Source organism: Microvirga sp., assembly GCF_014699075.1.
Classification (GTDB): Bacteria; Pseudomonadota; Alphaproteobacteria; order Rhizobiales; family Beijerinckiaceae; genus Microvirga.
The window spans coordinates 226,335-276,021 of record NZ_JACXAB010000007.1; the positions used below are offsets into that span (position 1 = coordinate 226,335).

The 49,687-nt window shown below is 65.6% G+C and carries 43 protein-coding genes, 3 tRNA genes and 1 pseudogene (1 of these 47 running past the window's edge); 25 read left to right on the forward strand and 22 right to left on the reverse strand.

Annotated elements, in window-relative coordinates; all coding sequences use genetic code 11:
• The 3 genes from IC232_RS13995 to IC232_RS14005 all read right to left on the reverse strand — a co-directional run.
• A protein-coding gene (locus IC232_RS13995; protein ID WP_190845588.1) for a GNAT family N-acetyltransferase crosses the window boundary here: on the reverse strand, positions 1-161 show its start. 352 nt of this gene lie to the left of the window's left edge; only the first 161 of its 513 coding nucleotides appear in the window; its start codon is at positions 159-161; its stop codon lies beyond the left edge, outside the window.
• Between the two features lie 9 nt (positions 162-170).
• The gene (locus IC232_RS14000; protein ID WP_190845589.1) at positions 171-893 is read right to left on the reverse strand and encodes a glutamine amidotransferase; all 723 of its coding nucleotides are present in this window, start codon (positions 891-893) and stop codon (positions 171-173) included.
• A gap of 104 nt (positions 894-997) precedes the next feature.
• Positions 998-1,891, reverse strand: coding sequence for a glycine betaine ABC transporter substrate-binding protein (locus tag IC232_RS14005; RefSeq protein ID WP_190845642.1), 894 nt, complete (start codon positions 1,889-1,891; stop codon positions 998-1,000).
• A gap of 300 nt (positions 1,892-2,191) precedes the next feature.
• Here IC232_RS14005 and IC232_RS14010 point away from each other — a divergent pair, with 300 nt between their 5' ends.
• From IC232_RS14010 to IC232_RS14030, 5 genes are all read left to right on the forward strand, one after another.
• On the forward strand, positions 2,192-2,566 hold the full coding sequence (locus tag IC232_RS14010; protein WP_190845643.1) for a response regulator: 375 nt from the start codon (positions 2,192-2,194) through the stop codon (positions 2,564-2,566).
• A gap of 172 nt (positions 2,567-2,738) precedes the next feature.
• Positions 2,739-6,431, forward strand: a complete 3,693-nt coding sequence (locus IC232_RS14015) for a TonB-dependent receptor domain-containing protein (protein WP_190845590.1) — start codon at positions 2,739-2,741, stop codon at positions 6,429-6,431.
• 1 nt (position 6,432) lies between these two features.
• Positions 6,433-8,418: an adenylate/guanylate cyclase domain-containing protein gene (locus IC232_RS14020; protein ID WP_312895165.1), complete on the forward strand. Its 1,986-nt coding sequence runs from the start codon at positions 6,433-6,435 to the stop codon at positions 8,416-8,418.
• A gap of 213 nt (positions 8,419-8,631) precedes the next feature.
• The gene (locus tag IC232_RS14025; RefSeq protein ID WP_190845591.1) at positions 8,632-9,519 is read left to right on the forward strand and encodes a cation diffusion facilitator family transporter; all 888 of its coding nucleotides are present in this window, start codon (positions 8,632-8,634) and stop codon (positions 9,517-9,519) included.
• A 216-nt stretch (positions 9,520-9,735) separates the two neighbouring features.
• Positions 9,736-11,427, forward strand: a complete 1,692-nt coding sequence (locus tag IC232_RS14030; RefSeq protein WP_190845592.1) for a methyl-accepting chemotaxis protein — start codon at positions 9,736-9,738, stop codon at positions 11,425-11,427.
• Between the two features lie 489 nt (positions 11,428-11,916).
• Here IC232_RS14030 and IC232_RS14035 read toward each other — a convergent pair.
• The 7 genes from IC232_RS14035 to hemC form a co-directional block, all read right to left on the reverse strand.
• Positions 11,917-11,991 (reverse strand) — tRNA-Gly (locus tag IC232_RS14035).
• A 79-nt stretch (positions 11,992-12,070) separates the two neighbouring features.
• Positions 12,071-12,146, reverse strand: a tRNA-Ala gene (locus IC232_RS14040).
• Between the two features lie 48 nt (positions 12,147-12,194).
• Positions 12,195-12,270 (reverse strand) — tRNA-Thr (locus IC232_RS14045).
• 81 nt (positions 12,271-12,351) lie between these two features.
• On the reverse strand, positions 12,352-13,965 hold the full coding sequence (locus IC232_RS14050; RefSeq protein WP_190845593.1) for a heme biosynthesis protein HemY: 1,614 nt from the start codon (positions 13,963-13,965) through the stop codon (positions 12,352-12,354).
• Positions 13,966-13,983: 18 nt separating this feature from the next.
• Positions 13,984-15,630 carry a hypothetical protein gene (locus tag IC232_RS14055; protein ID WP_190845594.1) on the reverse strand — a complete coding sequence of 549 codons (1,647 nt, stop codon included), beginning with the start codon at positions 15,628-15,630 and terminating at the stop codon, positions 13,984-13,986.
• A 210-nt stretch (positions 15,631-15,840) separates the two neighbouring features.
• Positions 15,841-16,536, reverse strand: a complete 696-nt coding sequence (locus IC232_RS14060; protein ID WP_190845595.1) for a uroporphyrinogen-III synthase — start codon at positions 16,534-16,536, stop codon at positions 15,841-15,843.
• The gene (hemC, locus tag IC232_RS14065; protein WP_190845596.1) at positions 16,536-17,477 is read right to left on the reverse strand and encodes a hydroxymethylbilane synthase; all 942 of its coding nucleotides are present in this window, start codon (positions 17,475-17,477) and stop codon (positions 16,536-16,538) included. The genes IC232_RS14060 and hemC overlap by 1 nt, the downstream gene beginning before the upstream one ends.
• Positions 17,478-17,599: 122 nt before the next feature.
• Here hemC and tsaD point away from each other — a divergent pair, with 122 nt between their 5' ends.
• From tsaD to IC232_RS14090, 5 genes are all read left to right on the forward strand, one after another.
• Positions 17,600-18,655 carry a tRNA (adenosine(37)-N6)-threonylcarbamoyltransferase complex transferase subunit TsaD gene (gene tsaD / locus IC232_RS14070; protein ID WP_190845597.1) on the forward strand — a complete coding sequence of 352 codons (1,056 nt, stop codon included), beginning with the start codon at positions 17,600-17,602 and terminating at the stop codon, positions 18,653-18,655.
• Positions 18,655-19,227, forward strand: coding sequence for a GNAT family N-acetyltransferase (locus tag IC232_RS14075; RefSeq protein ID WP_190845645.1), 573 nt, complete (start codon positions 18,655-18,657; stop codon positions 19,225-19,227). The genes tsaD and IC232_RS14075 overlap by 1 nt, the downstream gene beginning before the upstream one ends.
• A 15-nt stretch (positions 19,228-19,242) precedes the next feature.
• Complete coding sequence (locus IC232_RS14080) at positions 19,243-20,226, forward strand: NAD(P)H-dependent glycerol-3-phosphate dehydrogenase (RefSeq protein WP_190845598.1); 984 nt, start codon at positions 19,243-19,245, stop codon at positions 20,224-20,226.
• 178 nt (positions 20,227-20,404) lie between these two features.
• Positions 20,405-20,818, forward strand: a complete 414-nt coding sequence (locus IC232_RS14085; RefSeq protein WP_190845599.1) for an EVE domain-containing protein — start codon at positions 20,405-20,407, stop codon at positions 20,816-20,818.
• 21 nt (positions 20,819-20,839) lie between these two features.
• Positions 20,840-21,613, forward strand: coding sequence for a carbon-nitrogen hydrolase family protein (locus IC232_RS14090; RefSeq protein ID WP_190845600.1), 774 nt, complete (start codon positions 20,840-20,842; stop codon positions 21,611-21,613).
• Between the two features lie 15 nt (positions 21,614-21,628).
• Here the strand turns inward: IC232_RS14090 and IC232_RS14095 are convergent, their stop codons facing one another.
• Together IC232_RS14095 and IC232_RS14100 are read right to left on the reverse strand one after the other, a co-directional pair.
• Complete coding sequence (locus IC232_RS14095) at positions 21,629-21,874, reverse strand: hypothetical protein (RefSeq protein WP_190845601.1); 246 nt, start codon at positions 21,872-21,874, stop codon at positions 21,629-21,631.
• Positions 21,871-22,614: a Crp/Fnr family transcriptional regulator gene (locus tag IC232_RS14100; protein WP_190845602.1), complete on the reverse strand. Its 744-nt coding sequence runs from the start codon at positions 22,612-22,614 to the stop codon at positions 21,871-21,873. Before IC232_RS14100 ends, IC232_RS14095 begins: the two co-directional genes overlap by 4 nt.
• A gap of 279 nt (positions 22,615-22,893) precedes the next feature.
• Here IC232_RS14100 and acs point away from each other — a divergent pair, with 279 nt between their 5' ends.
• The 4 genes from acs (at position 22,894) to IC232_RS14120 (ending at position 26,201) form a co-directional block, all read left to right on the forward strand.
• Positions 22,894-24,852 carry an acetate--CoA ligase gene (gene acs, locus IC232_RS14105; RefSeq protein WP_190845603.1) on the forward strand — a complete coding sequence of 653 codons (1,959 nt, stop codon included), beginning with the start codon at positions 22,894-22,896 and terminating at the stop codon, positions 24,850-24,852.
• A 185-nt stretch (positions 24,853-25,037) separates the two neighbouring features.
• A complete protein-coding gene (locus tag IC232_RS14110; RefSeq protein ID WP_210335359.1) occupies positions 25,038-25,301 on the forward strand; it encodes a DUF6356 family protein in 264 nt (87 codons plus the stop codon).
• An 83-nt stretch (positions 25,302-25,384) separates the two neighbouring features.
• A complete protein-coding gene (locus IC232_RS14115) occupies positions 25,385-25,891 on the forward strand; it encodes a L,D-transpeptidase (protein ID WP_190845604.1) in 507 nt (168 codons plus the stop codon).
• A gap of 88 nt (positions 25,892-25,979) precedes the next feature.
• Positions 25,980-26,201, forward strand: a complete 222-nt coding sequence (locus IC232_RS14120) for a hypothetical protein (RefSeq protein ID WP_190845605.1) — start codon at positions 25,980-25,982, stop codon at positions 26,199-26,201.
• A gap of 27 nt (positions 26,202-26,228) precedes the next feature.
• On the opposite strand, the gene IC232_RS14125 is transcribed toward IC232_RS14120, so the two are convergent.
• A complete protein-coding gene (locus IC232_RS14125) occupies positions 26,229-27,527 on the reverse strand; it encodes a class I SAM-dependent methyltransferase (protein ID WP_190845606.1) in 1,299 nt (432 codons plus the stop codon).
• A 106-nt stretch (positions 27,528-27,633) separates the two neighbouring features.
• On the opposite strand from IC232_RS14125, the gene IC232_RS14130 reads away from it, so the two are divergent.
• Complete coding sequence (locus tag IC232_RS14130) at positions 27,634-28,071, forward strand: hypothetical protein (RefSeq protein ID WP_190845607.1); 438 nt, start codon at positions 27,634-27,636, stop codon at positions 28,069-28,071.
• 193 nt (positions 28,072-28,264) lie between these two features.
• Here IC232_RS14130 and IC232_RS14135 read toward each other — a convergent pair whose 3' ends face one another.
• The 3 genes from IC232_RS14135 to IC232_RS14145 all read right to left on the reverse strand — a co-directional run bounded on the left by IC232_RS14135 (position 28,265) and on the right by IC232_RS14145 (position 29,134).
• The gene (locus IC232_RS14135; protein ID WP_190845608.1) at positions 28,265-28,564 is read right to left on the reverse strand and encodes a CcdB family protein; all 300 of its coding nucleotides are present in this window, start codon (positions 28,562-28,564) and stop codon (positions 28,265-28,267) included.
• A complete protein-coding gene (locus IC232_RS14140; protein ID WP_190845609.1) occupies positions 28,564-28,809 on the reverse strand; it encodes a type II toxin-antitoxin system CcdA family antitoxin in 246 nt (81 codons plus the stop codon). The genes IC232_RS14135 and IC232_RS14140 overlap by 1 nt, the downstream gene beginning before the upstream one ends.
• 94 nt (positions 28,810-28,903) lie before the next feature.
• Positions 28,904-29,134 carry a DUF1674 domain-containing protein gene (locus tag IC232_RS14145; protein WP_190845610.1) on the reverse strand — a complete coding sequence of 77 codons (231 nt, stop codon included), beginning with the start codon at positions 29,132-29,134 and terminating at the stop codon, positions 28,904-28,906.
• Positions 29,135-29,239: 105 nt separating this feature from the next.
• On the opposite strand from IC232_RS14145, the pseudogene htpX reads away from it, so the two are divergent.
• From htpX to IC232_RS14160, 3 genes and pseudogenes are all read left to right on the forward strand, one after another.
• Positions 29,240-30,198 (forward strand): annotated as a pseudogene (gene htpX / locus IC232_RS14150) (zinc metalloprotease HtpX).
• 3 nt (positions 30,199-30,201) lie between these two features.
• On the forward strand, positions 30,202-31,515 hold the full coding sequence (rsmB, locus tag IC232_RS14155) for a 16S rRNA (cytosine(967)-C(5))-methyltransferase RsmB (RefSeq protein WP_281413388.1): 1,314 nt from the start codon (positions 30,202-30,204) through the stop codon (positions 31,513-31,515).
• A gap of 246 nt (positions 31,516-31,761) precedes the next feature.
• The gene (locus tag IC232_RS14160; protein WP_190845611.1) at positions 31,762-33,516 is read left to right on the forward strand and encodes a heparinase II/III family protein; all 1,755 of its coding nucleotides are present in this window, start codon (positions 31,762-31,764) and stop codon (positions 33,514-33,516) included.
• A gap of 68 nt (positions 33,517-33,584) precedes the next feature.
• On the opposite strand, the gene IC232_RS14165 is transcribed toward IC232_RS14160, so the two are convergent.
• Positions 33,585-33,821: a hypothetical protein gene (locus IC232_RS14165; RefSeq protein WP_190845612.1), complete on the reverse strand. Its 237-nt coding sequence runs from the start codon at positions 33,819-33,821 to the stop codon at positions 33,585-33,587.
• A 138-nt stretch (positions 33,822-33,959) separates the two neighbouring features.
• Here IC232_RS14165 and IC232_RS14170 point away from each other — a divergent pair, with 138 nt between their 5' ends.
• The 4 genes from IC232_RS14170 to IC232_RS14185 all read left to right on the forward strand — a co-directional run bounded on the left by IC232_RS14170 (position 33,960) and on the right by IC232_RS14185 (position 36,993).
• A complete protein-coding gene (locus tag IC232_RS14170; RefSeq protein ID WP_190845613.1) occupies positions 33,960-34,115 on the forward strand; it encodes a hypothetical protein in 156 nt (51 codons plus the stop codon).
• The gene (locus IC232_RS14175; RefSeq protein WP_190845614.1) at positions 34,116-34,676 is read left to right on the forward strand and encodes an AAA family ATPase; all 561 of its coding nucleotides are present in this window, start codon (positions 34,116-34,118) and stop codon (positions 34,674-34,676) included.
• A gap of 126 nt (positions 34,677-34,802) precedes the next feature.
• Entirely contained in the window at positions 34,803-36,395 is a 1,593-nt protein-coding gene (gene purH / locus IC232_RS14180; RefSeq protein ID WP_190845615.1) for a bifunctional phosphoribosylaminoimidazolecarboxamide formyltransferase/IMP cyclohydrolase, read from the forward strand.
• 277 nt (positions 36,396-36,672) lie between these two features.
• Positions 36,673-36,993, forward strand: coding sequence for a heavy metal-binding domain-containing protein (locus IC232_RS14185; RefSeq protein ID WP_190845616.1), 321 nt, complete (start codon positions 36,673-36,675; stop codon positions 36,991-36,993).
• A gap of 184 nt (positions 36,994-37,177) precedes the next feature.
• On the opposite strand, the gene IC232_RS14190 is transcribed toward IC232_RS14185, so the two are convergent.
• From IC232_RS14190 to IC232_RS14200, 3 genes are all read right to left on the reverse strand, one after another.
• Entirely contained in the window at positions 37,178-38,557 is a 1,380-nt protein-coding gene (locus IC232_RS14190) for an MFS transporter (protein ID WP_190845617.1), read from the reverse strand.
• A 300-nt stretch (positions 38,558-38,857) separates the two neighbouring features.
• A complete protein-coding gene (locus IC232_RS14195; RefSeq protein ID WP_190845618.1) occupies positions 38,858-43,681 on the reverse strand; it encodes an NAD-glutamate dehydrogenase in 4,824 nt (1,607 codons plus the stop codon).
• 117 nt (positions 43,682-43,798) lie between these two features.
• Entirely contained in the window at positions 43,799-44,149 is a 351-nt protein-coding gene (locus IC232_RS14200; protein ID WP_190845619.1) for a winged helix-turn-helix transcriptional regulator, read from the reverse strand.
• A gap of 95 nt (positions 44,150-44,244) precedes the next feature.
• Here IC232_RS14200 and IC232_RS14205 point away from each other — a divergent pair, with 95 nt between their 5' ends.
• The gene (locus IC232_RS14205) at positions 44,245-45,261 is read left to right on the forward strand and encodes a zinc-binding alcohol dehydrogenase family protein (RefSeq protein WP_190845620.1); all 1,017 of its coding nucleotides are present in this window, start codon (positions 44,245-44,247) and stop codon (positions 45,259-45,261) included.
• Positions 45,262-45,783: 522 nt separating this feature from the next.
• Entirely contained in the window at positions 45,784-46,164 is a 381-nt protein-coding gene (locus IC232_RS14210) for a DUF2794 domain-containing protein (protein WP_190845621.1), read from the forward strand.
• On the opposite strand, the gene IC232_RS14215 is transcribed toward IC232_RS14210, so the two are convergent.
• Complete coding sequence (locus IC232_RS14215) at positions 46,161-47,408, reverse strand: MFS transporter (protein ID WP_190845622.1); 1,248 nt, start codon at positions 47,406-47,408, stop codon at positions 46,161-46,163. The two genes, IC232_RS14210 and IC232_RS14215, sit on opposite strands and share 4 nt — an antisense overlap.
• A 9-nt stretch (positions 47,409-47,417) precedes the next feature.
• On the reverse strand, positions 47,418-47,954 hold the full coding sequence (locus tag IC232_RS14220; protein ID WP_190845623.1) for a GNAT family N-acetyltransferase: 537 nt from the start codon (positions 47,952-47,954) through the stop codon (positions 47,418-47,420).
• Between the two features lie 87 nt (positions 47,955-48,041).
• Here IC232_RS14220 and IC232_RS14225 point away from each other — a divergent pair, with 87 nt between their 5' ends.
• The gene (locus IC232_RS14225; protein WP_190845624.1) at positions 48,042-49,562 is read left to right on the forward strand and encodes an MFS transporter; all 1,521 of its coding nucleotides are present in this window, start codon (positions 48,042-48,044) and stop codon (positions 49,560-49,562) included.
• Positions 49,563-49,687: the final 125 nt, after the last annotated feature.

Genomic DNA, 49,687 nt, shown 5'->3' on the forward strand with positions numbered 1-49,687 from the left:
TCGAACTTGGCCCGGAGATACGCTTCGTCCCAAGGCGGATCGCCCATCTCAAGAAAGTGCTGCACGTCAGGATCGCCGTGAAGCGATGCGAACAGCGGAAAGTCCTCGGCTTCCCAAGGCTGAAAACACAAACGTTCGCTGACCAGGAGGGGAGGCTTCATCGGCGGCTCTTACTGCGTCTCATCGAGCCAGTGGTCCAGGAACCGTTCGAGCCAGCGGGACACATGCGGATCATGCTGGAAGCGCCCTTCGAGCTGGCGCACCCGATCCTGGGCGCCGGGCATCTTGAGGCGCTCCTCGGCAACGACCGTCCAGCGGCAGAGCATGGCATGCGTCACCTCTGGGTGGAACTGGAGGCCGAACGCCCGCTCGCCCACCCGGATCGCCTGGGTGGGGAAGTCGTCGCCGGTGGCAAGCGTCTCGGCGCCCGAGGGGCAATCGAAACCCTCCCGGTGCCAGTGATAGACATGGCTCGGCCACGGCACGCCCCAAGCGGTGCTCAGGGCCTCGCCGGCCTTTGTGGGCAGGAGCGGGTAATAGCCGATCTCGGCCCGGCCTTCCGGATGTGCCCAGACGCCGGCGCCCAGGTGCTTGGCCATCATCTGCGCGCCGAGGCAGAGGCCGAGATAGGGCTTGTTCTCCTTGAGCGGCACCGCGATCCAGTCGATCTCCTGCTTGATGAAATCATCCGGATCGTTGGCGCTCATCGGGCCACCGAAGATGACGGCGCCGGCATGCGCGGCGAGGGTCTCCGGCAGCGGATCGCCGAACCGGGGACGGCGGATGTCGAGAGGATAACCGCGCTCCAGGAGCAGGCGTCCGACCCGGCCGGGGGTCGAATGCTCCTGATGCAGGACGATGAGGATCGGTGCCCTGGATCGCCGCCTAGGCATGATTGCGGCTCCAGGCAGACGTGGGAGAATGGACGGGGAGACGCGAAAACATCGTCAGATTATTCAGGACAAGCCTTGCCCTCCGCAAGAGGGCACACGAGCACCTACCCTCCTGGACGATGGTGAAGCTGGTTCAGGTAGCGCTCGGCCACATCCCGCGCCGGCCGTTCGTCCACCACGATCTCCGCATTAAGAGCCTGTAGCTTGGCCGTGCTGAGTGAGGCGAAGACTCCCGACAGGGCCTTCGAGATTCTGGGAAAGCGCTCCAGCGCCTCGGTTCGCACGGCCGGGGCAGGCTCGTAGACGATCTGCGCCCCCTTCGTGTCCTTCATGACCACGAGGTCGAGGGTCGCGATGGCGCCGTCGGTGCCATAGACCATGGCGGCGTTCACGCCGCCGATGCTCTGCGCCGCCGCGCGCATGGTGGTCATGGTGTTGCCGGTAGGCTGAACGGCGATCCTGTCCCGCGGAAAGCGGAAGCCGTAGGTTGTCTCGAAGGAGGCGAGCGCCGCCGGGCTCTCGACGAATTCGGTGGAGGCCGCCAGCCGCAGGTTCATGGATGTCCTGACGGCTTGGGCGAAATCGTCCATGGTCGTGAGATTGGAGCGGCGGGCGAGATCGCCCCTCACGGCAATCAGCCAGGTGTTGTTGGCGGGAGCCCGCTCGAGCCAGGCGAGCCGGTGCCGCTCTGCATCCAGGCGCTTCACCAGCTCATAGGCCGAGGCCGGCGCCCTCCAGGCCGGTTCGCTTTCGAGGCCATGGAAGAATGCCCCGTTGCCCGTGTATTCGGGATAGATGTCGATGTCCCCCTGAAGGATCGCCTTGCGGACCTGCTGGGTCGGTCCGAGCTGAAGGCGGGTCTCCACGGGGATCCCCTCCCGTTCCAGCACAAGGGCGATCATGCTGCCCAGCAGGGCTCCTTCGGTATCGGCCTTGGAGGCGACCACGATGGGATGCCCGTGAGCAAGGCCTGGGGTGCTCGACAGCGCCACAAGAATGCCGAGCGGGGCAAGAAGCCGAAAAACCCTGGAAACTCTGATTTTTCCTATCACGTCAGCCGATCACGTTAAAAGGTCTAGGATCTGGAAATGGCGCTGTCTGGCCCTAGGATCCTGTTCTATAATGATATCATGGATCAGGGCAGTTCTAGGCCCTTTTGCATGGAGACGCAAAAGTGATAGAAGCGTCTGAGTCCTAAGGCTTGAAGTCCGAAAAATCCAGGGCATGTGTCCCGTGGTCTGGAGAACAATCTACCAGCGCCTTGCCTGAAAGAAAGCAAAACCGTGACCGATAGCGTAATGAGCGACGGCGATCTCAATGGCCTGCGAATCCTTGTTGTCGAGGATGAGGCTGCGATTTCCCTGCTGCTGGAAGACATGCTTCTCGATTTCGGCTGCGAGGTGATCGGTCCGGCGGCACGGCTGTCCGCAGCCCTCGAGGTCGTCTCCCGCGAGCAGGTCGACCTGGCCATTCTCGATGTGAATGTGGCGGGCGAACCGATCTATCCGGTAGCCGAAGCCCTGGCGCAGCGCTCGATTCCGTTCGTGTTCTCCACCGGCTACGGCAGCGCCGGCATCCGCGACACCTTCCGCGACCGCCCGGTTCTGCAAAAGCCTTTTGCCCAGCACGACCTGAAGCAGAAGCTTCTCATGGCCCGGACCAAGATCGCCTGATTGTTGCGGTTTCCTGTAAGGTCATGGGTGTATCTGTGGCCTATATGCCGCAATGATTTACCCTGTGTCCTAAAACACACCGGATGAGGTGTGAATCGGCTTTGATCCAAATTTCTTGCTGCTAAGCTCAGGTAACGTTAGAGCAGGTAGCCTCTGATCAAGCTGGTTCGTCATGTCTGTCCAATCTTTCCGCCTTCTGACCGCAACGAGCGCTCTTGTGCTGAGCCTCGCCCATGCGCAGGCGCAGTCTCCCGTGCCGCGCCCGGTGCCGGCGGCGGGCGCCATCGTGGCCGTCAAGGGCGGCGAGGAAATGCGCTTCGTGCGCGAGGACCTCTGGCGCTCGGCCGCCATCCAGCAGAACGTGGTCGGCGGCGATACCCTGCGGACCAACGAGATCGGCAATCTCGCGATCCTGTTTGCCGACCAGACCCAGATCCGGGTCGGGCGCAATTCCACCCTGACCGTCAATGACATTGCCAACGGTCAAGCCGGAAACACACAGCTCAGCCTGCAGGGCGGCACCATCTGGGCCCGTGCGGCCCGCGGCGGCTCGGGCGTGGACGTCAAGACGCCTGCTGCCGTGGCGGCCATCCGCGGCACCGACTGGTCGCTCTCGGTGGATGGATCGGGCAAGACCTCGCTCATCGTGCTCGAGGGGGTGGTCGAACTCACCAATCCGCAGGGTTCGGTGACTGTGCGCCAGGGCGAAGGAGCCGTGGCAGCCATTGGCCAAGCTCCCACCAAGTTCGTGCTCGTGCGCCCCAACGACCGCGAGCAGATGCTGTTCTATCTAACCCTGCGCGATGGCCTGTCCTGGCTGCCGGCCACCTCCTTGCGGGGATCGGCGCGGCAGGCCGAGCGCGCCCGGCTTGAAGCGATCCCGCCGGAGGCTCGCACTGCGGAAGACTGGCTGACCCGCGCCGAGGTGGCTTTGGCACTCGATGGGTATCAAGCCGCCGCCGTGCCCCTGGCCGAGGCTCGCCGAAGGCCTCTCAGCGCCTCGCAGCGTGCTCGCGCGGATCTCGTCGAGGGCCTGATTGCGGGGGCGGAGCGCCGCTGGAGCGAATCCGCTGCCCTTCTGGCGCGCGCCGAGCGCGGCATCGATGCCAGGCGGCGTGTCACGGCCGTTTACGGCCATTACATCGCGGCGTCGCTTGCCCAGCCGACCCGCGTCCTGCCCCAACCCAAGCTCGCTCCCAACAGCCCTGAAGCCGCCCTTGCCCAGGCGTTCATCGCCGGCTTCCGGCAGGATCTGAACGCGGCGGCCGATCTCGCGAACGCCGCCGAGAAGCGCTTTCCAGCCGACACGCGGCTGGGTGTGTTCTCGTCGCAGCTGTCGCTCGCCCTCAACCGCCGGGACCAGATGCGCGCATCCCTGGAGCGCGTGCGGGCGGCGGATCCGAACGACCATCTCGTCCTGGCCATGAGCGGCCGGATCAGGGCCGATGTGGACAGCGACCGCAAGGCTGCATTGGCCGACCTGAGGCGAGCCTTGGAAGCCGCGCCGGGCAATGTGGAGATCTGGAACGAGCTCGGCATGCTGTATGCCGAACTCGACGCTCCCCTTGAAGCGGAAGCAGCTTTCCGGCGCGCGATCGCACTCGATCCGCAGGACCCCATCCCCCTTGCCAATCTGTCCTTCATCCTGCTCGACCAGAGCCGCGTGGAGGAAGCCGGTGCGCTGATCGACAAGGCGCTCGATCTCGACCCCGATTTCCACGTCGCCTACATCGCGCGCGGCCGCTATCTGCTGCAGAAGGGCGACATGCCCGGCGCCATCGAGTCCATTCTGGCGGGTTCGGCGGCCAATCCTGCTTATGCCAACGGCCTGGTGGCCGCGGCAGTCGCCTATTATCAGAACGGCGACATCGAGCTTGCCGAACAGACCTTCGACAATGCGGACCGGCTCGACCCGAACGATCCTGTCACGGCGATCATGAGAACAGCCGTGGCCCTGGATCAATACCGGGCCGACGATGCCGTGCGGTTTGCCCGGGAAGCCGTGAAGCGCGCCCGCAGCCGGGGCGGCGATTATGCCGGCATCTCGGCCAACCGGCAGAGCGGCAGCTATCCGGCGGAGGCCTACCGCTTCATCGGCCTTCATGAATGGGGCCGCTTCTACGGCGACCGCACCTTCGATCCTTTCCAGGCCTCCAGCTATTTCGATCAGGCGGCGAATGTCAGCCCGAACGTGTTCAGGGGAAGCCCGACTCTGACTAGCGTCGAAACAGGTAGCGATGACGGGGTCGCAGCCGCCAACCTCGTCGTTCAGGGCCTTCTTTTCGATCCGCTGGCTCTCGGCGGACGCCTCGGCCGCATCGACATCCTGCGCCGCCCCTTCGTCGATGCCGAGGTCGGCGGACGCTGGATCTCCCAGGACGGAAAAACCGGCTGGAAAGCGGACGCGACGGTCACCGGCTTCTCGAACGAGCCGATCCCGACCGCCTTCAATTTCTCGGCAAGCCGTCTGCGTGACAACGGGCTCAACAGCTATGATCAGGAGAGTCTCGACAACGCCGCCTTCTTCATCGGCTCGGCCCCAACGGCCGCGGACCGCCTTCTCGTCTTCGGCACGGTCTCGAAGAATGAACCGGGCACGTTCAGCTCCCTGACGGAAACCACATTCAACGTCGGAGACATCGCAGTCCCCGGTGTTTTCTATAATCAAGATACAAGGGAAGCGGTCGACTTCCAGCTGGGAGGAGGTTGGAGCCACACCTTCGGCCATCGCAATGTGCTGACCGCCGCGGTCTTCCACGGGCAGGCCCGTAGTACGACGGATACGCAACAAGGCGGCATTACTAACCCCGATCTGGTGCTGTTCGAGCTGCTCAGGCGGGAACGGACGCGCACGACCGCCACGGTCGTGGCGCTGAATCATATGATCGGCTTCGGCGATGTCACGCTTCGCTATGGTGCCGAGGCCCTGAGGGGCAAATCGCGGGTCGAATACGAACAGGAGTACCGGGACTATGTGGGCGTCCCGATCCCGCCCTACTCGGATGCGCCCGTCGATGGCGCTGTCTCCTTCAGCGGGACCCGTCTCTACGCCGATGCCTTCTGGCGTCCCACCGACTGGTTCGAGGCCCAGGCCGGGCTGGAGAGAGTTGATATCGATGTGAAGGGCGCATCGATGGACGAGAGCGTTCTGCCTCGGGCAGGCATCGGCATCTCGCCTTTTGAGGGACAATGGCTGCGGGCCGCCTATCGCAGCGACGTCCTGTTCCCGTCGACCTACACGCTGTCGTCCCTGACCACCGTCGGCCTCCTGCCGAACGTCATTCCTCTGGAGCTCGGCGGCAAGGTCGACACCCTCGCCCTGCGCTGGGATGCGGAATGGTCTCCGCGCCTCTTCACCTCGGTCGAGTACCAGCGGCAGGACATCAATTCCTTAAGCCTTCCCATTCCTGAGACGTATTCGACGGTCAATGCCGAGGAAGCCCGGATCGAGCGGGTGGCGGCAACGGCCAATGTCTGGCTGGGGTACGGCATCGGGGTGTTCGGCACCGTCGGTACAGCCTCGTCGGAGATCCAGGCGGGGCCTGCTGCGGGATCGCCTGTGCCCTTCGTTGCGGAGCGCTTCGCCCGCGCGGGCCTCACCTTCGTGCATCCGAGCCGCCTCAGGCTCACGGTGGCCCAGACGTTCCTCGGCGGCCTGACGAGCTCGACCCCGCTGGGCAATTTCGTCGGGCTGAAGCTGGATGATTACTGGACCACCGATGCGTCGGTGACCTGGGAAACGCCGGATCGGCGGCTGGTTCTTGGACTGACGGCGCTCAACATCTTCGACAATGAGTACGAGATCCTCACCAATCTTCCTGGCCAGGGGCGTACCATCTCGGCGAGTGTGAAGGCGCGGTTCTAGGGTGAACGACAACAGGTCAGGGTCGCACAATCATGGCGGCGGAGAACCTCTCTGGCGCCATTTCACCATGGCCGGGATCATTGCAGCGCTGCTGATCCCGTTTGTGTTCTTCTTCTCTCCCATCCGCCTCATCGAAGCCCGGCTTTACGATCTGCTCTCGGTGATCGCGCCGCCGCTGCCGGCTGAGCCCGGTTCCATTATCGTCGCCATTGACGAGCCCTCCATTGGCGAGATTGGCCAGCGCTGGCCCTGGTCCCGTGACATCCACGCAAAACTGATCGAGAGCTTGCGCGCGGCCGGCGCGAAGGTGATCGCCATCGACATCATCTTCGCCGATCCCACCACGGAGGAAGCCGATACGACCCTAGCCAGGGCGCTCGGCCCGGACGTGGTACTCGCAGCGGACGATGTCACGACGCCCTTGGAACAGGGCACGCAGGTTACGCGAGTCAATCCGCTCGATTCGTTCTTGGATGCCGGCGCCGTGGCTGGCATTGCCTCGATGCATCTCGACGGTGACGCCTACCTGCGCCGCATGCCGCCAATTCAGGACAGTTTCGCTGCGCAGGCGCTGCGGCTGAAGGGGGAACCGCAGGCTGCCGCTCCTGAGGGCGCGTTGATCCAGTACTTCGGACCGCGCCGCTCCTATCCGACCGTGTCCTATTATCAGGCCCTCGATCCGAAGACCTTCCTTCCCCCGAACTATTTCAAGGACAAGGTAGTTCTGGTGGGCTTGAGCCTCCAGGCAGCCACGACCGCCGATGCGGGAGCCCCCGATACCTTCCCCACACCCTATACGCTGACCGAAGGCACGCTCACGGCCGGTGTGGAGGTCCAGGCGACGGTCCTCGACAACCTCCGCCATAACCTCTACGCGCTCCCGCTCCCCAGCCCGGTCATGGCGCTCCTCGTGATCGCCGGAGCGTTCCTCGCGGCTGCCTTCTCCACCCACGGGGTCACATGGAAGACGGGGCTTGCGGCCACCTGCCTCCTCGCCTTCTTCATCGTCGGAGCCTGGGCTCTCCTGCGCTTCGGACGGCTCTGGGCACCGCCTGCCCTGCCCGCGGCCGCTGCGCTGGCAGTGTTCGGCGCGCGGTTCGGCCTCGACTATGCCCGCGAGCGGCATCTGCGCCGCACCGTGTCGGAGGCGTTCTCGCGCTACCTGTCGCCGGATCTCGTGGCGCAGCTCGCCCGCGATCCCAGCGCCCTGAAGCTCGGCGGGGAGCGCCGCAACCTGTCCATCCTGTTCTGCGACGTGCGCGGCTTCACCACCCTGTCGGAGAAGCTGAAGGACGAGCCGGAGCGGCTGACCACGCTCATCAACCGCCTGCTCGATCCGCTCTCGGAGGCGGTGCTCGCGGAAGGCGGCACCATCGACAAGTATATCGGCGACTGCGTGATGGCGTTCTGGAACGCGCCTCTGCCGAGCCCAGACCATCCGTTGAAGGCCGCGCGCGCCGCCATGCGCATGCTGGAGGCGGTGAAGGTCCTGAATGCGGAACTGCAGCAGGAGATGGGCGAGGATGCCCCTCGCTTCGCCATCGGCGTCGGCATCAACACCGGCGATTGCGTGGTCGGCAATGTGGGCTCACGCTGGCGCTACGATTATTCCGTGCTCGGCGACACGGTGAACCTCGCATCGCGTCTGGAAAGCCTATCGAAGGAATACGGCGTCTCGATCGTGCTGGGCCCTGCCACGGCGAAGGCCCTGCAGGACCACTTCGTGCTCATCGAACTCGACCGCATCGCCGTCAAAGGCCGCAGCGAGACATCGGCGATCTTCACCATCGTGGCGCCAGGTGAGCAGCGCCAGCAGGACCCGGCGCTTGCACAACTGACGGAGCTGCATCCTACGCTCCTCGACACCATCAGCGCGGGAAAACGCGTGGAGGCGCTGGCATTGGTCCAGCAATGCCAGGTGCTGTATCCGTCGCTGTCAGCCTACTACAAGAAGCTGATGGGGAAAGCGGCGGCGATCCCGGAGTGATGCCTCCCCGAAAGCCTCACCAGAGGACCATGTGGTTCTGGGAGTTTTTAAGACGGTTCGAAGCTGATCAGGCTTGACATTGTCTTTATCGTTCCGGCGAGCATCATGATTTTGCAAACGATTAGCAAGTAAAAACAAAGTCTTGCGCTTGAAGAAACACCCTCTATAAGGTCGCTTCGTTCCCCGCTGAACCAGCTTTTCAAGTGTCGCGCCATGGACAAGATTCAAAAACTTGCCATTGGCAGCATATTCGTCGGAACCGTTGTTTTCGTCCTGAAATATGCCGCCTATTACATCACGGGCAGCATTGCGCTTTATTCCGACGCGCTGGAGAGCATCATCAATGTGGTGACGGCGGTGGCAGCGTTCATGGCTGTTCGCCTGAGCGCCGCACCGGCGGATGCCAATCACCCCTATGGCCATCACAAGGTGGAGTATTTCTCAGCCGTTCTCGAAGGCGTGCTGATCATCGTCGCGGCCCTGGCGATTCTGCGCGAGGCCTATTTCGGGTTCCTGGCGCCGCGGGTGATCGACGCGCCGGTGCACGGCCTTGCCGTCAATGCAGTTGCCAGTGTGATCAATGCGGCCTGGTCTTGGGCTCTGATCCACCACGGCCGGCGCCTGCGCTCCCCCGCAATTGTGGCCGACGGGCGCCATCTCCTCACTGATGTGGTCACATCGGCGGTGGTCATCATAGGCCTCCTGCTCGTGCCGCTCACCGGATGGACATGGCTCGATTCCGCTCTTGCCGCCATGGTGGCGGTCAACATCCTCTGGTCGGGATGGGGACTGATCAAGGAAAGCATCGGCGGCCTCATGGACGAGGCGCTGCCGGAAACGACGCTCATCCGCGTGCGTGAGATCATTGCCCTGAACGCGGAAGGCGCCATCGAAGCGCACGACCTGCGCACGCGCCATGCGGGCCGGATGACCTTCATCGACTTCCATCTGGTCGTGCCGGGCGCCATGAGCGTGACCGATGCCCATGACATCTGCGACCGGCTGGAACGGGCGCTGAAGGCCGATGTGGAAGACGCGCTGATCACAATTCACGTGGAGCCGGACAACAAGGCCAAGCACTCCGGCATTGTGGTGCTCTAGGCGAGCGTTCTGCTCAAGACTTTAATCGTTAATAAATCGTAAATCACCTTTGCTTTTGCCATAGCGCTGCAAGTATTTAACAAAGACTTACTTCAGCAGTAGGTATTAACCCTGATAGCTCGCGCCAATATTGCCGGCTACAAACAGGCAGCCTGGATAAGCGCGTCGTGGGGGCGCGCGCCTCTCGCGGCGATGCGGGCGGGCCACTGAAATGCAATGCGTGTCTTGAACAATCTCAAAATTATTACAAAGCTGGCCATCCCGGTGGTCGTGATGGTTGCCGTCACCGTTGGCCTTATTGTCTTTGCCAAGATCGGGCTCGACACCCTTGCGGAAGAAACGCAGCAGATCGTCGACCTGCACGCGGCCCGGCGCAGCAAGGCGCTGGACATCAAGGCCCATGTGAACGAGGCGGCGATCCAGGAAAAGAACCTGATCATCGAAACGCGCTTCCAGGAAATGGCCACCTATGAGCAGGCCTTCCGCGCAGCCAAGACGGAAGCCCTGAAGGATCTGGATGGCCTGATCGCCTTGTCCGACACTCCGGAGCGGCGCGCGACCAACGAGCAGCTGAAGAAGACCGTGGAGGATTACTTCGCGATCATGGGCAAGACCATCGCCCATGCCCAGCTCAACGAAAACGACGAAGCCTTCAAGATTTCGAGCGGCGAAGGCCGCGCCATGCGCCAGAAGGCCTCACAGGCCCTCAACGAGCGTGCCGACGCCAATGCCGCTGCTCTTGAAAAGGAGAAGAACGCTGCGGCTGATCTCGCGTCCTTCACATCCACCAAGCTGATGGTCGCCTCCGGGATCGGCATCACCCTGGCGATCGGATTGCTGGCCGCCATCGTGATCTACGGCGTCACACGTCCTCTGAACGGGATGACGGGTGCGATGGGTCGGTTGGCTGGGGGCGATCTGGACGTGAGCGTCACGGGCACCGAGCGGAAGGATGAGGTGGGCCTGCTCGCCCGTTCGCTGCAGGTGTTCAAGGACAATGCTCTCGAAGCCCGCCGCCTGGCCGCCGCGCAGGATACCGAGAACCAGGCCAAGATGCGTCGTGCGGAGCTGCTGGATCAGATCACGCGGCGCTTCGAGAGCAACGTGTCGGCGCTCACCCAGGGCCTGTCCTCGGCTGCCACCGAAATGGAGGCCACGGCGCAAACCATGACGGCGGTTGCCAGCCAGACCACCCAGCAGTCCGTCACCGTCTCGTCCGCCGCCCAGCAGACCTCCGCCAACGTGCAGACGGTGGCGGCCGCCACCGAGGAACTCTCGATCTCGATCCGGGAGATCGCCTCCCAGGTGGCGCAGTCGTCGCAGATTGCCGACCGGGCCGTGCAGGGCGCCCGCCGCACCGACGCGGCCGTGCAGGATCTGGCCTCCACGGCCAGCCGCATCGGCGACGTGGTGCAGCTGATCAACACCATTGCCGGCCAGACCAACCTGCTGGCCTTGAACGCCACCATCGAGGCAGCCCGCGCCGGCGAAGCCGGCAAGGGCTTTGCCGTGGTGGCCACGGAGGTGAAGGAGCTCGCCTCCCAGACGGCCAAGGCCACGGAGGAGATCTCGGCCCAGATCGGCTCGGTGCAGCAGGCCACGCAGCAGACGGTGGCGGCCATTCAGGAGATCGCCCGCACGATCACCGAGATGAGCCAGATCTCGACCTCGATTGCCGCCGCCATGGAGGAGCAAGGCGCGGCCACCGCCGAGATCGCCCGCAACGTGCAGGAGGCGGCGCGTGGCACGGAAGCCGTGACCGGCAGCATCGTGGACGTGCAGCAGGGCGCCGGCGAGACCACCTCGGCGGCCTCCCAGGTGCTGGGTGCAGCCCAGGAACTGTCGCGCCACTCCAACGACCTCTCCCGCGAGGTCCAGGACTTCCTCCAAGGCGTCAAAGCCGCTTAGACTTCATCTCTCTTCAATACAAAAAGGACCCGGCAACGATGAGCCGGGTCTTTTTCTTTGCCGCCACGCTGAAACAAGCGTCCGCTGAGTGCTTTAGTTACCCATGACGGGTCGTGATCCAATCCTGGAAGTACCCGTCACGGAAAACGGATCGGCACAACGTTCTGAGTGGGTTCTTCACGGACGCTGATCCCGCAACCTGATGAGCCGGGCACCTGCCCCGGCCTGAATGGATGGAGGCTCGCATAGCGATCTCGAATGGGCTGACCGCCCCCTCCACGTTGCGAAGTTGAGCGTCGGAGGCAGCCTTCAGCCCGACAATCTGAAATAGACCACCGGTTCAAACCGGATGAACGTCAATGACGCGTGACCTCGAGTCACCGCGGGCCCATTTCCCTTCATGGAATGGGCCCGTTTGCTTAGGCTGACCTGAAAACACGAAAGGCGCCTGAAGGCGCCTTGTCGATGGATTTTCCCAGATGAGGAAATTGGAGCGGGCGAAGGGATTCGAACCCTCGACCCCAACCTTGGCAAGGTTGTGCTCTACCCCTGAGCTACACCCGCACGCTCCGTCTCGTCTTCAACTCGCATCGTGTGGACCGGAAAAACCGGAACCACTTTTCCGCACGATGCGCCAGCAGGATGGTGGAGCCAGGCGGGATCGAACCGCCGACCTCTTGCATGCCATGCAAGCGCTCTCCCAGCTGAGCTATGGCCCCTGCCATTCCTTCCCCACCTTCAGCCACCGTAAGCGCCAAGGATGGGAATGGTGCCGCAAGAGGGATTCGAACCCCCGACCCCCTCATTACGAATGAGGTGCTCTACCAGCTGAGCTATTGCGGCATCGCAAATCTTGCGATCCGAGAGGGCGACCTCTTACCCCCTCGCCTGCCGGTTGGCAAGGCGGGAAAGACCGGAAAGGCTCTACCAGACCGAAAAAACGCTGCGGCGCGCGGCCGCTTCTTCCTTCGGCTTCGGCACGTCCGGGGGCGTGGCCGGAAAGACCACGGGCCCCGGTGGCGGCAGGGGCACTTCCTGCTTCGCAGGCTCCTCATCACTCAAGGCGGCTCTCAGCTCGTTCTTCAGAACATCGTCCTCCGGCTCGAGGATCGGCTCATGGGAGGCCACAGATTCCGAGACGGGCGCAGGAGCAGGCACGACTTCCGGTGAGGGCGCGGCCACGGCCGGCAGCGGCCTCGGCTCATCGTCGAGATCCGCCGTCACGTCGTCGTGCAGGGTGAGTTCTGGGGCGACCAGCACATCCGGCGGTGCCTGCCAGACGAAGGCGTCGAGCCGGCCGGTGACGGGCGAGATCGGCAGCCAGTGATCGGACACGATCCCGTCGGCGATCCAGGCCGGATCCCGCGGCGCGCGGGTGGCGCGGGCGAGCCATTCGCGGCCCCTGCCCGTGGAGCCATGCTCCGCCTGCTCCAGGTCGGACATGAGGAGGCAGACCCGCATGCTCGGCCGGTCCTGCAGCAGCGGCGCCAGGGCGTCGCGGGCGCGGGCAAACTCGCGCGCTTCGAGAGCCGCACGGGTCACGGCAAGCCGCCCTTCCGGCGCGGCTCCGGAGAGCCGCATGAGGGTTTCGGCGCGCTTGAGCCGGTCGAGGCCGGAATCGCCCGGGCGCAGGTTGAGATACACATCCGCCAGGTCCGGATGGGGCAGGCTGCGCCAGGCGGTCTCCACCACCTTGGCACCCTTACGCAGATCGCCCTTGCGCGAGAGGAGACGGCCGGCCATAGCCGCCGCCGGCACGAGATCGGGCGCGAGCTTCACCGCATCCTGGGCGCTCCTGAGAGCACCGTCGGGATCGTGGTCCACCCGCTCCAGGGCATCGGCGGTGAGCAGGACGGCCCGGTGGCGCTTGGCCGTGGCCTTGTTCAGGAGGCCCAGAGACGCGCGCCGTTCGACGGCCTCCAGGGCCCCGCGCCAGTCGTGATCGGCACAGCGTGCCTCAAGGACCGCATCGCTCGCCCAGGCGGCGGCCGGCGCCAGACGAACCGCCTCGGAGGCGTATTGCTGAGCCTCGCCCACGTCACCCCGGCGCCGGGCCTCGACGAAGAGGCCGCGCAGGCCGAGCACGCGGGTCTCGTCCTCCTCCATCATCTGGGTGAAGGCAGCCTCCGCCGCCTCGCGGTTGCCGGAGACCTGGGCCGCCTGCGCCTTGAGCAGCAGCGTCAGGGGCTCGCGCCCCAGCAGGCGCTCGGCTTCGTTGGCATAGCGGCGGGCCGCGATGGTGTCGCCCGCGCCCACGGCCACCATGCCACGGGAGATGGCCTGATAGCCCCGGGAGCGGCGGCGGGCCTTTGATGCGAAGGTCAGCCGGGAGGGCAGATGCAGGATGCCGGACACCAGGGACCAGAGCAGCGCCAGGAAGAGCGCGAGGCCCGCCAGCGCAATGGCGGCGACCGCCACCGACATCTGGATCTCGTAGCCCGCGAAGGTGATCAGGACCGAGCCGGGCCGGTCGGCCAGCCAGACCGCGCCGAAGGCCGCGACGCAGAGAAGACCGATGAAAACGAGAGCGCGCCACATGCTGGCCTGATCCTTTTCTTATTGCGTCGTGCGGTTGAGGGTGGCGAGGGCATCAGAGCTGATCGCTTGAGCTGCCCGATGGGCATCAGCGACGGATTTGACCTGTCGGCCCCATTCCTCGGATACCCGTCGTGCCGGCTCTGGCAGGGCATCCCAGGCGGCGGCCGCCTCCACCACGTCGCCGCGCTCCAGGGCCTGCCGGATACGGGTGACGCCAGCAGGAACGCCGCTGCCGCCGGGTTCGTTCACGGGCCTGACCGTCACCACCTTGTCGGCCATGCGCAGGATGCGGTCGGTCCAGCCCTCGGCCGGGCCGCGGCTCTCGCGCAGGATCGCCGTCTCCACGGGCTCGAAGCTCTGGGCCAGCTCGGCCGGGGTCGGGGCGCCGCCTTGAGCGAAAGGTTCGAGGGGTGCCACCCGGGCCGGTTCTGTGCCGGCCTTCCGCACGCCGTCGAGCACCTCCGCATAGGGCGTGCCGCCCTGCAGGGCTTCGTTCAGCCGCCCGGCCAGCACCACGCGGGTGCCGGTCTGGCTGGCTGTCGTGACATTCCTGGTGTTCTCGGCAGCCTGCTGGGACAGGGCGGTAATGCGCTGCTCCTGCTCACTGAGGCGACGATCCGTGTCGCCAAAGCGCCGGCTGCTCTCCGCCAGCTGACGGTCGAGATCGGCAAGGCGTCGGTCGGTATCCTGGAAGCGCTGCTCGCGCTCGCCAAAGCGGCGATCGAGGTCTGCCAGACGGCGGTCGAGCTCCTGCGTAACGTTCGCTGCGTTGGCGGCGTTCTGCCCGTTCGCCCGCACCTGCTCGTCGAGGGCGCCGAGGCGGGTGGAGAGATCGGCCAGCGCGGACTCGGTCTGGGGAGAAGCCTGGGGCTGAGGTGCTTCCGGCGCGGGACGGTTGAGAGCCTCCTGCGCCTGGGATGCTGCCTGCTGGGCCGCGCCCTGGATCGCCTGGAGCCGCTGGTCGAGCTCGCCCCTGGCGGCTTCAAGAGCCTGGAGACGCCCGTCCAGAGCGGACGTGTCGCCCTGCGGCAGGCCTCCGGGTGCTGCCGGCTGCTGCCGCAATGCGTTCACACGCTGCTCGAGCTGGGCGATGCGCGGATCGCTCGGTACGGAAGCTGGATCTCGCCAGGTCTGCAATCCGTAAACGAGACCGGCGCCGACGAGGCCGCCCAGAAGGCCGGATCCGATGAGAGCCCCGGCGGAGCTGCGCCGCCCGGGAGCGGGCGGCGGAGGCACGGAATCCGCACGCGTCTCCGAACTGGAAGCTTCGTGGAAGGAGGTGCCGCTTGCAGTGGTATCCTGCCCTGCCATTTGCTCGAGGGAGGTTTCGGAGGGAAGCGTATCGGTGCCCGAACCCGAATCGAGGCTGGCCTCCGAGGACGCGACCACATCCTCCGCCGGAGGTTCGCTGCCGCTGGCGATGGTCTCGTCTGCTTGCACACCCGACAGGGTATCCGTCGCGGCGTCCGGCGCGCGGGTCTCCTCACCGACGGTATCCCGCCCAAGGGTATCCTGGCCGACAGTCTCCTGGGCGGCAGCCGCCTCGGGATCGGCCCGAACGCTGCCATCGTCGATCACGAAAGCCTTCAGGTCGATGGTGGCCGGCTCGCGCGAGGGTTTCTTGCGGGAGGATTTCGAGCGTCTGGGATCAGATGAATCGGTCACGGGTCACTCTTGCAGGGTCGCCAGGGAAGTATTTCTCTGGGGCGAGGTCTTCAAAAGGGCAGTGTGATAGGCAATTGAGGCAAGCTTGAGCGCAGGCTTTCGTTCCCTCAAGAGCCGGTGATCGTCCAAGATCGCAGCTTCATGGGACCATCATCCTCTCCTTATGACAAAGATCCCGCACGGGGATCGTAGCCGAAGTCTCGGCGAAGGTCATGGGACCCTGTCGAGAAGCCCGAGCAGCGCTTCCTCCGAGGGCTCCTCCGCCACGAGAGCGGTGGCGCCTGCCGATTTCAGGGGCGCGGCCACGTCGGCCGACAGGCAGAGATGGGGAATGCTCAAGAGGCGCGATGCCAGACCTGCCTCCCCTGCCAACCGGATCACGAGTTCCGCGCTCCTCCGGGAATAATGGAGCGCGGCGCCGATTTGGCCAGTGCGCAGGGCCTCCCCGGCATTGCTCGGCAGCGTCTCGACGGCCTTCGCCTCGTAAGCCTCCCATGGCAGGATCGTGAAACCGGAAGCCCTCAGGGAGGCCGCCGGTTCCTCCTTGCGATGGCGCGCCGTCACGTGAAGCAGGGTCATGCCGGGCGCCAGCGTGCCGCGAATCAGCCGCACCAGGGAGAGTGCATCGCCCTCCGCCACGGTGATGCCGGCAAAGCCTGCCGCCCGCACCGGATCGGCCGTGCGCTCGCCAACGGCGAAAACGGGTTTCGACCGGTCGAGAGAAGCCAAAGCCGCTTCCGCATGGGCGCTGGTGACGATCAGGGCATCGTACGAATCGAGCGGCATCGGATCGCCTGTCGGCACGATCCGGGTCACGGGCGCCAGCAACGCCTCGTGACCGCGGGCGGCGAGCTTGTCCGCCGTGCGTGCGGCATCGTCGGGCGAGCGGGTGACGAGGACCCGCATCAGGGTTTGAGGAAATCCGGCGGCATGCGCGCGCGCAGCTCAGATCCGGCATCGCGCCCGAGGGCCACCGCATCCTCGGGCAAGCCGCGGCGCAGGGCCTCCAGGCTCTCCGATCCGTCCGGGCGCAGCACGAGGCCGCGGAATTCGAGTTCGCCGCCGACGAGCCGCGCATGCCCCGCGATGGGGGTGCGGCAGGAGCCGTCGAGGATGGTGAGAAAGGCCCGCTCGGCCGCGAGTGCCTGACCGGTCGGAGCATCGAGGATCGGGGCAATCGCCTGGCGCACCCGCTCGTCCTCGGCCCGGATCGCAATGGCGATGGCCCCCTGCCCGACCGCCGGCAGGAAGTCGTCCGTCTCCAGCATCGTGGTCACGTGGTCGGTCAGCCCGAGGCGGCGCAGGCCCGCCATGGCGAGAAGCGTCGCGTCGACCTCGCCGCGCTCCAGCTTGGCGAGCCGCGTCTGCACATTGCCGCGAAGCAACGTGACCTGGAGATCGGGCCGCAGGCGGCGAATCTGCGCCTGGCGCCGCAGCGACGCGGAGCCCACCACGGCGCCCTGCGGCAGGTCGCTGATGCTCTTGAAGCGGTGGCTGATGAAGGCGTCGCGCACGTCCTCGCGCGGCAGGAAGCCGGCGATCACGATACCCTCCGGCAGGGTGGTCGGCAGGTCCTTGGCGGAATGGACCGCAAGATCGATCGAGCCTTCGAGCAGCGCGATGTCGAGCTCCTTGGTGAAGAGCCCCTTGCCGCCCGCCTCCGACAGGGGCCGGTCCTGAATGGCGTCGCCCGTGGTCTTGATGATCGACAGGGGCAGGTGCTCCACGGTCCAGCCATCCCCGGTCGAACCGTGGGCGGCGAACAGCCGGTCTTGCGTCTCGTGGGCCTGGGCCAGCGCCAGCGGGCTGCCTCGCGTACCGATGACCAGGGTGGGTGAAGCGGCCATTCCGGTTCTGCTCTCCTGAAGAATGATTTCGGCGTTTGATCTTGTGCGGCGCGGCGGACTATAGGGGGAGGAGCGCCGGGCCGGAAGCCCGGACAACACCTTAAATCGAGCAGCCACCGACCATGCGCATTCTAGGCATCGAGACCACCTGCGACGAGACTGCGGCCGCTGTCGTGGGTGTCGGCTTCGACGGACGGGGCGAGATCCTGTCCAACGAGGTGTTGAGCCAGATCGCCGAGCACGCCCGCTACGGCGGCGTGGTGCCGGAGATCGCGGCGCGCGCCCATGTGGAGGTGATCGATCGGCTGATCGCGCGCGCGCTGAAAAACGCGAACTGCTCCGTAAAGGACATCGACGGCATCGCCGTGGCGGCCGGCCCCGGCCTCATCGGCGGCGTGCTGGTGGGGCTCACCACGGCCAAAGCCATCGCGCTCGTGACCCGTAAACCCCTGATGGCGGTGAACCATCTCGAAGCCCATGCGCTCACCGCGCGGCTCACCGACGGCATCGGCTTCCCGTACCTGCTGCTGCTCGCCTCCGGCGGCCACACCCAGCTCGTGGCGGTGCGCGGCGTCGGCGATTACGTGCGCATCGGCACCACCATCGACGACGCCATCGGCGAGGCCTTCGACAAGGTCGCCAAGATGCTGGGGCTGCCCTATCCCGGCGGCCCGCATGTGGAGAGCGAGGCCGCGAAGGGCAATCCGGAGCGCTTCGCCTTCCCGCGCCCGATGCAGGGCCGGAAGGAGCCGAACTTTTCCCTCTCCGGCCTCAAGACGGCTGTCAGGATCGAAGCGGAGAAGATCGCGCCGCTCACCGCCAGCGACATTGCCGATCTCTGCGCCAGCTTCCAGGCCGCCATCGTCGACGTGGTGGTGGACCGCACCCGCGTGGGGCTTCGCGCCTTCCGTGAGATCGCCGGCCATCCGGCGGCCCTCGTGGTGGCCGGCGGCGTTGCGGCCAACCAGGGCATGCGCCAGGGGCTGCAGCGGCTCGCGGTCGAAGCCGGCCTCAAGCTCGTGGCGCCGCCCGTGCACCTGTGTGGCGACAACGGGGCGATGATCGCCTGGGCGGGTCTCGAGCGCATGCGCCTCGGCCTCATCGACGACATCGGCGCCCCGGCCCGCGCCCGCTGGCCCCTCGACACCAGCCGCGACGAGGCGGGAGCGAAGGCGTGATGCTGCCCTGTCCTCAAGAGATTCGCACGGAACGGCTGATCCTGCGCCGCTGGCGCGAGGAGGATTGGCCGCTTTATGCCCGCCTCAACGCGGACGAACACGTGATGCGCTTCTTCTTCAAGATGCGCAGCCGGGAGGAGAGCGACCAGGAGGCGCGCTGGCTCGACGAACGCTTCGACCTGGACGGTTTCGGCCCCTGGGCCGTGGAGGCGCCCGGCGTCGCACCGTTCATCGGCTTCGTCGGATGCTGGCGCACCGTGCGCGAACTGCCCTTCACGCCGGCCGTCGAGATCGGCTGGCGACTCGACGCCCCTTATTGGGGCAAGGGCTATGCAGGGGAGGCTGCAATGGCCTCCTTGAGGGACGTGTTCAATCGAACGGATCTTTCTGAAATCGTCGCCTATACGGCGTCGCAGAACGAGCCCTCCCGCCGGGTGATGGAGAAGCTCGGCATGACCCATGATGCGATGGGTGATTTCGATCATCCGGCCATCCCAGAAGGTCATCCCCTGCGCAGGAGTGCACTCTACCGGATCACGCGCCAAGTCTTTCTGGCCTCCGATCCGGCCTGAGCAGGAGGACGGGTCATGAGCACCATCGGCATTGCCGGAGCCGGAGCCTGGGGAACGGCGCTGGCCAATGCGGCCGCTGCCGCCGGCAACGACGTGGTGCTGTGGATGCGCTCGGCCGAGCAGGCGTCAACGCTGGCAGCCACGCGCACGAATGAGCGCTGCCTGCCGGGTATTGCGCTGCACGAGCGCATCAGGCCGACGGCCGATCTGAGCGCGCTTGCCGCGTCCAGCGCCGTTCTTCTCGTGACGCCCGCGCAGACCACGCGCGAGGTGACGGCAGCCCTCGCCCGCGTGCTGCCGCCCGCAACGCCGCTGGTGCTCTGCGCCAAAGGCATCGAACGCGGCAGCAGGGCCTTCCTCTGCGACGTGGTCGCGGAGGTGCGCTCCGGCGCGCCCGTGGCCGTGCTGTCGGGCCCCAGCTTCGCCCATGACGTGGCCCGCGGCCTGCCCACCGCGGTGACGCTCGCCTGCCGCGACGCGGTATTGGCCGAAGCCTTGGCCAATGCAATCTCCGGGCCCACATTCCGCGTCTACCATCGCGCCGACGTGCGCGGCGTCGAGATCGGCGGCGCGGCCAAGAACGTGCTGGCCATCGCCTGCGGGGCCGTGGCGGGCAAGGGCCTCGGCGAGAGCGCCAAAGCTGCCCTCATTGCCCGTGGCTTCGCCGAACTCCTGCGTTTCGCCCGCGCCTATGGCGGCAACCCTGAGACCCTCATGGGGCTGTCCGGCCTCGGCGATCTGGTGCTCACCTGCTCCACCGCGCAATCGCGCAACTTCGCCTTCGGCCAGCGCCTCGGCCAGGGAATGAGCGTCGAAGAGGCCGCCGGCGGCAAGCTGGTGGAGGGCGCGGCCACCGCAAGCGCCCTCGTGGCGCTGGCGCGCGCGAAAGCCATCGATATGCCGATTGCGGAAGCCGTCGAGCAGATCCTGTCCGGCGCATGGACGCTCGATCAGGCTGTCGATGCGCTGATGAACCGACCGATCAAGTCCGAGCACTAGAGCATCGGACCCAAAAGTGGATTTGCACTTTTGGGTCCGATGCTCATCTTCTTGACTTGCGCATCGTGTGGACCGGAAAACCGGATCCACTTTTCGCTAGCGCGGCCCGCTGGGTCCGCACGATGCGCTAAAGCGACACGCAAAGATTTCGCGATGCTGATAAAGGGGTAAGCAGAACATGGCCCATTGGCTCTACAAGTCCGAACCCTCCGTCTGGTCCTGGGATGCCCAAGTCGCCGAAGGCGCGAAAGGCACCCACTGGAACGGCGTGCGCAATCATGTCGCCAAGCAGAACCTGATGGCGATGAAAAAGGGCGAGCACGGCTTCTTCTATCATTCGAACGAGGGCAAGGCCGTGGTCGGCATCGTCGAGGTGATCCGGGAATACTACCCGGATCACACGGACGAGACGGGCAAGTTCGGCATGGTGGACATCAAGGCCGTGAAGCCATTCCCGAAACCCGTGACCCTCGACGACATCAAGAAGCAGCCCGGCCTCGAGAAGATGATCCTCATCAACAATTCCCGCCTCTCGGTGCAGCCGGTGACGGACGAGGAATGGGCCATCGTGTGCCGGATGGGTGGGCTGTGAAGATAAAGGGGCTTTGACGTCATGAAGGTTACCGTCTGTCAGATCGACTGCCGACCCGATCATCTCGATGAGGCCTTGCAAGGCCTTGCCGCGCATGTGGCGAAAGAGGCGTCGGACTTCCTGCTGGTGCCGGAGATGTGCTTCGGCGAGTGGCTGGCGGCCGCTCCTGAGCCGGATGCCGCCCAGTGGCAGAAGGCAGTGGCTCTGCATGATGCGCGTATCGCGCGCATGTCCACGTTGAACGCCAGGGCCGTCATGGGCACGCGGCCCATCGTCATGCCGCATGGCAGCCGGCGCAACGAGGCTTATGTGTGGACCGAGGACGCGGGCGCCGTGCCTGTGCATCAGAAATACTACCTTCCCGATGAGGAGGGCTATTACGAGCATACCTGGTACGAGCGCGGTCCGGGCACCTTCGACATCGCGCGGGCGCTGGGCATGCGCATCGGCGTGCAGATCTGCACCGAGATGTGGTTTTTCGAGTGGGCGCGCCACTACGCGGCGGGCCGCGCCGATCTCCTGTGCGTTCCGCGGGCGACGCCGCATGGATCCACCCGCAAGTGGCTGGCTGGCGGCCAGGCGGCTGCGGTCTGCTCGGGCGCCTATTGCCTGTCGTCCAACCTCTGGGCGCCGCCGGGTTACAAGGCCAATTGCGGCGGCCTCGGCTGGGTGGTGGACCCGGAAGGCACCGTGCTGGCCGAGACCACGCCGGAGGCGCCCTATGCGACCGTTGAGATCGACCTCGCCTTCGCACGCGCCAGCAAGACGACCTACCCGCGCTACGTGCCCGAGTGAAGCCGACAGTCACAATCAGAGCCGCTGGGTGAGACGCTGTCCGATCCAGTCCTGGGCCGCATCCAGGTCGGCAAAGGCCGGATAGTTCACGCCGCCCAAGGGGCCGAAGCCCGCCTCCAGGAACCATTGCCCCGGCGCCACCTCGTTCCGGTCCGACAACCGCACCAGCACGGCCACCAGCCGCTGGCTCCCGTCGAACACCAGCACGCCTTCTTCTTCGAAGCCGGTGTGCACCCGGACAGGCTGAAGGGTGAGGCTCATGCGTCGCCCTCCCGCTCCAGATGCAGGTAGAGCGGGTCGAACTCGCCCGCCTCCTTCAGGCGTTCCCAATCGGGGACGATCAACTGGGTGCCCCTGGTCTGGACGAGGCCGTTCGCCCGCATGGCCTGGAGAACCCGGTTCACGTGAACATTGCTGGTGCCGATGGCATCGGCCAGCTCAACCTGGGTGATGGGCAGGTCGAAGGTGTCGTCCTCCACGAGCCCCACCGCCTTCAGGCGCACCAGGAACTCGCACAGAAGATGAGCCAGCCGGGTATAGGCCTCGCGCCGTCCGACGTTGAGCAGCCATTCCCGGAAGATCGAGGCATCCACCAGGGTCTCGCGCCAGAAGGCAGCGGCGATGCGGGGATGGCGCTCGCACACCCGGCGCATGTGCTCATGCTGGATGAACCCGACCGTGCAGGGGCTGATCGTGGCGACGCTGTTGTCCATGACCTCCAGGTGCAGGCTCTGCAGGTCGGGAATGTCGCCGGGAACATGGAAGGCCATGATCTGGCGCTTGCCCTCGGTGGTGAGCTTGTAGACCTGGGTGATGCCCTCCAGCAGCAGGCAACACTGGGAGGGCCGGTCGCCGATGCGCACGACGTCCTGATCCGCCTTGAGAACCGTGACCTGCACGGGCACGTCCCGAAGGGCCTGCCTCTCCTCCTCGGACAGGGGAAAGATGCTGTCCAGCTTGCGGATCATCAGGGCTTGAGGCGAGTGAGGGCCGGCTATCATCCTTGCATGTCCTGTCGCGCCCCACGGCGGGAGCGGCTCCGATCAATGACTGACGGGGCGATAACAACGCTGCGCGGCAATTGTGCCGAACCCGGTTGCATCGGCATAGGGAACTGGCTCTTGCGCGGTCGCCCGCTCCCGGTGTCTCTGCCGCGCTTGTGCACTGCACCCCGAAAGTAGCAAAGACCAAAGTCCGATCCCGGCCCCGCTTGCCCGACCCCTGGCTCTTTCCGTACATCTAGCGCTAAATTCATCCCGAAAATGTCTGGGAGAAGCGCCATGGAAGAGAAGATCTACGACGTGCCGTCCGAGTGGACCCACCGCGCCTATCTGGACGAGGCGGGCTACCGGGCCAAGTACGAGGCGTCCACCAAGGACCCGGAGGCCTTCTGGGCCGAGGAAGCAAAGCGCATCCACTGGTTCAAGGCGCCTTCCCGGATCAAGAACACCAATTTCGGCCCTGAGAATGTCTCGATCCGCTGGTTCGAAGACGGCGTCACCAACGTGGCCTATAACTGCGTCGACCGGCACCTCCACACCCGCGGCGATCAGGTCGCCATCATCTGGGAAGGCGACGATCCGTCCGAATCGAAGAAGATCACCTACCGCGAGCTCGCCGCGCAGGTGAACCGCATGGCCAACATCATGCGCAACCGCGGCGTGGAGAAGGGCGACCGCGTCACGATCTACATGCCGATGATCCCGGAAGCGGCCTATGCCATGCTCGCCTGCGCGCGGCTCGGGGCCATCCACTCGGTGGTGTTCGGCGGCTTCTCGCCGGATTCGCTCGCCAGCCGCATCCAGGACGCGAAATCCGCCTTCATCGTCACGGCCGACGAGGGCCTGCGCGGCGGCCGCAAGGTTCCGCTGAAGGTGAACGTGGACGCGGCCCTCGAGCGCGTCGGCGCCGGCGTGGTCGACCACGTGCTGGTGGTGCGCCGCACGGGCGGCGCGGTGAACATGCTGCCGGGCCGCGACGTCTATTACGACGAGGCGGCAGCGCAGGTCTCCGACGAGTGCCCCTATGAGGAAATGAACGCGGAGGACCCGCTGTTCATCCTCTACACGTCAGGCTCGACCGGCACCCCGAAGGGCGTGCTGCACACCACGGGCGGCTATCTCGTCCACGCGGCGATGACGCACCAATACGTCTTCGATTATCACGACGGCGACATCTACTGGTGCACCGCCGACGTGGGCTGGGTCACGGGCCATTCCTACATCCTCTACGGGCCGCTCGCGAACGGCGCCACCACGCTGATGTTCGAGGGCGTGCCCACCTATCCGTCGATCTCGCGCTTCTGGGAGGTGATCGACAAGCACGGGGTCAACATCTTCTACACGGCCCCCACGGCGATCCGCTCGCTCATGCAGGCGGGCGAGGAGCCGGTGAAGAGGACCGCGCGCAAGTCGCTGCGCCTGCTCGGCTCCGTGGGCGAGCCGATCAACCCGGAAGCCTGGGAATGGTACCACCGCGTGGTCGGCGACAGCCGCTGCCCCATCGTCGACACCTGGTGGCAGACGGAGACCGGCGGCATCCTGATTGCCCCGCTGCCCGGCGCCACCAAGCTCAAGCCGGGATCGGCCACGAAGCCCTTCTTCGGCGTGCAGCCGCAGGTGGTGGATGCGGAAGGCAAGGTGCTGGAGGGCGCGGCCGAGGGCAATCTCGTGATCGCCGATTCCTGGCCCGGCCAGATGCGCACGGTTTATGGCGATCACGAGCGCTTCGTGCAGACCTACTTCTCCACCTATCCGGGCAAATACTTCACCGGCGACGGCTGTAGGCGGGATGCGGACGGCTATTACTGGATCACCGGCCGCGTGGACGACGTGATCAACGTGTCCGGCCACCGCATGGGCACGGCTGAAGTGGAATCCGCCCTCGTGGCGCATCCGAAGGTGTCGGAAGCCGCCGTGGTGGGCTATCCGCACGACATCAAGGGCCAGGGCATCTACGCCTATGTGACCCTGATGGCCGGCGAAGAGCCCTCGGAGGAGCTGCGCAAGGAGCTGGTGGCCTGGGTGCGCAAGGAAATCGGCCCCATCGCGTCGCCCGACCTGATCCAGTTCGCCCCCGGCCTGCCCAAGACCCGCTCCGGCAAGATCATGCGCCGCATCCTGCGCAAGATCGCCGAGGATGAGTTCGGCTCGCTCGGCGACACCTCGACGCTGGCCGATCCTGGGGTGGTCGATGATCTCATCACCAACCGCCAGAACAAGCGCACGCAGGCGGCTTAAAACACCGCGTCACCTGAGGACGATGTGGGGTGGCCGGGCTCGTCCCGGCCATTTCTTTTGCGACGGTTTCTAACTCCGAATTGTAAGGAATAGCATCGCGCTCGCCCCAATTCAGCCCGCTTGTCTTCCAAGGATTTTGATCTCCACCCGTGCAGTCCAAGACACGTTCTCTGAGGGAGCATTCCATGTCCTTGAAGCGGCTCTTCACCGACCACCCCGAAGCCGTGGGCGAGTCCTATGGCGAGCATATGGGTGTGGCCCTGAGCTTCGCGGGCCCGCTTCTGCTGGCGGGTCTCGCGGCGCTTGTTCATGCCTTCCTGCCGTTTCTCTTCACGACCACCGCCAGCGCCACCGTGAAGCGGCTTTATGCGCGCATGATGAATCGCGCGTCCAAGCCCGATTCGAGAACGGCCGCGGACGACATGTTCTCCTGGGACCCGGCCATCTGATCCGCCTCGCCTGAGCGGCGTGGAACCGTAGCCTTATCTCTCGCGTCTCACCCTCACTGATTTCTTGCAGGAGGGTTCGACCCATGAGCATCCGCGCCGCATTGGCCTTCGCCACCGCTCTCGGCATTGCCGTTAGTGCCCATGGCGCATCGGCCCGCGAGGTCGTGCCGTTCCAGGCGGGGGTTTCGCCCGGCACCATCGTGATCAAGACGGCGGAGCGGCGGCTCTATTACGTGCGCGGCGACGGCACGGCCCTGCGCTACCGGGTGGCCGTGGGCAAGCCCGGCAAGCAATGGTTCGGCGAGGCGCAGATCGACGGCAAATACGTGCGGCCCGCCTGGTCGCCGCCCGCCGAGGTGAAGCGCGACAACCCGCGCCTGCCCGACGTGATCCCCGGCGGCGCACCCAACAATCCCATGGGCGCACGGGCGCTGACCCTCAATCTCGACGAATACGCCATCCACGGCACCAACCGCCCGAGCTCCATCGGCACTTATGCCTCCTACGGCTGCATCCGCATGCTCAACGAGGACATCGTGCACCTCTACGATCAGGTGAATGTGGGCACGCGGGTGGTGGTGGTGCCTTAGTCTCAGGAGCGCCAGAAATTCGTAACATTATTCTTGCCGACCTCTCCACTTTCGGTCTCTATGGCAATCGAGGAGAGCAGAGGCATCAATGGAGAACAGCAAACAACACAATCAATCAATCTGGCGCTCGCTGCTGGAAGTGATTGCTGTCATCCTCCTCTTCTTAGTCTGCCTGTGCGGGGTGCTCCTCTCGGTCTATGGCATCGTCATAGTGATGTTTCCGCCTTTCGGCCCGATCATTCTAGGCCTAGGCCTCGCCATATTGGCATCTGGCATAGTGCTGCTGAGGATGCTCTTGCGCCGTCCTTGACGCGTTTATGCCTAACGGCTCAATGCTCTATGAATACAAATCCGCCCGCGACGGCGGCAGGCCCGACGGTCCTCGCGTGCGCTTGGAGGCGAGCGTCTGGTTCACGCCTACGGCCCCACGCTCGAAGGCGAGCGAGCAGCCGGCGAGGTAGAGCAGCCACATGCGGGTCTTCTCGGGGCCGACCAGCGCCTCCGCCTCCTTGCGGCGGGCGTTGAGATTCTCCCACCACAGGCGCGTGGTGCGCTGGTAATGCTCGCGCCAGGCCTCCACGTCGTGCACCTCGAAACCGTGGCGCTCCAGGTTGGAGATGGACATCCCTAAGTGATCGAGCTCGCCGCCGGGAAAGATGTAGCGGGTGAGCGCCTTGTACTCGGGCTTGAGCTTCCGGAACGCCCTGTCGCTGCGCTTGGCGCGCCGCGCGATGGTGTGGTGGAGATAGAGCCCGCGCGGCCTGAGCAGGCGATGCACGGCGCTGAAATAGGCGGGGTAGTTGGCAATCCCCACCTGCTCGAACATGCCGATGGAGGAGATCTTGTCGAACTCGCCTTCGACTTGCGTGAAATCCTTCACCAGCACCTCGACGCGGTCCTGCAAGCCCAGCCGCGCGATCTTGTCCCTGGCGAGCTTCGCCTGTTCTTCGGCGAGCGTCACGCCGGTGGCCTTCACGCCGTAATGCTGCGCCGCATGGCAGATGAGCGCGCCCCAGCCGCAGCCGATATCGAGCAGGCGCTCATTGGGCTTGAGCCGCAGCTTGCGGCAGATCATGTCGAGCTTGTCCCGTTGCGCACGGGCGAGGTCGTCGTGCCAGTCCGGCTGGAAGTAGGCGCAGGTATAGACCATCTCCGGATCGAGAAAGAGCCGGTAGAAATCGTTCGACACGTCGTAGTGATAGGCGACGTTCTTCTTGTTGGTCTGGGGCCTGCCGTCGCGCGCGTCCGGGTTGTCCTCGACGCGATCGAGCGGACGCGGCATGTGGGCGGGGGCGCGCAGGAAGTGGTAGGCGACCTTCAGCGCCTTGCGCTTGCTTACCGCCTTCAGGCGGCGCGCGACCTTCTGCGGGCGCTGATCGGCCAGATCGAACAGGGTGCCGTTTTTGAGGTCGAGCAGGCCTGCCACAACAGCGTTGAGCACGGTGTCGAGGTTGGGACGGCGGACAAGCGCCGCGATCACGCTCTCGCGCCGGATCACGAGGCGCATGGCGTAGGACGGCAGATCCGCCGGAATCGTCGAGCCGTCCCACAGCTCGAAGCCGAACGTGAGATCGAGCGCGCGATGAGCGTCGCTCAGAAGATCCCGGAACATCTCCAGCCGTGCCGCCCCGCCCATGCTGCCCTTCCCGTTTCAGCGGCAGACTAGAACCGGCGATGCGGCTCCGCAACGTCGTGGGATCCATCAGGCGTGGATGGTTTTCCCCTCTGAACGGAGGGGGCGAATGCCTCTCGCGGGAGCTATGCTGGCGCGCATTTCCGAAGATGGTGACCTCATGCGTGCCGCTCTCCTTTCGATCCTGATCCCGTTTGCTGTTGCGCTGGCCGGATGCCAGACGCAGCCCTATGCCTCCGGACACGCGCAGGCGGACGCCTTGATGGCGGAGCTTCAGGCCGAGTCCACGGCAACGGGCGTGGCGGCAACGGCCATCTCGGTGGCCGGATCAGCGGACCCGTCGGGAATGGGTGCGGGTGCCGCTCACGCCATCAACAGAGGCATGCTCAACGCCCATAACGCGCAGGTGAACGCTCGCATCCAGAACCGGATCATGGCCCAGGAGATGGCAGTGGTGAAATGCGTCGAGGAATCGAAGGCCATGTCCGGCAAGGCGGCCGAGGATTATGCCGATGCCTGCGCCAGGCGAGCCCGGGGCATTCCATAGGCGCGCCGGCATTCGCCCAGTTGCGCTCAGTGTGCCAGATCGGCCAGATGCCGGAGCTTTTCGGGATTGCGGACGATATAGACCCCGACGATGCGGCCCCGGTCGACAGCGGAGCGCAGTCTTTCCTCCCGCATGAGGCCCGAAAAATTTTCAGATTTCCGGATTTCTATCGAGCTGATGCCCTACCGTATCGTCAAAACCCAAGGAACAGAAGATCGAGCGCCCGTTTGATGGCATCCTGATCGGAAGCAAGCGAACCGACAGGGCGCTGCAGTTCTCGGACCGGGATTGATGCCATCAACGGGATCATGACAACGAGATCATGTCCATCGAGGCGAACCGTCGGCGTCAATTCAGTGAGGACCGGTGCCTCGCTTTGCTGGAAGAGCGGCGCGACGATGCGGGTGGCGATCGGTCCCAGGATATTGGATTGCAGGTCGACCACAAGCCTGCCGGAGCGGCCGACCCCGGCGTAAACGTCGAACTGGCTCATCAGAATCGCCGGAACTCATCCAGTGGCAATCCATCCCGTTCGACCATTTCGTTGTATGCCCCGATAGCGTCCTTGTTGTCTTCGAGCCAGCGCGCTCTTCGGGCCTCTGCCACCGAGCGAGCCAACCCGCTTTCGCAAGCTTGAGAGACATTGATGTCGAGGGCTTTCGCTTCAGCGACAAGCTCGACAGGGAGCGTGACATTGGTCGGGCGGCGATCCCTCACGGCTCCAATTGGCTTAGGCATAGCAACATCTCCCGAGTATATATGTGCATACCGTATGCGTATATGTTGTATCGGTAAAGTCGGGCGTCAGATCTAACCATGCAAGCCGCTGTCTTTAAAAATCGCTCGCCAGGCCTTTCACTTCCCAATCCTCGTAGCGGACGGGCTCGAGGCCGCCACGGCCCTGGAGTTCCTTCTGCTTGGCGATTTCGGCCGCGCGGGCGTCGATGTCGAGCCGGCGCTGAGCCGCTTCCTCGAGCGCCCGCTGGGCTGCGGGCGACAGGGGCTTGCCGGGGGCCGCGCCCTCGATGGGGTGGTCCGGAGGGGTGTTGTCGTTCGTGCTCATGAGAGGCCTTATACCGATTCCCGCTCCTCTTGGGAGAGAGCTGGACCGTTCCCACATAGGGGTTTGGAGGATGGATACCGTGTTGACCACGAGGTGGAGACCCCGATGAACACCGTCAAGACCGGAATGCTGCTCGCGGGCCTCATGGCCCTGTTCGGCGGCGTCGGTTATCTCCTGGGTGGCGGCACCGGCATGATGATCGCGCTGGGCTTTGGCTTGGCCACCAACCTCTTCGCCTACTGGAACTCGGACCGGCTGGCGCTCGCCGCCCATCACGCCGTCGAGGTGGACGAGCATACCGCGCCCGAACGCGTCCACATGGTGCGCGATCTCAGTCACCGCGCGGGGCTTCCCATGCCGCGGGTCTATCTCATCGACAACGCGCAGCCCAATGCGTTCGCCACCGGGCGCAACCCGGACAATGCGGCGGTGGCCGCCACCACGGGCCTGCTCAACATGCTCTCCCGCGATGAGATCGCCGGCGTGATGGCGCACGAGCTTGCCCATATCAGGAACCGCGACACGCTGATCATGACGGTGAGCGCGACGGTTGCCGGCGCCATTGCGACCCTGGCGCAGTTCGGCTTCCTGTTCGGCGGACGCGGCGACGAACGGCCCAATCCCATCGTGATGCTCGCCACCGCGCTGCTGGCGCCTATCGCCGCCATGATCATCCAGATGGCGATCAGCCGCTCGCGGGAATACGACGCCGACCGGATGGGGCCGCGATCTCGGGCCAGCCCCTAGCGCTGGCCTCCGCGCTGGCCCGCATCGCCGGCGGCGTGGCGCATATTCCGAACCCGGATGCGGAGCGGCGGCCTGCCACCGCCTCACTCTTCATCATCAACCCGCTGTCGGGCCAAGGCGTGGACAACCTGTTCTCCACCCATCCCGCGACGGAAAACCGGATTGCCGCGCTCCACGCTTTGGCGCAGGAGATGGGATCGGCGCCGCAAAGCGGCTTCTTCACGCAGAGTTCATCGGGCCCATGGGGTCCCCTCGGGGGATCTTCTGGGGGCTCCGTTTCAGGTTCGACCGGCACCCGCCGCGGGCCTTGGGGATAAATTTTGAGTCAGTCGGACGAACAATCGGGCCTTGGCCCCCGCCGCCTCGCCTGGATGGCTGTGACGGAAACCCTCAAGCGGCGCGTGCCGCTCGACGACGTGATGGAGGAGCTCGCCCGGGCGGAAAACCTCTCGTCCCGCGACGAGGCGCTGGCGCGGGCCATCGCCATCGTGACCTTCCGCCGCCTCGGGACCCTCGGGCACGCCTTGCGGGAGCGGCTCAACAAGCCGCCCAAGGACGAGCGCCTGATGCACCTGCTCGCCACCGGGGCGGCGCAGATCCTGTACCTCGACGTGCCCGACCATGCGGTCGTCGACAGCGCCGTGCAGCTGGCGCAGAACGACCCCAAGCTCCATCACGCGGGCGGCTTCATCAACGCCGTCCTGCGCCGGGTCGCCCGCGAGCGCGAGGCGATCCTGGCCGAGAACGACCCATGGCTCGACACGCCCACCTGGCTGGAGGAGCGCTGGATCGCGCAATACGGCGAGGCATCGGCCCAGACGATTGCCGAGGCGCACCGCTCGCTCGCCTCCGTCGATCTGACGGTGAAGAGCAATCCGGAAGCCTGGGCCGAGCGCCTGGGCGGCGTTCTCCTGCCCACCGGCAGCATCCGGTTGAGGGAACGCACCGCCATTCGCGAGCTTCCAGGCTTCGACGAGGGTGAATGGTGGGTGCAGGACGCCGCCGCCGCCCTGCCGGCCCGCCTGCTGCAGGCCAAGCCCGGCGAGCGCATCGCGGATCTCTGCGCCGCGCCTGGCGGCAAGACCGCCCAGATTGCCGCCGCAGGCGCCGAGGTGCTCGCCGTCGACCGTTCGGCGAAGCGTCTGGTTCGGTTGGAAGAAAACCTCGCCCGCCTGAACCTCAAGGCCGAGACCCGCGCCATCGATGCGGAAAAGCTCGACGCCGAGCCTTTCGACGCCATCCTGCTCGATGCCCCGTGTTCGGCCACCGGCACCATCCGCCGCCACCCGGACGTGGCCTGGACCAAGTCCGAGGAGGACATCCGCAAGCTCGCAGGCCTCCAGAGCCGTCTTCTCGACAAGGCCGCGAGCCTGCTGAAGCCCGGTGGGCGTCTCGTCTACTGCACCTGTTCGCTCGAGGCCGAGGAAGGCGAGCGGCAGGCGGAGGCCTTCCTGGCGCGCCATCCTGAGTTCACCCGCCAGCCGATCACGCCTGACGAAATCGGCGGCTTCGACGAGTGCATCACGCCACAGGGCGATCTCCGCACCCTGCCGAGCCAGATGGCGCTGGCGGAACACGACCGCTCCGGCCTCGACGGCTTCTTTGTCGCACGGTTTGTTCACACCCCATCGTGACGATGGTGAACCGTCTCTTACCGGGTGTTAACCAGTCAGCAGGAACTCCTCTCTTAAGTTGACGGAGATTTGGAGCGTCCAACAAGCCCCTCATCCTGAGGAGCCTGCGGAGCAGGCGTCTCGAAGGAGGGTCCAGAGAGCACTGGAGGCGCCTCGTCCTTCGAGACGCAGCCTAGCGGCTGCTCCTCAGGATGAGGCTCGGGTGGTTTGTCGGCGGCTCTTGAGCCAACAAGAGGAGCGCCACGGGTGGATTTCGGGCCGGATCGCTGGCGTCTGTACAGGCTTGCCGCTCGTGAGGCAGGCCGCGCCACGCGTGAAAGCATGGTCTGGAGCCTGTCCCGGCTCTCCGGCGCCCCCGTGCCCACGCGGCTGCTCTTCGCCCCGCAGGATCTGCGCACCGCCGATCCCACCATTGCGACGGACATCTATTCCGGTTTCTTCGCCTTCTCGGGCCGCGCCATCACCACCGGCGGGCGCTCGCCCTTCGCCTTCAACCCGCCGAGCCGGGCCTGGGGCGAGGCGCTCTACGGCTTCGGCTGGCTGCGCCACCTGCGCGCCGCCGGCACGGCGCTGGCCCAGGCCAATGCCCGCTCGCTGGTCGACGAGTTCGTCACCTCCAAGCTCGGCGACAAGCGCATCGCCTGCAGCCCGGAGATCACGGCGCGCCGGCTCATGTCCTTCATCAGCCAGTCGCCGCTGATCCTGGAAGGCGCCGACCATGCCTTCTACCAGCGGTTCCTGAAGATCATCGGGCAGCATGTGCGCATCCTGGAGCGCCAGATCCGCGCCGGCGCCCTGCCCTACCAGCAGCTCATGGCGGCGATTGCGCTGTGCTATGCGGGCCTGTGCTGCGAAGGGCTCGACCGCACCTTGCGCCGCGCGAGCCGCCTGCTCGCCCGTGAGCTCGACCGCCAGATCCTGGCCGATGGCGGTCATGTGAGCCGCAACCCGCGCATCGTCGTCGAGCTGCTGTTCGATCTTCTGCCCTTGCGCCAGATGTTCGCCAGCCGCGAGGTCGACACGCCGGAGGCGCTGCTGCGCTCCGTCGACCGCATGCTGCCGATGGTGCGCCTGTTCCGGCATGGGGACGGCACGCTCTCGCATTTCAACGGCATGGGCGTGACGGCGGCCGACCATCTCGCAACGCTGCTCACCTATGACGACATGCGCAGCAAGCCGATCCATCACGCGCCCCATTCCGGCTACGAGCGCCTGGAGGCCGGACGCACGCTGCTCGTCGCCGATGTAGGCGCGCCGCCGCCGCGGCCCCTGTCGCAGGAAGCGTCCGCCGGCTGCCTGTCCTTCGAGTTCTCAAGCGCCGCGCAGCGCATCGTGGTCAATTGCGGCATGCCGCAGATCGCCGCTGAGCCGATCATCCAGGCCTCGCGCTCGACGGCTGCGCATTCCACCGCTTCCATCAACGACATCTCGTCCTGCCAGATCGTCGACAAGAAGGGCGGCTGGCTGCAGCGCAGGATGTCCGCCTGGCTCCTGCGCCGGGTCGGACCGGTCATCCTCAGCGGCCCGGAACGGGTGACGGCGGAGCGCAGCGAGCGCGAGCACGCACAGCTTCTCTCCGCCAGCCACGACGGCTACAAGGCGCGCTTCGGCCTCACCCATGAGCGCCGCTGGCAGCTCGCGCCCAAGGGCAACGTGCTCGAAGGCGAGGACAATTTCTGGAGCGAGGGCGGCCATGCTGGAACGGCCCAGGCCATCATCCGCTTCCATCTCGCGCCCGGCATCAAGGCGAGCCTCGCCCAGGGCGGCCGCGTGGTGATGCTGGTGCTGCCTAACCGCGAGGCCTGGCAGTTCTCGGCCGTCCCCATCGAGGCGCAGATCGAGGACAGCGTGTTCCTCGCCACCGCCGACGGCCTGCGCCGCACCGAGCAGATCGTGCTGACGGTCCGCCCGAGCGAGACGCCGACGGTGCGCTGGCGCTTCGAACGCCTGGCGCGCACCTTCGAGCCGGGCCAGCCGCAGGAGCAGGCTGAGCTGCTCTGAATGTGAGGCTCACGAGCCAGGCCTCAGGGAATCCTGAAATTCCCTGAGGCCTTTCGATCCTCGTCCACCTAGGGCGGCGGATTCATTCTCCACCATTCGTCGACTCGGGCTTCGGGCTCGCGCCACACGCCGATGTCGCGCAGCGCATGGTCGTTGAGGTGCTCCAACCTCTGCAAAGCCCGCCGATCGGTGAACCGGTTCCACGATGCAGCCATTCCCGCCACCCAGGATGCAACAGTCCTGAACGTCGGAATGATCCGGTCAAAGCGGGGCTTGGGTCTTGGCTTATGAAAAAGGGTGTTCATGCTTGCTCCTCACAATCGGCATGAGGAGAGCAGAGAACGTCAGGACCCTACCCGCCTCGGGAGGGTCCTCGGGAATGATCACGCACGCATCAGCGCAACACCCATCCCGCGCACCCTTTGAGGTACGTGAGTTGATGGGTGAGCCAGGATGCGCGCTTGATCATGACAGGAATTCTAGCAAAGGTTATATCATCCGACAAGCTTTTTGGACGTGAGGCGTATGCGCTGATCGGCTGTATCTTTGATGAGGCCATTGATGGAAACGGTCGCAAGCTCATGATTGGAAAAGGGTAGATGGAGCGGTTTGTCGTTATTTCCGGCTGTTCAGGTGGTGGCAAATCTACCTTGCTCGCTGAACTCGGCAGGCGTGGGCACCCCATCGTGGAGGAGCCTGGCCGACGGATCGTCAGACAGGAACTACAAGAAGGAGGGACGGCGCTTCCCTGGAAAGATGCACAGGCCTTTTCCCGTCGTGCCATCGCTATGGCTCTGGAAGATCAAGCGGCGGCAGCCGCGCTGAATGGGTGGGTATTCTTTGACAGGAGCCTAGTGGATGCTGCGGCTTTCCTACAGCACCTGACACATGAGCCAGTTCTCACTTCACTCGCTCATTTGCATTGCTACCACCACACTGTGTTCCTCACGCCGCCATGGCCGGAAATATACGTCAATGATCCGGAGCGGCGTCACAATATGGAGGCAGCGGAAGCTGAATACCTTCGCCTGCTGGAGGCCTATCCCATGCTTGGATACAAGATTTCTATCCTGCCCAGGGTGAGTGTGGCGGAGCGTGCCGATATGATCGAGAAGGCTTTGGCAGATGAATCGCGCTGTTTAGGCCCGATGGAAGGTTAATGACCACCAACAGATTTGCCCGCCATTGCCGCAAGGGGTGGTCTGAAACTCTGGCCTTGCCGGTTCCCATCCTTAGCCTCCCATGCTATCGCGCCCGCATCATTTTCCTCCGATGGAGCGGCCGTCATGCCGAGCGATCTGAAGCGCGTGTCCCGCGCTCTGCTTTCCGTATCCGACAAGACGGGTCTCGTGGACTTTGCCCGCGCGCTCCATGATCGTGGCATCGAGCTGGTGTCCACCGGTGGCACGCATAAGGCACTGAGCGAGGCGGGCCTGCCCGTGAAGGACGTGAGCGAGGTCACGGGCTTTCCGGAGATGATGGACGGGCGCGTGAAGACGCTGCACCCGGCGGTTCATGGCGGCCTCCTGGCGATCCGCGCCAACCCGGAGCATCAGGCGGCGATGCTGGCGCACGGCATCCAGGCCATCGACCTTCTGGTGGTGAACCTCTATCCGTTCGAGGCCACGGTCGCGGCCGGCAAGCCTTATGACGACTGCATCGAAAACATCGACATCGGCGGCCCGGCGATGATCCGCGCGGCGGCGAAGAACCACGGCGACGTGGCCGTGGTGGTGGACGGCGCCGATTACGCCGCCGTTCTCGACGATCTCGCGCAACACGACGGCTCGGTGACGCTCACCCTGCGCCGGCGCCTGGCGCAGAAGGCTTATTCCCGCACGGCCGCCTACGATGCTGCGATCTCCAACTGGTTTGCCAGTGAGCTTGGCGATGCGACGCCGCCGTTCCGGGCACTCGGCGGATCCATTGCCGAAGTGATGCGCTACGGCGAGAACCCGCACCAATCTGCCGCCTTCTACCGCACGCCGGAAAACCGCCCCGGCGTCGCCACCGCTCGTCAGGTACAGGGCAAGCAGCTCTCCTACAACAACATCAACGACACGGACGCGGCTTATGAGGCCGTGGCGGAGTTCGACCCGAACCGTTCGGCCGCCATCGTGATCGTCAAGCACGCGAACCCCTGCGGCGTGGCGGAAGGTGCGAGCCTTCGCGACGCCTATGAGAAGGCCCTGCGCTGCGATCCGGTCTCGGCCTTCGGCGGCATCGTGGCCATGAACCGGCCGCTCGACGCGGAAGCCGCCAAAGCCATCACGGAAATTTTCACCGAGGTGATCATCGCCCCCGACGCGAGCGAGGAGGCCATCGCCATCGTGGCCGCCAAGAAGAACCTGCGCCTGCTGCTCGCAGGCACCCTGCCCGATCCGCGTGCACCGGGCCTGACGCTTCGCACGGTGGCGGGCGGCTTCCTGGCGCAGAACCGGGATAACGCCGTGGTCGACGCCATGGACCTGAAGGTGGTGACGAAGCGCGCGCCGACGGAGCGCGAGCTCGCCGACCTGCGCTTCGCGTTCCGGGTCGCCAAGCACGTGAAGTCGAATGCCATCGTCTATGCGAAGGACCTCGCCACGGTCGGCATCGGCGCAGGCCAGATGAGCCGCGTGGATTCCTCCCGCATCGCCGCCTGGAAGGCCGCGGAAGCCGCAAAAGCAGCAGGCCTGCCCGAGACCCTCGCCAGGGGCTCGGTGGTGGCCTCCGACGCCTTCTTCCCCTTCGCGGATGGCCTGCTCGCGGCAGCGGATGCCGGCGCCACCGCGGTGATCCAGCCTGGCGGCTCCATGCGCGACGACGAGGTGATCCAGGCCGCCGACGAGGCGGGGCTTGCGATGGTGTTCACGGGACACCGGCATTTCAGGCACTGACCGCGCTGTCATCCCGGACGGAGTGCAGCACAGATCCGGGATCGTGTGACAAGTGTGGCGCTGGTCACCTCTCCCGGTGGGAGAGGTCGCGCCTTCAGGCGCGGGTGAGGGGTTACGCCCTCTCCGGATCAACCTGTAACCCCTCACCCCAACCCTCTCCCTCAGGGAGAGGGAGCTTAGAGGCTTATCCTCCACTCGATCCCGGATCGGCTTGCACCGTCCGTGATGACATTTCTCCTTCCCCTTCCCATCTGAAGCAGAGCAGAAGGAGAGCCCCATGATCATCACCACCACGCCCAGTATCGAAGGTCGCCGCATCGCCTCCTATCGCGGCATCGTCTCGGGCGAGGCGATTCTCGGCGCCAACGTGTTCCGCGATTTCTTCGCCTCCATCCGCGACGTGGTGGGCGGGCGCTCGGGCTCCTACGAGCGCGTGCTGCGCGACGGACGAGACACGGCCCTCCAAGAGATGATCGACGAGGCTCAGCGCCTTGGTGCTCATGCCATCGTTGGCGTTCACATGGATTACGGCGCCATCGGCAAGAACGAGGGCATGATGATGGTCACCGTGAGCGGCACGGCGGTTACGTTGGAATAAGTCCCGCTGTCATTCCGGGGCCGCGTAGCGGAGCCCGACCCGAAGGGCCGCGCTGGAGGCGTGGAAATCCATACACACGACGCTTCAGAGAAGAGCGATCAGCGTCGCACGCTTTTCGGTATCGTCAGCGGTTATGGATTCCAGGCTCTCGCTCACGCTCGCCCCGGAATGACGGTGGAGGGTTTCACACCCGCTTCACGCCGCTGAGCAGCCAAAAGCCCGCGAGCAGGAACAGGATCAGCACCGCCGGTCCTGCCGCCTGTGTCTGAAAAATCGCGGTTGCGACGGCGACCGCGAGCGGGGCGAGGAAGGACGTGACTTTTCCTGAGAGTGCCAGCAGGCCGAAATAGCGCCCCGCCTCCTGCGCTGGAACCAAGCGCGCCAGCAGGCTGCGAGACGACGCTTGCAGCGGACCCGCAACGGCCCCGATGATAAGGCCGAGCAGCACGAACACCTTTTCCGGCGCGGAGCCGTAGAGGCCGTCGTCGGGCGCCGGCGGTGCGGTCGGCACCACAAAGAAGACGTGGTCGCGTCCGAGCGACAAAATGCCGACGCAGACGAGCGCCAGGATGACGATGGCACCAAGGATCACCGGCTTGGCGCCGATGCGGTCGTCGAGCCGCCCGCCGATCAGCGCCCCGATGGTGCCGGTGATGGTGAGCAGGATGCCGAAGAGTCCGAGCTCGATGGCCTGCCATCCGAACACGCCCGCGCCGTAGATGCCCCCGAAAGCGAAGAGCGCCACGAGCGCATCCTGATAGACCATGTTGGCGAGGAGAAAGCGCCCGACGCTCGGGTGCCGCCGTGCATCCGCGATGGTGTTTTTCACCTGCTCCATGCCCTGTCTCGCGGCCGCTTTCAGGCTTATGCCTGAGCGCGGGACATCCGGTGTGAGCAGAAACAGCGGCAGCACGAAGACCAGGAACCACACGGCGGAGAACGGACCCGTGACGCGGTCGCCGTCACGTGTTGCCGGATCGAGCCCAAAGAGCGGATCCAGGCCGAACACGGTTTTCATCGACGCAGGATCGGCGGCGAGGAAGCCCAGCACGATCACGAGCGACACGAGTCCGCCGCAATACCCCATCGCCCAGCCGGTGCCTGAAAGGCGCCCGTAGCGCTCCGGCGGCACGAGATGCGGGATCATGGCGTTGTTGAACACAGCGGCCACCTCCACGGCCACCGTCCCGAAGGCGAAGCCGATCAGCGCGATGGGAATGGCATGGGATTGCCCGGGCGCAGCGTACCACAGGGCGACTGACGCACTGACCAGAAAGAGCCCGCAGGCGGCGATCCACGGCTTCTTCGGCCCCGTGGCATCGGCGATGGAGCCGAGCACCGGCGACAGGATGGCGAGCACGAGCCCGGCCGCCGCCGTCGCATAGCCCCAGAGGCTCTGTCCGCTCACCGGATCGGAGGCCAGCACTGATGCGAAATAGGGCGCGAACACGAAGGTGGTGACGAGCGTGAAGAACGGCTGGCACGCCCAGTCGAACAGGAGCCAGCCCAGGATCGCGGGACGCGAGGCTTTTTTTGGCGGCGCGAGGGAGTTGATGGTGCTCACCGGGGTTTGTTGTCCACCTTAGCTCTCCCATGTTCCGTCATCACCGGCCTTGAGCCGGTGATCTCGATCAGAAAGGCGAGGCGCTTCACCTGATCGAGATGGCCGGGACAAGCCCGGCCATGACGGCGGGTGTCATTCCCGGCCGGAGCGCAGCGGAGGGGAAGGGAATCCATGGAGCTGTGCATCTGAGTGGATCCCCTTCCCTCGCCTGCGGCTCGCCGGGGACGACACCCTCATCGATGGTGTCCCTCCCCCACAAGGGGCGGAGGGCTTGATGCGTGTCATCCGGAACGAACCGTTTTAGGTCGTCCGCGCCAGATCGCCGAGGAGGCTCGCCGCCACGGTGATCTTGGACAGGGTCAGGCCCGACGACACGATTCCGTCGACCGCGCTGCGGATGCGGTTGACGTCGGCGCCACGCTTCTCGCCCCAGGCGCGCACCGCCTCGTTGCCCGATATGTCCCCGGAGGACACCTCGGCGGTCAGGCCGCGATGGGCATAGGCGATGCTGTCGATGGCGCGGTCCAGCGCCAGGCGGTCGAAGTAATCGCTGACGCTGATTTCCTGCGCGGCACCGATGAGCGCGCCGAGGCGGAAGGAGGCTTCCAGCGCGAAGTGCGTGCAGGCGATGTCGGCGACGGGCTTGCCCGTCTTCTGCGCCGTCTGCACGATGTCCGGCGCCGCCACGAGATCGGGCAGGGACGCGATGCGCCGCGCCAGGTCCTCAGGAACGCCCTCGTCCACCAGGGCTTTCGCGCGGGCTTCCCACACCGCCTTGGCCTCGGGCGAGAGCGCATCTTGAAGGCTCTGCTCGACCTCAGCGATGCCGGCCCGGTAGGTGCCGATGATCTGGTCGAGGGAGTGGTTGGCGAAATCCACGTTGCGGATGAACCAGACAATCCGGTTCATGAGCAGGTCCTGCAACTCGCCGTAGAGGCGCAACTGCACCCGGCCCGGCACGATGCCGTCGAGGGCATCGATGGCGATGTTCATCTCGGTGAGATTGAAGGAATCGCGGGTGGCCGCGTAAGCCGCCGCGATGGTCGGCGCGTCCGCGCCGGTCTGGTCCACCAGGCGGGCCACCATGGTCGGGCCACCGCGGTTGATGATCGCGTTGGCGAGCTGCGTGGCGATGATCTCGCGCCGCAGGCGGTGGCTTGCGATCGCGTCGGGGAAACGCTCACGCATCTCGGCCGGGAAGTAGCGATCAAGCTCCTTGCCGAGATACGGATCGTCCGGCACGGGGCTCTCGAGCAGCGCATCGTGCAGGGAGAGCTTGGCATAGGCCAAGAGCACCGCAAGCTCGGGCCGCGTCAGCGCCTCGCCGCGGCGGGCGCGCTCAGTAAGCGTCGAGTCGTCGGGCAGGTATTCCACGGCGCGGTTGAGGCGGCCCTGCGCTTCCAGCATGTGCATGAGCCGGCGCGCGAAGCCGAGATCGGCGAGACCCCGCTGCTCGGAGAGCGACAGCGCCAGACTCTGCAGGTAGTTGTTGCGCAGCACGAGGGCCGCGACATCCTCGGTCATGTCGGCGAGCAGCACATTGCGCTGCTCCTCCGAGAGGCGTCCGTCGCGCTCCGGCGTGGTCAGCGCGATCTTGATGTTCACCTCCACGTCGGAGGTGTTCACGCCCGCCGAATTGTCGATGGCATCCGTGTTGAGGCGCACGCCCTTCTGGGCCGCCTCGATGCGCCCGCGCTGGGTCATGCCCAGATTGGCGCCCTCGCCAATTACCTTGGCGCGCACGTCCGGGCCGGTGATGCGGATCGCATCGTTGGCGCGGTCGCCCACCTGCTCGTCCGTCTCGGACGAGGCGCGCACATAAGTGCCGATGCCGCCGAACCAGAGCAGGTCGACGCGGGCTTTCAGGATGGCGTTCATCACCTCGGCCGGCGTGGCCTCCGGCTTGTCGAGGTCGAGCAGCGCGCGCACTTCAGGTGAAAGCGGAATCGATTTCGCGTTGCGCGGGAAGATGCCGCCGCCCGCCGAGATCAGCGCCTTGTCGTAATCCTGCCAGCTGGAGCGGGGCAGATTGAACAGGCGCTCGCGCTCCTTGAAGGTGGTCTCCGGGTCCGGGTTCGGATCGAGGAAGATGTCGCGGTGGTCGAAGGCCGCCACGAGCTTCAGCGCCCGCGACAGCAGCATGCCATTGCCGAACACGTCGCCCGACATGTCGCCCACGCCCGCCACCGTCACCGGCGTGGTCTGGATGTCGATGTCGATTTCGCGGAAGTGGCGCTTCACCGCCTCCCAGGCGCCGCGGGCCGTGATGCCCATCTTCTTATGGTCGTAGCCCTGGCTGCCGCCGGATGCGAAGGCATCGCCGAGCCAATGGCCCTTCTCGATGGAGAGCGCGTTCGCCGTGTCGGAGAAGGTGGCCGTGCCCTTGTCGGCGGCGACCACGAGATAGGGATCGTCGCCGTCGTGGCGCACCGTGTCCGGCGGCGGGACGATGCTGTCGCCCACGATATTGTCGGTGAGCTGCAGCATGGTGCGCACGAAGATGCGGTAGCTCTCGGTGCCCTCATTGAGCCAGGCCTGCCGGTCGCTCGCGGGCGGCAGGAGCTTGGGCACGAAGCCGCCCTTGGCGCCCACCGGCACGATCACGGCATTCTTGACCTGCTGCGCCTTCACGAGGCCCAGCACCTCGGTGCGGAAATCCTGCGGCCGGTCGGACCAGCGCAGGCCTCCGCGCGCCACCTTGCCGAAGCGCAGGTGCACGCCTTCGACGCGGGGCGAGTAGACGAAGATTTCGTAGAGCGGCCTCGGCAGCGGCAAACCTTCCACCTTGGCGCATTCGAACTTGAACGCGATGGTCTGGCGCGGCAGGCCGTTGTCTTCCAGCTGGAAGAAGTTGGTCCGGGTCGCCGCATCGATCAGGTTGATGAAGCGGCGCAGGATGCGATCGTCGTCGAGGCTCGTGACCTGCTTCAGCTGCTCCTCGATGCGCTCGCGAATCACCGCCTCACCGGCCTCGCGGCCCTTCTCGTGACGCGGGTCGAAGCGCGCGTAAAAGAGCTTTACGAGATCGGCCACGATGGTGCCGTGGCGCGCGAGCGTTCCCGCGATGTAATCCTGCGAATAGGTGACCTGGATCTGGCGTAGGTAGCGGCCGAAGGCTCGAATCATCGCCACATCGCGCCAGCCGAGGCCGGCTTCGAGCACCAGACGGTTGAAGCCGTCGGATTCCGCAAGGCCCCGGAACAGGGCAAGCAGCGCCGCCTCGATGAGCGCCTGGATCTCGTCGATGTTGATCGTGCCGCCGGCGGCACGCTCCAGGGTCATGTCGTGGAGCCACACCCGGTCGGAGCCGGTAAACGCCACGCGATAGGTTCGCTCGTTCACCACCCGGAAGCCGAGATTTTCCAGGAGCGGCACGCGGTCCGACAGGGGCAGCGCGACGTTGAGCGAGAAGACCTTGAGGTTCACGCGGGTGTCGCCGTCGCCTTCGCGGCGGTAAAGGTCAACGGCGCGGGGGCGGGCCTCGGAGAGCTGCTCCAGCAGGCTGATGTCCTGGATCACCTGCTCGGCCCCGAAGGCCTCGCGATAGGCGGCGCTGAACGCCTCGCCGTAGCGTGATGCGAGCGCGCGCGCCTTTGCGCCACCCACAGATGCGTCGAGTGCGTCGCGCAGCGCATCGCTCCAGGTGCGCACGATGGCGGAGATGCCTTTTTCCAAGGTCTCGCGGGGGACCTGCGGGGTCTGCCCCTCGTCGCGGCCGATGATGTAATGGGTGCGTGCGAGCGGACCTTCCGGATAGGACGGATAGGAGGCGGACACACGCCCCTCGTAGATGCCGGCGAGGAACTGGCCGATGCGCAGGCGGGCCTGCGTGTCGTAGCGGTCCTTCGGCACGAACACGAGAACCGACACGAAGCGGTCGAACTCGTCGGCGCGCGCCAGCACCCGCACCCGCGGGCGCTCCGACAGGTTCATGATGTCGATGGCGAAGTGGTAGAGCGTGTCCTCGTCGATCTGGAACAGCTCGTCGCGCGGATAATTCTCGAGCACGTTGAGAAGCGCGCGGCCCGCATAGCTCGACGGGTCGAAGCCCGCGCGGGACGTGACCTTCGCCACCTTGTGGCGGAGATACGGCACTTCGCCGGTGGTGTTGGTGTAGGCGCTCGCGGTGAACAGGCCGACGATGCGCAGCTCCCCCTGCAGATGGCCGTTGCCGTCGAAAAGCTTCACGCCGATGTAGTCGAGATGCGCCCGGCGGTGGACACGGGACTTCACGTTCGCCTTGGTGATGATGAGCGCCTGCGGACGCGCCAGGAAGGCGCGGATTTCCGGCGACATGGAGACCAGATCGCGGCCGCGGCGCAGCACGCGCACGCTTGGATCGCGCAGGAGGCCAAGCCCTGAGCCTTCCACCGGGTCGGCCGCGGTGTCGCCGGACGGCAGGCGGTATTCGCGCAGGCCCAGGAAGGTGAAATTGTCCCGTGCGATCCAGTCGAGGAAGGCGATCGCCTCCTTTACCTCGTCGTCCGGCAGCGGCGGCGGGTTGAGGCGGTAATTGTGCACGATCTCGGTGACGCGCGCGCGCATGCCCGGCCAGTCGTGCACCGCGAGCGACACGTCGCCGTGGACCCGCCGAATGGCCTCGATAATTCCGGTGCGGGTTTCCACGTCGTCGATGCGGGGCAGGTGAATATGGATGAAGCTCTCGCGCTTTACGCCGAGCCGCAAGGCCGCCGTGGCCTCGCCCACGAGGCGGACCAGCGCACCGCCCGCGTCACGCTCCACGGCTAGGATCGGATGCGCCACGAGCAGCGGGTCGTAGCCCTGGTCGACGATCTCGGCGAGCGTCGAGTCCAGCAGGAAGGGCATGTTGTCGTTGACGATCTCGAGCACCGTCACGTCCTGGCGCCGACCATCGCGCTCGACCTCCACGTCGAGGAGGCGCACATCCGCGCCCTCGGCGGTGCGGGAGGCCTTGAGATGCTCGAAGGCTTCCGCTGCGAGATCCGCCAGGGACTGAGGCGAGTAGAAGGCGAGATCCTCGGACGGCACCCGCCCGTACAGATCGCGCACGAAGGTCGGAGGGGTGGCCTTGTGTCCGGCTTCCAGCACGGCGACGGCTTCCGCCGTCAACTCGCTTCCGCTGGTGGGGGTATCCAGCTTCATGCGCGCATCCTCTGATTGTCGTTGTTGCGGGAGCGTTGCCACAGAGCGGCAGGCGGCGCAAGAACAGCCTGCAGGAGCGCGCCACGTAGGGTTAAGTTATGGCAGCGCACGAACACTTTAGGCTGCCTGAGCACCTTGAGACGAAAGATTCGTATCGCCCCATTCCTTCATGGCCATGAGCACCGGCTCGAGACTCCGCCCGCGGGCCGACAGGGAATATTCGACTCGGGGCGGCACCTGGGCATAGACCGTGCGGATGATGAGCCCGTCGGCCTCCAGCTCGCGCAGCTGATGCGTGAGCATGCGCTGGGTGACCAGGGGCATCAGCCGCCGCAGCTCGTTGAAGCGCAAGGTCCCCCTCAAGAGTTTGTAGAGCACGATGATCTTCCACTTGCCCTCAATGAGGCTCAGCGTGCGCTCGACGGCGCATCCCTGAACTCCCGGAATCCTCGAAGACACCCTCGGCATCACGGTATCCTTTTTGACACTATGGGCTGTTTTTGTGCGTTCTTGCGGCTTTAGAGCCTATGCTCAACTATGGTTTCGTCAACTGGAGACACGTCATGCGCGCCGTCGGCTATCAGCAATCGCTTCCCATCGACCAGGATGCCTCCCTTATCAACGTCGACCTGCCCCAGCCTGAACCAGGGCCGCGGGACCTTCTGGTCGAGATCAAGGCGGTGTCCCTGAACCCGGTCGACACCAAGGTCCGCATGCGGGCCCAACCCGAGCCGGGCGGCGTGAAGGTGCTGGGATTCGACGCCGCCGGCATCGTGCGCGGCATCGGCGCGGAGGTCTCGCTCTTCAAGGAAGGCGATGAGGTGTTCTATGCTGGCGCCATCACCCGGCCCGGCACCAATGCGGAATTCCATGTGGTTGACGAGCGGCTGGTGGGGAGAAAGCCCCAATCCCTCAGCTTCGAGGAAGCGGCCGCCCTGCCGCTCACCACGCTGACCGCCTGGGAGACCCTGTTCGACCGGCTCGACGTGAAGCGCCCGGTCAAGGGCGCGGCCAATGCCCTTCTGATCGTCGGTGCCGCCGGCGGCGTGGGCTCCGTCGCCCTTCAGCTGGCGCGCCACCTCACGGATCTCACCGTGATCGCCACGGCCTCGCGTCCGGAAACGCAAGCCTGGGCTAAAGAACTCGGGGCCCATCATGTGATCGATCACAGCCAGCCTCTCGCCGCCCAGGTGGAGGCGCTCGGAATCGGCGCACCGGCCTTCGTGTTCTCGATCACCCACACGGACACGCATTTTCCCGAGATCGCCAAGGCGATCGCGCCCCAGGGCCGCTTCGCGCTCATCGACGACCCGAAGATGCCCCTCGACATCAGCCTGCTGAAGGGCAAGAGCGTATCGATCCACTGGGAATCCATGTTCACCCGCTCGACCTTCCAGACCGCCGACATGGAGCGCCAGCACGAGATCCTGACCGAAGCCGCACGCCTTGTGGATGCGGGAACGATCAGGACGACGCTGTCGGATGTGATCGGGCCGATCAATGCGGCCAATCTCAAGCGGGCGCACGCGCTCATCGAGAGCGGCCGCACGCGGGGCAAGATCGTGCTGTCGGGATTTTGAGGGTCTTCTGATTCCCATGCCGTCATCACCGGCCTTATGCCGGTGATCCCGCTTCAACGCACTCTCACCTCATCCTGAGGAGGTCGCTTGAGCGACCGTCTCGAAGGAGCCTCCAGCGCCCTCTGGATGATCCTTCGAGACGCAGCCTCACGGCTGCTCCTCAGGATGAGGGCCGTGTTTCCTGACATGAGAATGGCCATGGCGTTGAGACAGCAAGAATTCTTGCGTCACTCGTCGGCGACAAAAAGAAAAGGCTGCCCCGTAAGGCAGCCTTGTGTCTCGACGTGGCCCGGCTCTCCAAACGACCCGGAGGGCTGGGGGGCTGACGTGTCCAAGCCATTCGATGAGCCGGGCCGTCGAGGCAACTTAAGCATTTACGGGGTTCAGTGCGGCTCCAATTCGGCACGAATGAGGCAGGAATAAGATTTGCAAAGGAAGCGGTGATTCATTGTGTCCCGACGGGTTGATCCGGTAGCCGCCTAAGCCCATCATCAGACCATGTTAACAGCCATGGGAGGCGTCATGAGCGAAGGTGACATCGCGGAGCCGCTGCGCGGCGGCTCGAGCCAGGGCACAGCCCATATCGTGCCCTTCCCCGCCGCGCCGAAACAGGTGTCCTTCGACCGCTCCGAGTTGCAGGCCATTCTCAACCTCTATGGCCGCATGGTGGCCGCCGGCGAGTGGCGCGATTACGCCATCGACTTCATGCCGGACAAGGCCGTGTTCTCGATCTTCCGCCGCACCTCGGAAATGCCCCTCTACCGCATCGAGAAAGACCCGAAACTCGCCAAGAAACAGGGCGCGTATTCGGTTATCGTCTCGACGGGCCTGATCCTCAAGCGCGGGCACGAACTCGACCGCGTGCTGCGCGTGCTCGAAAAGCCGAAGGTGGTGGCGAACTAGCGCCGATCCGTATCCTGCGGCAGGGCGAGAAGCCACAGGCTCGACGTGATGATCCCTAAGGAGCCCATCCAGAGCACGGCCCTGATGCCGATCCAATCCGCCACGAACCCGGCCGTGAGAGCTGCGATGAGTCCGAGCCCGCCGGTCAGAAGATGCACCGTACCGGCCTCACGCCCGCGTAAGGCATCGGGGGTCACCGTCTGGCGCAGCACGGTGGCGTTGGTGGAGAAGGCCACCCAGAGGCCATCGCCGAACAGCTGGCTGATGCACAGCGCTCCGGCGGCGACCCAGAGGGGCCCCTGGGCCAGGGGAATGAAGCAGGTCACGAGGCCGTAGGCCAGCAGCGCGCCGATGAGAACCCGGCGGACGGGAAAGCGCCGTCCGGCCCAGGCGGCCAGCCGCGCCCCGATCAGGCCGCTGATGCCGCCGAGCGCCACAATGAACCCGAGGACGCCCGGCTGGATGCCGAGATCACGGACCGCATAGAGCACGTAGAGCGGCGCGAAGAGGCTCAGGAAGAAGGTGAGTGTCGCAAGGCACAAAGTGAGCGGCCTGAGCACCGGATGCCTGAACACGAAGCGCAGGCCCTCCCGCGTCTCGCGCCACAGGTCGGGCGCATGTTCGCCGGTGACGAGGGGCGGCTCGGGCCGCTTGATCGAGGCGAGCAGCACGGCGGACCAGAGATACGACAGGGCATCGAACAGGATGGCGAACGGCGCCGTCAGGGCCTGGATCGCGACGCCTGCGAGAGCAGGACCGGCGATCTCCGCCACCGCATCGGTGGTGGCGAGCTTCGCGTTGCCCTCCAGAAGCTGGTCCTTCTCCACCACGGTGGGCAGATAGGCATTGTCGGCGGTCTGGAAGACCATGGAGAACAGGGCCACGGCGGTTGCGACGCCGATCACCTGACCGATGGTGATGGCGTCACACCACGCCATCACCGGCAGGGTGAGCAGCACGGCGGCACGCAGCAGGTCGGCCATGATGAGGACGCGCCGGCGCCGCGTGCGGTCGATCCAGGCGCCCACGAAGGGGCTGAGGAGCACGCCCGGCAGCATGCTCAACGCCACGAGAACACCGAGATCCGTCGCCGAGGCATCGAGGGTGAGCGCCGCGATGATCGGCAGCCCTTCGCGGGTGAAGCGCGTGCCGATGGCTGACAGCGTCTGCGCGCCCCACAGGCGCATGAAATCCGGGTTCTGCCACAGACCGTCCTTCGGTCTGCGGATCATGGTGGTGAGCATCGTTGAGTCTCAGGTAACAGGCCGCGTTGGCGGCGCGGCCGTGCCGCGCCCAAGCGGGCGCTGCATCAGCACCGTGGAGAGCCAGCGCCCTTGCTTGTAGCCGATGCCCTTGAGAATGCCTGCAGGCTCGAAGCCGAGGCTTCTGTGCAGCCCGATGGAGCCGTGCGAATCCTCATCGCCGATGACCGCCACCATGAGCCGGAAATCCAGCGCCTCGCATTGCTCGATCAGCGCCACGAGGAGCGCGCGCCCGACGCCCTGCCCCTGTGCCGACGGCGCAATGTAGATCGAGTCTTCAACCGTCGAACGGTAGGCAGGTCGCGTGCGATAGGCGCTTGCATAGGCATAGCCCAAAACGTCGCCATCCCTCTCTGCGACGAGATAGGGGTAGCCGCCTTCCACGATGTCATCGCGGCGGCGAGCCATCTCGGCTTCCGGTGGCGGCTCGAGCTCGAACGAGGCAGTGCCGTGCGTGACCGCGTGGGCATAGATGGCCGCGATGGCGGGAATATCGGTTTCACGGGACGGGCGGATGACGAGGCTCATGCGTGTTCTCTAGACCATGTTTGGGTCGCTGCGGAAGTGGCAGCCTCGCGCCGGGGCTGTCTTTATTCCTGCGCCAGGATTAGCATGATGCATCATGAGAAAGGGTTGCGGGTGAACCAGCTCAGCCCAGGCGGGACGCCGCCGACCGTCACATCCCGTGCGCAGAACGCTGTCGTCTGGAGTGCGATCCTGGGCTCCGGCATGGTGTTTGCCGACGGCGCCATCGTGACCGTCGCGATTCCACAGATGCGCGAGAGCCTGCAGGCGTCGCTGTCCGAAATGCAATGGATCACCAATGCCTATGCGCTGACCCTGTCCGCCTTCCTGCTGCTGGGCGGCGCGGCCGGCGATGCCTATGGTCTTCGACGGATCTTCATGATCGGCATCGCCTGTTTCGGCCTGGCCTCCCTGTGGTGCGGCCTGTCCCAATCGGCCGAGATGCTGATCGTCGCCCGTGCGTTTCAGGGTGTCAGCGGCGCCCTGCTGGTGCCGGGGTCCCTGGCGCTCATCAGCGCCCATTTCCCGCCGGATGCCCGGGGCAAGGCCATCGGCACCTGGGCGGCCGCCTCTGCCATCGCGGCAGCTTTCGGGCCGATCCTCGGCGGATGGCTCATCGATATCGGCCCGTGGCAGGCGATCTTCTGGATCAACCTACCGGTGGCCGTGCTGGCGCTCTGGCTCTGCTGGAGGCATGTGCCGGACAGCCCGGCGTTGGAAGACGCCACGATGGACTGGCTTGGAGCGGTTCTCGCCGTCTTAGGGCTCGGTCTTCTCGCTTATGGGCTGACCGCGCTCGGCGAACGGGACAGCCAGCGAGGCATCGCTCTCCTGCTGACGATGGCCGGCGCGGTGATCCTCGTCCTCTTCGTGCTGCACGAGAGACGCAGCGCCGCGCCGATGATGCCCCTTGACCTGTTTCGCATCCCGGCCTTCGCCAACGTCAACGCGCTGACCCTGCTGCTGTACTTCGCGCTGAGTGGGGCTCTCTTCTTCCTGCCCACAGCCCTCATCGAAGCACATGGCTATTCGGCCGCCAAGGCAGGGTCCGTGTTCCTGCCGTTCACGCTCGTCATGGCCGTGCTCTCCCGCCTCGGCGGTGTCCTGGCCGACCGGTTCGGCACCCGCATGCTCCTCACGGTGGGTCCGCTCATCACGGCATTCAGCTTCGCGCTTCTGGCTCCTGCCGTCTTTCACGGCAGCTATTGGATTGCGGTCTTGCCGGTCATGGCCGTGATGGGACTGGGGATGGGCATCACGGTCGCGCCCCTGTCGACCACGGTGATGAATGCCGCTCCCGACGACCGGATCGGTGTGGCGTCGGGCATCAACAACGCGATCTCCCGCGTCGCGGGTCTCATCGCCGTTGCCGGCCTCGGTGTGATCGCCACCTTGGGCTTCCAGTACGCCGCCGCATGGGCGAGCCCGGAAACCGCGGACCTCTTCGGGCAGGCGACGTTCGGCACTCCCCTGCCGTCCCAGGCCGGAACCGACACCGTGCAGAACACCTACGCCACGGCTATGGCCGGCGGGTTCGGGCTCGTCACCTTGATCTGCGCGGCAGCGGCTGCTGCGAGCGCCTGGTTCGGTCATCGGTCTGCGCAGACCTGATCCCAAAACAAAAGCCCCGGCTTTTCAGCCGGGGCTTCGCGATCAAACGATCCGCTCGTCCTTACTCGTTGCGGTTGCCCACGAGAGCCAGGAGGAACTGGAACATGTTGATGAAGTCCAGGTAC

What these genes read in the sequence shown, in the direction of transcription:
- IC232_RS14000 (WP_190845589.1), bottom strand. Translation starts at nt 893, where the DNA reads ATGCCTAGGCGGCGATCCAGGGCACCGATCCTCATCGTCCTGCATCAG.
- IC232_RS14010 (WP_190845643.1), top strand. Translation starts at nt 2,192, where the DNA reads ATGAGCGACGGCGATCTCAATGGCCTGCGAATCCTTGTTGTCGAGGAT.
- IC232_RS14015 (WP_190845590.1), top strand. Translation starts at nt 2,739, where the DNA reads ATGTCTGTCCAATCTTTCCGCCTTCTGACCGCAACGAGCGCTCTTGTG.
- IC232_RS14025 (WP_190845591.1), top strand. Translation starts at nt 8,632, where the DNA reads ATGGACAAGATTCAAAAACTTGCCATTGGCAGCATATTCGTCGGAACC.
- IC232_RS14030 (WP_190845592.1), top strand. Translation starts at nt 9,736, where the DNA reads ATGCGTGTCTTGAACAATCTCAAAATTATTACAAAGCTGGCCATCCCG.
- IC232_RS14050 (WP_190845593.1), bottom strand. Translation starts at nt 13,965, where the DNA reads ATGTGGCGCGCTCTCGTTTTCATCGGTCTTCTCTGCGTCGCGGCCTTC.
- IC232_RS14060 (WP_190845595.1), bottom strand. Translation starts at nt 16,536, where the DNA reads ATGCGGGTCCTCGTCACCCGCTCGCCCGACGATGCCGCACGCACGGCG.
- hemC (WP_190845596.1), bottom strand. Translation starts at nt 17,477, where the DNA reads ATGGCCGCTTCACCCACCCTGGTCATCGGTACGCGAGGCAGCCCGCTG.
- tsaD (WP_190845597.1), top strand. Translation starts at nt 17,600, where the DNA reads ATGCGCATTCTAGGCATCGAGACCACCTGCGACGAGACTGCGGCCGCT.
- IC232_RS14075 (WP_190845645.1), top strand. Translation starts at nt 18,655, where the DNA reads ATGCTGCCCTGTCCTCAAGAGATTCGCACGGAACGGCTGATCCTGCGC.
- IC232_RS14080 (WP_190845598.1), top strand. Translation starts at nt 19,243, where the DNA reads ATGAGCACCATCGGCATTGCCGGAGCCGGAGCCTGGGGAACGGCGCTG.
- IC232_RS14085 (WP_190845599.1), top strand. Translation starts at nt 20,405, where the DNA reads ATGGCCCATTGGCTCTACAAGTCCGAACCCTCCGTCTGGTCCTGGGAT.
- IC232_RS14090 (WP_190845600.1), top strand. Translation starts at nt 20,840, where the DNA reads ATGAAGGTTACCGTCTGTCAGATCGACTGCCGACCCGATCATCTCGAT.
- IC232_RS14095 (WP_190845601.1), bottom strand. Translation starts at nt 21,874, where the DNA reads ATGAGCCTCACCCTTCAGCCTGTCCGGGTGCACACCGGCTTCGAAGAA.
- IC232_RS14100 (WP_190845602.1), bottom strand. Translation starts at nt 22,614, where the DNA reads ATGATAGCCGGCCCTCACTCGCCTCAAGCCCTGATGATCCGCAAGCTG.
- acs (WP_190845603.1), top strand. Translation starts at nt 22,894, where the DNA reads ATGGAAGAGAAGATCTACGACGTGCCGTCCGAGTGGACCCACCGCGCC.
- IC232_RS14110 (WP_210335359.1), top strand. Translation starts at nt 25,038, where the DNA reads ATGTCCTTGAAGCGGCTCTTCACCGACCACCCCGAAGCCGTGGGCGAG.
- IC232_RS14115 (WP_190845604.1), top strand. Translation starts at nt 25,385, where the DNA reads ATGAGCATCCGCGCCGCATTGGCCTTCGCCACCGCTCTCGGCATTGCC.
- IC232_RS14120 (WP_190845605.1), top strand. Translation starts at nt 25,980, where the DNA reads ATGGAGAACAGCAAACAACACAATCAATCAATCTGGCGCTCGCTGCTG.
- IC232_RS14125 (WP_190845606.1), bottom strand. Translation starts at nt 27,527, where the DNA reads ATGGGCGGGGCGGCACGGCTGGAGATGTTCCGGGATCTTCTGAGCGAC.
- IC232_RS14130 (WP_190845607.1), top strand. Translation starts at nt 27,634, where the DNA reads ATGCCTCTCGCGGGAGCTATGCTGGCGCGCATTTCCGAAGATGGTGAC.
- IC232_RS14135 (WP_190845608.1), bottom strand. Translation starts at nt 28,564, where the DNA reads ATGAGCCAGTTCGACGTTTACGCCGGGGTCGGCCGCTCCGGCAGGCTT.
- IC232_RS14140 (WP_190845609.1), bottom strand. Translation starts at nt 28,809, where the DNA reads ATGCCTAAGCCAATTGGAGCCGTGAGGGATCGCCGCCCGACCAATGTC.
- IC232_RS14145 (WP_190845610.1), bottom strand. Translation starts at nt 29,134, where the DNA reads ATGAGCACGAACGACAACACCCCTCCGGACCACCCCATCGAGGGCGCG.
- IC232_RS14165 (WP_190845612.1), bottom strand. Translation starts at nt 33,821, where the DNA reads ATGAACACCCTTTTTCATAAGCCAAGACCCAAGCCCCGCTTTGACCGG.
- IC232_RS14175 (WP_190845614.1), top strand. Translation starts at nt 34,116, where the DNA reads ATGGAGCGGTTTGTCGTTATTTCCGGCTGTTCAGGTGGTGGCAAATCT.
- purH (WP_190845615.1), top strand. Translation starts at nt 34,803, where the DNA reads ATGCCGAGCGATCTGAAGCGCGTGTCCCGCGCTCTGCTTTCCGTATCC.
- IC232_RS14185 (WP_190845616.1), top strand. Translation starts at nt 36,673, where the DNA reads ATGATCATCACCACCACGCCCAGTATCGAAGGTCGCCGCATCGCCTCC.
- IC232_RS14195 (WP_190845618.1), bottom strand. Translation starts at nt 43,681, where the DNA reads ATGAAGCTGGATACCCCCACCAGCGGAAGCGAGTTGACGGCGGAAGCC.
- IC232_RS14200 (WP_190845619.1), bottom strand. Translation starts at nt 44,149, where the DNA reads ATGCCGAGGGTGTCTTCGAGGATTCCGGGAGTTCAGGGATGCGCCGTC.
- IC232_RS14205 (WP_190845620.1), top strand. Translation starts at nt 44,245, where the DNA reads ATGCGCGCCGTCGGCTATCAGCAATCGCTTCCCATCGACCAGGATGCC.
- IC232_RS14210 (WP_190845621.1), top strand. Translation starts at nt 45,784, where the DNA reads ATGAGCGAAGGTGACATCGCGGAGCCGCTGCGCGGCGGCTCGAGCCAG.
- IC232_RS14215 (WP_190845622.1), bottom strand. Translation starts at nt 47,408, where the DNA reads ATGCTCACCACCATGATCCGCAGACCGAAGGACGGTCTGTGGCAGAAC.
- IC232_RS14220 (WP_190845623.1), bottom strand. Translation starts at nt 47,954, where the DNA reads ATGAGCCTCGTCATCCGCCCGTCCCGTGAAACCGATATTCCCGCCATC.
- IC232_RS14225 (WP_190845624.1), top strand. Translation starts at nt 48,042, where the DNA reads ATGCATCATGAGAAAGGGTTGCGGGTGAACCAGCTCAGCCCAGGCGGG.